The organism is Aeromonas sp. QDB63, from assembly GCF_027707425.1.
Classification (GTDB): Bacteria; Pseudomonadota; Gammaproteobacteria; order Enterobacterales; family Aeromonadaceae; genus Aeromonas; species Aeromonas caviae.
In genome coordinates, this window is the sequence record NZ_JAPCIS010000025.1 from 1 (window position 1) to 55,416 (window position 55,416).

Sequence of the window (55,416 nt, forward strand, 5' to 3'; positions counted from 1 at the left end):
GGGACACGGAATGGATCTTAAGCTGTTGAGAAGATGTGAGATTATATCTTCATCACTTTAAGAACACAGCCTAGGGCTCACAAAACCGCTCGCCAGCAGGAACAACTGGCCAGGCTGTGGCACAATATGAGGCATTGTTAGCAATGGAGGCTGCCTCAGCCATGTCGATGGATCGCCTGTTTGGCAAGATCAAGCAACTGCCCACAATTCCGAAACTGCTGCACGAGCTGATGCAGAGTTTCAACGACGAGAATGCCCGCATCGACGAGATCGCGGCCAAGATCGCCATGGACCAGGTGATCAGCGTCAAGGTACTGCGGATGGCCAACTCCGCCGCCCTGCGCCGTGGCAATGAAATCACCTCCATCGAACAGGCGGTGATCCGCCTCGGTTTCAACCGCCTGCGCTCCGTGGTGGTCGCCTCCGGCATCATCAGCAGCTTCAAGGCCCCTCCCGGCTTTGACAAGCTCCACTTCTGGACCCAGACCTTCCAGGTCGCCACCATTGCCCGCACCCTGGCACAGCAGACCACCTCGGTGGATCCCGAGACCGCCTTCACCTGCGCCCTCATTCACAACATCGGCGAGCTGCTGATCCAGAGCACCCTGCCGGAAGAGGCGGGGCTCATCAATCTGGCCATCGAGAAAGGCAGCAGCCGGGTCGATGCCCAGCGGGAGATGCTGGGTTACGACTATGCCCAGCTCGGCGCAGAGCTGGCGCGGCGCTGGAACCTGTCGCCCGCCTTCGTGGATGCCATCGCCCAGCAGCTCGACCCCCTCTCCCACGATCCGGTCAGCAAGGAGGCCGTGCTCATCCGGCTCGCCGTCTTCGTCTCCTTCGCCTGGCAGGCCGGCGTACCGGCACAGGCCATCATCGCCCGTTTCCCCAGAACCCTGGCTGACCAGCTGGGGCTGGATCCCGCCAGCCTGGCGGATCAGCTGGAGCAGCTCCACGAGCAGGGCAACGCCCTGGCCGATTTGCTGACCCAGTAGATGTACGACGGCCGATCAGCAGGAGCCGGATCCCCGTCTCATTCTGGCGGATCAGCTCGAACAGCTGCACGAACAGGGCAACGCCCTTGCCGATTTGCTGACCCAATAGCGTCACGGCAGACCGCCCAGCCAAGCCGGAAGCACCGTCTCATTCTGGCCGGTCGTCACATACACACGCCCATGGACGGGATAAGATGGCCTGCGCCCATCCCCCACTCCTGAGCCTCTCTGACACAGTAGATACCATGACCCATCCCTTCCTGTTTCACCCCCAGGCGGCACCCTGGTTCAAAGAGAGTGCCGACACCCTGCAGCTCACCCTGTTCAGCGAGCTGGACGCCCCCATCCGCGAGGTGTGGCTGCGCCACGAGCCGGACAACGAGGAGTATCTGGTCGCCATGACGCCGGTCACCACCCGGGACAGGCTTCAGATCTGGCAGGTCGAACTGCCGCTGGCCAGAGGGCAGGAGATCCACCTCTACTGCTTCAAGTGCCTCACCGACGAGGAGCAGTGGTGGCTGCACGGGGCAGGCGTCAGCGCCGCCATGCCGCCGCGGGAGCAGCATTTCCGCTTCAACAGCCATCACCAGCCCCCGGCCTGGGTGCAGGATCAGGTGTTCTACCAGATCTTCCCCGACCGCTTCTGCAACGGCGACCCGTCGCTGAGCGTCAAGCATCACGAGTACGAGTACAGGGGCAAGGCGGTCATCAGCAAGGCCTGGGGCGAGCCGGTCAGCCGCCACGAAGAGGGGCACGGCGCCTGTGAATTCTACGGCGGGGATCTGGCGGGCATCGACGCCAAGCTGCACTACCTGCAATCCCTGGGGGTGACGGCGCTCTACCTCAACCCCATCTTCGATTCGCCGAGCAACCACAAGTACGACACCCAGGACTACTTCAAGGTGGATGCGCACCTCGGTACCAATGCCCAGTTTGCCGAGCTGACCCGCAACCTGCACCAGCGCGGCATGAGGATCATCCTGGATGCGGTGGTCAACCACACCTCCACCGAGCACCCCTGGTTCTGCCCGCCGCTGGGCGCCCAGAGCAACCCGAACTCCCCCTGGCGCAGCTTCTACACCTTCGATCAGGAAGGGGATTATGTTAGCTGGAAAGGGATCCGCAGCCTTCCCAAGCTGGATTTCTCAAGTGAACAGGTGCAGGACGCCGTTTATCGGGCAGACAACGCCATTCTGCGCTACTGGATGCGCGCCCCCTACCAGATCGATGGCTGGCGCTTTGACGTCATCCACATGCTGGGGGAGCGGGGCACTGCCGAGGGCAATCGCGGCCATGTGCGCGCCATTCGCGGTGCGGTGAAGCAGGAGAATCCGGACGCCTACGTGCTGGGCGAGCACTTCTTCGAAGCGAGCCAGTGGCTGCAGGGGGATCAGGAGGACGGCGCCATGAACTACTACGGCTTCGCCCACCCCATCCGCGCCTTCCTGGCGGGGCAGGACATCGCCTATCATCCCATCAAGATCAGCGCCACCGAGCTGGATCACTGGCTCAAGCTGGCGCGGGCCCATATTCCGTTCAAGAACCAGCTGGCCCAGTTCAACCTGCTGGACAGCCACGACACCGCCCGCTTCCTGCATCTGCTGGGGGAAGACAAGCAGCGGATGCGACTCGCCGCCACCCTGCTCATCACCTACATCGGCGTGCCCTCCGTCTACTACGGCGACGAGGTGGGGCTCTCCGGCGGCAACGACCCGGACTGCCGCCGCTGCTTCCCCTGGGATACCACCGACTGGGATCACGTGCTGCACGACCACTATCGCCGCCTGATCCAGCTGCGCCGCCAGCGCCCGGCCCTGCGTCGGGGAGACATCCAGACCCTCTACGCCGGCCCTCACAGCTATGTGTTCGCCCGTACCCTGCAAAGCGATCAGGTGGTGGTCGCCTGCAACCGCCACCCCACGGAGCCGCGCACCATCAGCCTGCCCCTGTGGCAGACCGCCAGTCCCGCCAGCCGCTTCACCGACGCCTTCAACGGCGACAAGTTCGAGGTGGTGCAGGGGGAGGTGCAGCTCACCATCCCGGCCAACTCCGCCAGGGTACTGCTGTCGAGCTAGGGATAGCGGCAATAGAAAACCGGCGCTCGGGGCGCCGGTTTTTTTATGCCTGCATCCCCCGAAGTGACGGATGCTGCCTCATCGCTGTTTTTCGATCCGATAGCCCTACGCCGCCATGTGTGATGCGACGAATGCATCAAACATCATCTCTTCATCAGTAGTTGATGCTGACATAGGGGACTTCGGTCACATCCCACGCCTGCTTGAGGTAGACGGTGAGCACGAAGAAGAAGTTGGCCAGCAGATTGGCGAAGCGATAGAGGATGGGATCGAAGCGCACGCCGCTCTCTTCCAGGCGCACCAGCAGGCGCACCACCTTCTTGCTGCCACAGCGGCACAGGTGCAGGGTGGGAATGGGCTGGGGCCCCTGGGGCAGCACGAAGCCGGTCACCCGGCCGCGACTCGCCTCGTTGTAGTGATCGTACCGCCCCTTCAGCCAGTCCAGATCCTCCTCGAAGATGCCGAGCCGTCCCCGCACCGAGCCGTTGAGGTTGTAGATGAGCCGCTGCAGGATCGCCAGATCCGCCATCACGGGCTGGGTATCCTCATCCGGTATCAGATGAGAGAGCACGGCCCCCACCTGGCAGCAGAGCTCGTCGGTGGCGATCTCGTAGTCGCACTGGAACTGGGTTTCGAAGATGAAGGGGTAGCAGAGCTCGCGCTTGTCTCTTGGCTTCTTGGGGTTCATGGCATCGCCGGGCTGGGGAAAAGGGCAGTGTGCCAGCCCGGGGACGGGCTGGCAAACACCCCGCCCCCGCCAGCATCACGGGGGCGTCGCCAGACTAGCCGGTCGCCATCTGCTGGCCAAGCAGTCGCATGGCTTCCAGCATCCGCTGGTTGAAGCCCATGAAGCCTGCCCCCTGGGTCGCCCCGTCCTGACCCCGCGCCGCCAGCACGGTGGGTGTCAGCGCCTCCTGCTGGGAAGGGGGCAGCAGGGCGTCGGCCTGCTGCTGCAACCGGCTGAGCCTCGGCAGGTAGTCCGCCAGGGGCTTGAGGCTCTCCTGCAGGGAACTGGCCCCCTGGTAGGTCTGACTCAACTTGGCCGATTGCTTGAGCTTGAGGGAGTAGGAGACCAGCTGGCTGTCATCCAGTTGCAGCCCGTTCAGCCCGTCCGCCAGGGTCTTGCCGTCGCCCCCCTTGAAGAACTGCCCGGCCAGCTCGTCCAGCCCCTTGACCAGGGTGCCGATGGCATCCATCTCGGCACTGTCGAGATCCCCCTCCAGGGAGAAGTCGAAGCTCTGGCTCGACTTGAGGCTGAACTGGCTGCCACCCCCATCGCTCTGGGACTTGAACTGCCAGCTGTCGCTGAAGCGCAGCATCACCTTGTCCCCGTCCCGGGTCTCGATCTCGAGGAGGGCCTGCTGGCGGCTGGCCATCCTGGCATCCCCCAGATCCGTGGTCGACACCTTGCCGAAGAACTCCTTCTCGAACTCATCGAGCCCCTTCTGGATCAGCTTGTAGCTCTGATCCATGCCGGTCTTGATGTCCTCGTTGTCCGCCCAGTCACCGAGCTGCTTCCTGGCGTCACCGAAGCCCTTGTCCACCCCCTTGCGGGCCTGCTCCATCATCTTGGTCAGGTCGTCGTCGGACTTGCCGTCGGCACGGGCCGCGCCTATCCGCCCGGTGACGAACTGCAACACGTTGTCCGCCACCGACTGGAAATCGAACAGGGTCTCCGGAGTAACCTCCTGGGGCTCCTGCACCTTGGGTGCCTTGTAGCCCTGGCCGTTGATCTCCAGCGCAAATTGCAGCGCCTGCTGGATCAGCACCTGGGCCCATTTCGGGGGCTTGTTCAGGGAGACCTCATCCCCCTTGTCCGCCGTCTTCGACTCCGTCTGTTGAGGCGATTTGGGAGCAATGCCCACTCCCTTGGGTTGGGCTGCGCCCATGCCATCAATTTGCATCATTACTCTCCCGCCTATAGTGGTGGATCGGTTATCGGCCCGACTGGCCACTTCTTGACCACAAAAAACTTGGACAATCCGCAACGGCCTTTTAAAATCCCCACCCTTTGGTTGGCTGCGGCCTTCCCCCGGTCTTTCCCCGGCTCAGCCCGGTGCATGCGAGGTATCCATGACTCAATCCCAGCCCTCTTCCGCCGACGCCCAGGGCAGACGGACTCCTGCCGACTACCAGGCCCAGCTCGACGAGAAGCGCGATCGCCTCACCCAGCTGTTCGCCCCCTTCAATCCGCCCGCGCTGGAGTTGCACGCCTCCCCCGCCGAGCACTACCGGATGCGCGCCGAGTTCCGCATCTGGCACGAGGGGGATGACCTCTTCCACTGCATGTATGCACCGGCCACCAAGGAGATCATCCGGGTCGACAGCTTCCCCACCGCCAGCCTGCTCATCAACCGGCTGATGCCGGTGCTGCTGGCCGGGCTTCGCCCGCACCCCGTGCTGCGCAAGAAGCTGTTCCAGATCGACTACCTCTCCACCCAGTCCGGCCAGATCTGCGTCAGCCTGCTCTACCACCGCAAGCTGGAAGCCGAGTGGCAGCAGGCCGCCGAGGCGCTGCAGGCCGACCTGCGTGCCAAGGGGTTCGAGCTGCAACTGATTGGCCGCGCCCACAAGCAGAAGATCTGCCTCGGGGATGACTTCGTCATCGAACGCCTGACCGTGCAGGGGCGCGAGCTGGTCTACAAACAGGTGGAAAACAGCTTCACCCAGCCCAACGCCGCCATCAACGAGCAGATGCTGGGCTGGGCCCTGGACGTGACCAAAGAGAGCGAGGGGGACCTGCTGGAGCTCTACTGCGGCAACGGCAACTTCTCCATCGCTCTGGCGCAGAACTTTCGCAAGGTGCTGGCCACCGAGATCGCCAAGCCGAGCGTGGACTCCGCCCAGTTCAACATCGCCGCCAACGGTGTCGACAACCTGATCATCCTGCGCATGTCGGCGGAGGAGTTCACCATGGCGATGCGCGGTGAGCGGGAGTTCAACCGCCTCAAGGGGGTCGATCTCGGCGCCTACCAGTGCAACACCATCTTCGTCGACCCGCCCCGGGCCGGTCTCGACGACGCCACCGTCAAGCTGGTGCAGGATTACGACAACATCCTCTACATCTCCTGCAACCCCGAGACCCTGCAGGCCAACATGGCCGTGCTCGGTGAAACCCACGAGATCGCCCGCTTCGCCCTGTTCGACCAGTTCCCCTGGACCCACCACATGGAAGCCGGGGTGTACCTGAAGCGCAAGGGCGGCTGATCCGGGCGGTTCCCCGGCTGCTCCATGGCAGCCGGGGCCGCTATGGCCACTGAAGGGCACGGATCCTGCCTCATCGCGCCGCCCCGACCCGCCACGGGACAAGTGGGGGCGGCCCGATACCAACCGATTCATCCTGTCCCCCCTTCTCCCCCGGGAGAAGGGGCAAAAACCCCCGCATTGATTAGTTATCCCGGTGCAGAGCGCGGACGCAGCCGTTATGCTGGCGACACGCCCACTCACGCCATGACCGGGGAATCACGCCACCATGCCACGCGTTCTGTTTGTTGAAGACGATCCCGAGATAGGCCAGCTCATTAGCAGCTGGCTCGGTCGCCACGACATCGAGGTGCTGCTGGAGACCCGGGGTGACCGGGCACTCGACAGGGCCCTGGCCGAGCAGCCGGATCTGGTGCTGCTCGACATCATGCTGCCGGGGCAGGATGGCCTCTCCCTGTGCCGGGATCTGCGCCCGCGCTTTGCCGGCCCCATCGTCATGCTCACTTCGCTCGACAGCGACATGAACCAGATCCTGAGCCTGGAGCTGGGGGCCAACGACTACATCCTCAAGACCACGCCCCCCCCGGTGCTGCTGGCCCGGCTGCGAGTCCAGTTTCGCCAGCAGGGGCAGAGCCAGCAGGCCGTGGTCCCCGCCGCCCCGCCCCAGCGCCTGCAGTTCGGCCGCCTCCAGATAGACGGCCCGGGTCGGGACGTGCGCCTCGATGGGGAGAGCATTCCCCTCTCCACCGCCGATTTCGACCTCCTGTGGGAGCTGGCCTGCCACGCCGGCCAGATCCTGGGGCGGGAGGCGCTGTTTCGCAGCCTGCGGGGGCGCGACTACGATGGCCAGGATCGCAGCATGGACGTGGCCATCTCCCGTCTGCGCCGCCGGCTCGGGGATGACAGCAACAACCCGACCCGCATCAAGACGGTGCGCCAGAAGGGTTATCTACTCGTACCCCAGGCTTGGGAATGAGCTGGTGTCTCACACGCCTGCACACCAGAAGCCTGGGAATGACAGCAACAACTCGATCTGGATCAAGACGGTGCGCCAGGAAGGTTACCTGCTGGTGCCCCAGGCCTGGGAATAAGCCCCGCCGAATGACCTTGATGCTCTCAGCGCCCTTCTCCCCTTGCGGGAGAAGGGTTGGGGATGAGGGGCAACAAGGCAATGCCCAGACGCAATCCAGGCAAGAGGAGAGCCCCGATGCGACGCCTGTTTATCCAGTTCTATCTGCTGCTGATAGGCTGCTTCACTCTCGCCATTCTGCTCATCGGGCTGGTCTATCAGGTCAGTGCAGAGCGGGCGGGGGACCGTTATCTGGAGCGGATGATGCAAGGCTCCCTCGGCCTGCTCACTGGCGAGCTGGCCCGGCTGCCGCCGGAACACTGGGCTACCCGCACCGGCGAGCAGAGCCGCCAGCTCAATCTGCCGCTGCAGATCGGCGTCCTCGCCAACCAGCCCCTGGCCAGCGAGGATCAGGCCTTCCTCGAGGCGGGCAACATCGTCATCGTCGAGGAGGATGACACCTTCCTGCAGCGCATCCCGAACACCGACAAGGTGCTGATCGTCGGCCCCGTCCCCTACCTCTCCTACCTGCACGAGCTGCACTGGGTGGACGTGGGGCTGCTGCTGCTCATCGGCCTTTCCCTCGGCCTGCCCATCCTGCTCTGGCTGCGCCCCCACTGGCGCGGCCTGCAACAGCTCGAACAGACCGCCCGCCGGGTCGGCGACGGGGATCTCTCCTGTCGCACCGGTTTGCCGCCCGGCAGCAGCCTGGGCCGGGTCGGCCGCACCTTCGACCAGATGGCGGAGCAGTTGCAGGCCATGCTGGCCAGTCGCAAGCAGTTGACCGACGCCATCGCCCACGAGCTGCGCTCCCCCCTGGTGCGGCTGCGCTATCGCCTCGCCATGCTGGCCGAGCCTCCCTCACCCGAGGAGCAGCAGGGACTGGAGCGGGACCTCGGCGCCCTCGATGCCCTCATCGAGGAGATGCTGACCTATGCCAGGCTCGATCGCCCCGAACTGCCGCTGCAATGCAGCGATCTGGAGCTCGGCAGTTGGGCCGGCAGCCGCCTGGCCGACTGGCAGGCCCTGCGACCGGACAAGCGGCTCGACTTCGTGCGCCCGGCCATGGCTCTGCCCTGGCGCGGCGACACCCGATTGCTGGACCGGGCGCTGGAAAACCTCATCGGCAACGCCCTGCGCCATGCCACCAGCCAGGCAAGCCTCTGCATAGCGCGACAGGGGGACGACTATCTGCTGGAGGTCGCCGACGATGGCCCCGGCATCGATCCCGCGCTGGCCCCGCAAATCTTCGAGCCCTTCGTGCGCCTGGATCAGAGCCGGGACAGACGCACCGGCGGCGCCGGGCTGGGGCTGGCCATCGTGCGCAGCATCGCCCACCACCACGGCGGCGAGGTGCAACTGCTGCCAAGCAGCAGCGGTGCCCGTTTCTGCCTGACCCTGCCCGTACATTTGGATACAAACCGTCACCAGTCGCTCACTGAACCGCAGGTCGAACAGCCCTAGGATGAAGTCATGGAGAAACGCTCCATGTCATCAAACCGAACGAGGAACTGGAATATGAACAAGCTGATCCCCCTGACTCTGGCCGCTGTCTTCGCCCTGACCTCCGGCTTCACCATGGCCGCCACCCCGACCAAGGCCGCCGCTCCCCACGCCACCCAGACCAAGGTCGTGAAAAAGCATCACAAGGCTGCCCACGCCAAGGCGCCGGCCGTCAAGGTTGCCCCCAAGACCAAGTAAGCCGCCCGCTTCCGCCATGAAAAAGGGGCCCCCGACAGGGGGCCCCTTCTGTTTTTTACGCGCTTGCCGTGACTCAACCCAGCATGTAATCCCCTGGCAGTTCGATGCGGGCCACCCCGGAGGCAACCGCCGCCAGTGCCACGGCACGGGCAACCCGCGGCAGCAGGCGGGCGTCCATGGGCTTGGGAATGACGTAATCCTTGCCGAAGGCGAGTTCACTCACGCCAGCGGCGGTCAGCACCTCGGCGGGCACCGGCTCCTTGGCCAGAGCACGGATCGCCTCCACTGCCGCGATCTTCATGGCATCGTTGATGCGGCTGGCACGGGCGTCGAGGGCGCCGCGGAAGATGAAGGGGAAGCAGAGCACGTTGTTGATCTGGTTCGGGTAGTCCGAGCGGCCGGTACCCATGATGAGATCCCCGCGCACTCCGTGAGCCAGGGCAGGCTTGATCTCGGGGTCCGGGTTGGAGCAGGCGAAGATCACCGGGTTGGGGGCCATCAGGGCCACCGCCTCGGCGGGCAGTACGTCCGGGCCGGAGACGCCGACGAAGACGTCAGCCCCGTCGATGACATCCATCAGGGTACGCAGGGGGGTGTCGTTGGCGAAACGCTGCTTGTACTGGTTGAGATCGGTGCGGCCACTGTGGATCACACCCTGGCGGTCCAGCATGAAGATGTTGTGCGGCGCAGCCCCGCACTTGATCAGCAGATCCATGCAGGCGGTGGCGGCGGCACCGGCGCCCATGCAGACGATGCGGCTGGTGCCAATCTCCTTGCCCTGCACTTCCAGCGCGTTGAGCAGCCCGGCGGCGGTGACGATGGCGGTACCGTGCTGGTCATCGTGGAACACCGGGATGTCGCAGCGGGCGATCAGCGCCTCTTCAATCTCGAAGCACTCGGGGGCCTTGATGTCTTCCAGGTTGATGCCGCCGAAGGTGTCGGCGATGGCGGCCACCGTATCGATGAACTGGGCGCGGGTCTCGTGCTTCACCTCGATGTCGATGGCGTCGATGCCGGCAAAGCGCTTGAACAGCAGGGCCTTGCCCTCCATCACCGGCTTGGAGGCCAGCGGGCCCAGATTGCCCAGCCCCAGAATGGCGGTGCCGTTGGAGATGACGGCCACCAGGTTGCCCTTGCCGGTGTAGCGGTAGGCATCGGCCGGATTGGCGGCGATCTCGCGTACCGGTTCGGCAACGCCCGGGCTGTAGGCTAGCGCCAGATCGCGAGCGGTCTCGGCGGGCTTGGTGAGGGCGATGGCGATTTTGCCCGGAACGGGTTGGGCGTGGTAGTCGAGTGCCTGTTGGCGGAGATCGTGCTGCTGATCGGACATGGGGGACCCCGATACGGAAATGAATGAGTGATGCGTTGGCTCGCCAGCGGGCGAGGGCTGAGGATCATAAAGAAATCCCCCGCCCTTTCACAGCATAAAATATCGCTGGATAGCAATGACACGCTAGTCAGTAGCATGTCATGCCACCCATAATTACCCAATTAGTTATAGATTCGATTTCAATCCATGACTGGAATGCCGGCTTTTGCCTCTGCCTGCCGGGCGATGGCCTCCGTCATCCCCTGGAAGATGAAGAGGTGGAACGGCAGCATGGCGAGCCAGTAGGCCAGCCCCCAGGCCCCCTGCGGATGCCAGTGGGCCGTCACCCGCAGCCGGGTCAGGCCGGACTCCAGGGGCTGAATGTTGAACTCCAGCCGACCGACGCCGGGGGCCTTCATGTTGAACAGCAGATCCAGCCTGCGTCCTTCATCCACCCCGAGGATCTGCCAGGAGTCCAGCATGTCCCCCTTCACGAAGCGATCCGGGTTGGTGCGCCCCCGGGTCCGGGCCGGGCCGCCGATCAGGTGATCCATCCATTCGCGCACCACCCACAGCTCGTTCATGTAGAAGTAGCGCTGCTCACCCCCCAGCTGCTGCAACACCTGCCACACCACCTCGGGGGCGGCGAGGCAATCCGCCTCCCCGCTGGCGGTGCGGTCGTAGAAGCCATATTCGGGATGGCGCCAGCGCAGACCAAGGGGCGTCTCCTCCCCGTGCTGCTCGGCACCGAGCCTCTGCTCCAGCGCCAGGCTCTCCGCCAGCGCCTCGTCGAAGCTGAGCAGATGCTGGGGCAACAGGGCGCGCAAGGGGCCATCATCCGCCGGGATGTCGTGCTTGAGCCCCCCCACCAGCGCCTTGGCGATGGGCTGGGGAACCGAGGTGGCGAACTGCAGCCACCAGGCGGAGAGCCGGGGGCTCAAAAAGGGGATCGGAATGATGGGGCAGCGTTTGCCGATGTGGGCGGCGAACTTCTGGAGCTGCTGCTGGTAGCTGAGCAGCTCGGGGCCGGCCGCATTGAAGATCTGGCCATCCACCCCGTCGGCTTCCACCAGCCCGCCCAGATAGTGCAAGAGGTTGGAGAGGGCGATGGGGGGCGTGCGGGAACGCACCCACTTGGGCGTCACCATCATGGGCAGGTTGTACACCAGATCCCGCATCACCTCGAACGCCGCCGAGCCGGGGCCTATGATGATGCCGGCACGCAGCTCTACCGTGGGCACCCCTGCGCTGCGAAACAGCTCCCCACAGTAGCGCCGGGAGTTGAGGTGGCGACTGTTGCAGGGCTCGGGCTGGATGGCCCCGAGATAGACGATGCGGCGCACCCCGGCGGCACGGGCGGCGGCGGCGAAGTTCTTCACTCCCTGCTGCTCCAGCCGGTGAAAACCGGCCCCCGCCCCCATGGCGTGTACCAGATAGAAGACGGTGTCGACCCCCGCCAGCGCAGGGGGCAGGGTGGCAGGCTTGAGGCTGTCGGCGAGGCGAAACGCCACCCCCTCCGGCAGACGGCAGGGACGACGGGCCCCGGCGATGACCCTGTACCCCAGACCCTGCAGATGAGGCACCAGGTAGGATCCTATGTACCCGGCAGCTCCCATCACCAGACATGTGCGCATCGGCTCTTCTCCCTTGGTTGAGCCAACACCATAGGGCAAAGCGGTGAATTACAGAATGGCGGCCAATAAAAAAGGCACCCGATGGGCGCCTTTTTCAGAATTCTTCAGAAGCAAGATTACTTCTTGGAGGTCAAGCCACCGAAACGCTTGTTGAACTTGTCTACGCGGCCGCCGCTAGAAACTTCTTTCTGCTTGCCGGTGTAGAACGGGTGGCACTCGGAGCACACGTCCAGGTTCAGATCTTTACCGATGGTAGAGAAGGTGTTGATGACGTTACCGCAAGAGCACTTGGCGGTGATGGCTACGTAGTCAGGATGGATACCAGCTTTCATGGACAACCTCAATTATCAGGCCGTGTCGCCATCCGATCTCTTGTCGGACACCACACGATTGTTGAACACAGTTTCAAAGGCTGCGAATAATATAGGAAACGCCTGAGATCAGGCAAGTGGCTTCGCAGAAAAAATAGGCAACCCCTGGTGAATTCTTCCCAAACGCTGGATCTGGTTCGTGTGGCTGTGCCGGTGCCGTTACGCCGTCATTTCGACTATCTCTCTCCCCTGCCCTTGCCTGCCCCCGGTTGCCGGGTCGAGATCCCGTTCGGCCCGCAGACCCTGGTTGGTCTGGTGGTGGATCACCCGACCGAGAGCCAGGTCCCCCGCAACAAATTAAAACCCTTGAAGAGGGTGCTCGACAGCGCCCCCGTGCTGGGGCCCGACATTCTGGCGCTGATGGCCTGGAGCGCCGGTTACTACCAGCACCCGCTGGGGGAGGTACTGCCCCACGCCCTGCCTGTGCTGGTGCGCAAGGGGGAGCCCGCCGCCTATCGGGAGCTGGAGTTCTGGTTTGCTACCGATGCGGGCATGGCCATCGACCTCAACGAGCTCAAGCGGGCGGCCAAGCAGCAGCAGGCCCTCGCCTTGCTGCGCAAGGGGCCGCAGACCCCCTCCGCCCTCAAACAGGAGGAGATCCAGAGCGCGGCCCTCACCGCGCTGGAGAAGAAGGGACTGCTGGAGAAGCGCTCGCTGGAGCCGAGCCATGATGGCGACTGGGCCACCCGCTTCGAGCCGGGTGAGGGGCTGCGCCTCAACGGCGAGCAGGCGCTGGCGGTGGCCGCCGTCACCAGCCAGAGCAACAAGTTCGGTGCCTTCCTGCTGGACGGCATCACGGGCTCCGGCAAGACCGAGGTTTACCTCAGCATCCTCGAGCCCCTGCTCAAGGCGGGCAAGCAGGCGCTGGTGATGGTGCCGGAAATCGGCCTCACCCCCCAGACCATCAACCGCTTTCGCCGCCGCTTCAACGTGCCCGTGGTGGCGATGAACTCCGCCATGAACGACCGGGAGCGGCTCGATGCCTGGCTCGCCTGCCGCGACGGTGGTGCCGCCATTCTGATCGGCACCCGATCCGCGGTGTTCACGCCGTTCAAGAACCTCGGCATCATCATCATCGACGAGGAGCACGACGGCTCCTTCAAGCAACAGGACGGCTTTCGCTACCACGCGCGGGATCTGGCGGTGATGCGGGCCCATCGCGCCGGCATTCCCATCCTGCTTGGATCTGCCACCCCGTCGCTGGAGACATTGCACAACGCCCGCAGCGGCAAGTATCACCACCTCACTCTCACTCGCCGCGCCGGCAACGCCCAGACCGCTCGCCAGGTGATCCTGGACATCAAGAACGTGCGGCTGCAGGCCGGGCTATCCCCCCAGCTGGAGCAGCTGATGGCCGAGCACCTGGCTGCAGGCAACCAGGTAATGCTGTTTCTCAACCGCCGTGGCTATGCCCCGGCTCTGATTTGCCACCAGTGCGGCTGGAGTGCCGCCTGCGAGCGCTGTGACGCCTGGTATACCTGGCATCAGGCCGGGCGACGGCTGCACTGCCACCACTGCGACAGCGTGCGCCCGTTGCCCCATCACTGCCCCGAGTGTGGCAGCAACGAGCTCATCGGCTCCGGGGTCGGCACCGAACAGCTGGAGCAGCTGCTCGGCACCGTGTTCCCCCAATATCCGGTGGTGCGCATCGACCGGGACAACACCCGGCGCAAAGGGGAGCTCGAAACCCACCTCGGCGACATCAAAGCGGGCAAGTACAAGATCCTGATCGGCACCCAGATGCTGGCCAAGGGCCACCACTTCCCGGATGTGACTCTGGTAGGGCTGCTGGATGTGGATGGTGCGCTATTCAGTGCCGATTTTCGGGCTGCCGAGAAGCTGGCCCAGCTCTACACCCAGGTGGCGGGCCGGGCTGGTCGCGCCAGCAAACCGGGGCTGGTGGTGCTGCAGAGCCACCATCCCGAACACGCCCTGCTGCAGGATCTGACCCAGAACGGCTATGGCCACTTCGCCGACACGGCGCTGAAAGAGCGCCGCCTGCTGGGGCTGCCACCGTTCAGCCATCAGGGACTGTTCCGGGCCGAGGCCAACGGCCGCGACGAGGTACAGCTGTTCCTCAGTCGCCTCGCCGATACCCTGCGCAGCGCCCGCTATCCCCAGGTGCAGGTGCTGGGGCCCATCAGCGGCTTCATGGAGCGCAAGGCGGGCAAGTTTCGCATGCAGCTACTGGTGCAGGGGCCCAGCCGGGCACCGCTGGCCCAGTTGCTCGACTGGGCAGTGAAGGAGCTGGAGGGGTGGCCCGAGACCAAGCGGGTGCGCTGGAGTCTGGATATCGACCCCACGGAACTGAACTAGCGCGGCTCTGCCAGCACGGCCTCCGCCAACACCCTGGCCTGTTCCAAAGCCAGGGGCTGCTGATAGCTGTGGGCCATCACCACGGCCCCTTCCAGCAGCAGGCATAATCCGGTGGCCTGCACCTCGGTGCATTCGAGGGCCTCCCTGACCCAGTTCAGCAACGCCCGCTTGTGGGCCACCACCAGCTTGCGCACCGGATGGCGAGGATCGGAGAACTCGGCGCTCGCGTTGATGAAGTTGCAGCCGTAGAAGTCACTGCGACCAAACCAGTCCGCAAAGCCATCGAGCAGCGCCAGCAACCTGGCCTCCCGCCCCGACACCCCATCCATCCTGGCATCGAGCAGGGCAAAGAACTCCGCATCCCGCGCCATGAGCACGGCTTCGATCAAGGCATCCTTGGTGGGGAAGTGGCGATAGAGGGTACGTTTGGTACTGCCCGCCTCGGCCCAGATGCGATCGATGCCTGTGGCGTGAAAGCCGTGACGATTGAACAGCCGATAGGCTGTCGTCATCAGCTGTTGCCGTTTGTCGCTCATGGTGACTTTCCTCTTGAAGTACACCGATCTGTCTACCTAATGTCGCAGGCTGGATCAAGTGATCCGGCACAGACAAGGAGACAGGAGATGGAAACAAGACGATGGCGAAGTGCCTGGCTGGCAGGGCTCGGTGCCTGCCTGGCCATAATGTTGCTCGGCTGGCTGGACATGAGCTGGCAGTCGACCCTGTTGATGGCACCGTTCGGGGCAAGCTGTGTGCTGCTCTTCTCCCTGCCGGACAGTCCGCTGGCCCGTCCGCAGAACGTGCTGGGAGGCCACCTGTTATCGGCCACCGTGGGGTTGGTGGTGCAATTGCTACCGCTACCGATGGAACTCAAGCTGGCGCTGGGTGTGGGCCTGTCCATTGCACTCATGCAGGGACTGGGGCTGATCCACCCCCCTGCCGGAGCCAATCCACTGTTGATCCTGCTCACCACCCAGTCCTGGCCTTTCCTCTGGCAAACAGTGCTACCCGGCGCCTTGCTGCTGATCATGGTGAGTCATTGCGCCAGGCGGCTGCAAACGTCACGGCTCACACCCACATAAACAACGAGGGGGCCTTGGCCCCCTCGTTGTTTAATAGCAAGGCAAAGATGGCTTATTCGGCGACCTGGGAGACCCCGGTCAGGCGCACCTCGACCCGGCGATCCGGGGCCAGGCAGGCGATCATCTGCGCCTTGGCGCCATCCGGGCAGCTGCCCCCGGTCACGGGCGAAGACTCTCCCCGCCCTTCGGCACGCACCTTGTCGGCAAACAATCCCTTGGCGATGAGATAATCCGCCACCGTGCGGGCACGCTGTTCGGAGAGGGACTGGTTGTAGGCCTCCGAGCCGATGCGGTCGGTATGACCGATCACCGTCGCCACCCCGTCTTTCGGATTGGCCGCCAGGATCTGGGCAAACAGGTTGTCGAGGGCCTGGCTGGCGGCTGGCTTCAGGGTCGCCTTGTTGAACTCGAACAGCACATCGGAATCCAGGCTGAACTGTTTCTCCACCAGCACGGGGGCCGGGGCGGGCGCAGGTTCGGGCGCAGGCGTTGGTGCCACCGGCTCGTCGCCGATCTGGCCGAAGCGATAGAGCATGCCGACCGACAGCAGGCCGTTGTCCATCTCGATGCCTGACTCGTCGAGGGAAGTCTTGCCCAGGGGCGTGGTGTACTGGTATTCGAGGCGGGCGGCCCAATCCTTGTCGATGGCGTATTCGACCCCCAGCGCCCCGACAAAGGCGGCACCATGATATTTGTTGCCCTCATGGGATTCGGAGAGGCTGCTGGTGCCATCGCTGGCCCTGACGTTGAGTGAGCTCTCGGTCCAGGCATAGGCCCCCCCGAGACGACCGTAGATATCCAGTGCCGAGGTTGCAGGCAGGATGATCTTCATGGTGGCCTGCACCATCTGGGCCTTGGCCTCGCCATCGAGTGCGAAATCAACCCCGTTGCCCGAGTAGTGCTTGTCCACCTGATACTTGCCGAGCCAGTCATAGCCGAGCTCAATCGCCACGTTTCTGTTTACCTGATAACCGGCAAACAGCCCCAGACCGAGATCATCGCTGTTCTCGTTCACCTTGGTCGCATCGAACAGCTCTTCGACCTGAGCGTTGTAATCCACCCCGTAATAATTTGACCAGCCGGCCTTGCCGCCGACATACCAGGTGTTGTCCTGGGCGGCAGCCTGCACCGTCCCTGTTGCCATCAAAGCGCCGATCAGGACGGCGAGCATAGATCTGTTCATGGATGAGCCCCTGCAATGAATTGTTATGACGCGGCTGCGTCTCTCTTCCCTGACGGGGCCCTGAACCCAAGCCCCGCATTCAGATTATCCCATCTGCAACCAGCCTCAAACGACCAGGGACTCAGGAGTGTGATATTGGCGACATTATCGGCCACCGTGCCCCCAATCATGGGGGCCGGCGCGTTGCCCATAAAAAAACGAAGAGCCGGGCTCTTCGTTTTTCATCTGGCAAAGGGATGGCTCCCCGCTCACTGACTGCCCTGGCTCGCCAAGAAGAGGCGGTAGGCGGGATCCTCGCTCACCTCTTTCCAGCCGTAGCCAATCTCGTGCAGGTAGTCGTGGAAAGCGGCCACGTCCTCGTCCGGCAGCTCGAAGGCACAGAGCACCCGTCCATAGTCGGCGCCGTGGTTGCGGTAGTGGAACAGGCTGATGTTCCAGCGACAGCCCAGGGTCTCCAGGAAGCGCATCAGGGCCCCCGGCTGCTCCGGAAACTTGAAGCTGTAGAGGCGTTCACCGAGGGGCCGGGCCGGGCGGCCGCCAATCATGTAGCGCACGTGGTTCTTGGCCAGCTCGCTCTCGGTCATGTTGACCACCGGATAACCGTTGCCGCCGAGTTGATCGATGATCTGGCCCAGCTCCTCGTCACCGCCGGTGAGGCGCACCGAGACGAACAGCGACGCCTGCTCCGCGTCCGCATAGCGGTAGTTGAACTCGGTCACCATGCGGGGCCCCAGCTGACGGCAGAAGTCGAGGAAGGCCCCCTTGCGCTCGGGGATGGTCACCGCCAGCATGCCCTCGCGCTTCTCGCCGATCTCGCAGCGCTCCGACACGTAACGCAGGCTGTGGAAGTTGACGTTGGCGCCGGACAGAATGGCCGCCATCCGCCCCCCTTTCACCTGCTCCCGCTCGCTGTAGGCCTTGAGGCCCGCCAGCGACAAGGCCCCCGATGGCTCGGCGATGGCGCGGCAGTCATCGAAGATGTCTTTCAGTGCGGCGCAGATCTGGTCGTTGGAGACGGTCACCACCTCGTCCAGATACTGGTTGCACAGGCGGAAGGTCTCCTCACCGATGCGCTTGACCGCCACCCCGTCCGCAAACAGGGAGACCCGGTCCAGATTGACCGGCTCGCCAGCCGCCAGCGCCGCCTTGAGGCAGGCGGAGCCCTCCGCCTCCACCCCGATCACCTTCACATCCGGCAGCAGCTGCTTGATGTAGACCGCCACCCCGGCGGCCAGGCCGCCGCCGCCCACCGGCACGAAGACGTGGGTGAGGTGGGTATCCTGCTCCAGCAGCTCCTTGCCGATGGTGCCCTGCCCGGCGATCACCTCGACGTCGTCAAACGGCGGGATCAGGGTGTAGCCCTCCAACTCGGCGAGGCGGCGGCTCTCGCCGTAGGCCTCATCGAAGCTGTTGCCAAACAGCATGACGTTGCCGCCCTGACGGCGCACCGCGTCGATCTTGATGTCCGGCGTGGTCTTGGGCATCACGATGATCGCCTTGATGCCGAGCTTGGCGGCCGACAGGGCGACCCCCTGGGCGTGGTTGCCGGCAGAGGCGGCGATGACGCCGCGTTCTTTCTGCTCCTGGGTCAGGGTGGCGATCTTGTGGTAGGCGCCGCGCAGCTTGAAGGAGTGAACCGGTTGCAGATCCTCCCGCTTCAGGCTGACGTGATTGCCGAGCCGCTCGGAGAGTTTCTTCAGGGTTTGCAAGGGGGTGACCCGCGCCGCCTCGTAGACGGGGGAGAGCAGCACCTTGCGTAGATAATCCGCCGCAGAGACCATGGTTTATACCCCCGTCTCGTGGCGAAGGGCGCGCAATGCGCCCATATCATGACAGTTCATTCTCTCACTCCCCCAGCAGGGTGCGATCGCGCACCGCGCCCTTGTCGGCGCTGGTGGCGAACATGGCGTAGGCGCGCAGGGCAAAGGAGACCTCGCGCTGACGATCGACCGGCTTCCAGCCACGGGCAGAGACGGCGGCGCGACGGGTGGCCAGCACGCTGTCGGCCACCTCCAGCACCATGCTGCGGGCCGGGATGTCGATGTTGATGATGTCGCCATCCTCTACCAGACCGATAGTGCCGCCAGAGGCCGCCTCCGGGGAGACATGACCGATGGAGAGACCCGAGGTACCGCCGGAGAAGCGACCGTCGGTGATGAGGGCACACGCCTTGCCCAATCCCATGGATTTCAGATAGGTGGTGGGATAGAGCATCTCCTGCATGCCGGGGCCCCCTTTCGGGCCCTCGTAGCGGATCACCACCACTTCACCGGCTTTCACCGTGCCGTCCAGAATGCCGCTCACCGCGCTCTCCTGGCTCTCGAATACCCGGGCCGGGCCGCGGAAGGTGAGGTTCTCCTCGTCCACCCCGGCGGTCTTGACGATGGCCCCGTTGAGGGCGAGGTTGCCAGCGAGGACCGCCAGGCCACCTTCCTGGCTGTAGGCGTGCTCGAAGGAGCGGATGCACCCCTCGGCGCGGTCCAGATCCAGCTCGGGCCAGCGGCAATCCTGACTGAACGCCTTGGTGGTACGGATGCCGGCAGGACCTGCACGGTAGAAGTCGTGAACCCCCTTGTCATTGCTGCGGCTGACGTCATATTCGGCCAGCAGCTCCACCAGGGAAGTGCCCAGCACGTTGCGGGTATCCCCGTGCACCAGGCCCGCTTTTTCCAGCTGACCCAGGATGGCAACCACGCCGCCGGCGCGGTGCACGTCTTCCATGTGGTACTTCTGGGTGGAAGGCGCCACCTTGCACAGCTGGGGCACCTTGCGGGACATGCGGTCGATGTCGGCCATGGTGAAGTCGACGCCCGCCTCCTGGGCTGCCGCCAGCAGGTGCAGCACGGTATTGGTGGAGCCGCCCATGGCGATGTCGAGCGCCATGGCGTTCTCGAACGCCGCCTTGGTGGCGATGTTGCGCGGCAGTGCCGAGGCATCGTCCTGCTCATACCAGCGCTTGGCCAGAGTGACGATGCGCTGGCCCGCCAGCTTGAACAGTTGCTCACGATCGGCGTGGGTCGCCAGCAGGGAGCCGTTGCCCGGCTGGGAGAGACCCAGTGCCTCGGTCAGGCAGTTCATGGAGTTGGCGGTGAACATGCCGGAGCAGGAGCCGCAGGTGGGGCAGGCGCTGCGCTCGATCTGATCGCTCTGTGCATCGGAGACCTTGGGGTCGGCGCCCTGGATCATGGCGTCCACCAGATCCAGCTTGATGATCTGGTCGGAGAGCTTGGTCTTGCCCGCTTCCATGGGGCCGCCGGAGACGAAGATCACCGGGATGTTGATGCGCAGGGCAGCCATCAGCATCCCCGGGGTGATCTTGTCGCAGTTGGAGATGCAGACCATGGCGTCGGCGCAGTGGGCGTTGACCATGTACTCCACCGAGTCGGCGATGAGCTCCCGGGACGGCAGGGAATAGAGCATGCCACCGTGGCCCATGGCGATGCCGTCATCCACGGCGATGGTGTTGAACTCCTTCGCGACCCCGCCAGCCGCCTCGATTTCGCGGGCGACCAGTTGGCCCAGATCCTTGAGGTGGACGTGGCCCGGCACGAACTGGGTGAAAGAGTTGACCACGGCGATGATGGGCTTGCCGAAATCCTGATCGGTCATGCCGGTGGCACGCCAGAGGGCGCGGGCCCCGGCCATGTTACGTCCGTGGGTGGTGGTGGCGGATCTCAACTTCGGCATTGTCTCTACTCCCTGAATGCCCCTGGGGCGCATTGTCTTTCAACATGAATGTGTGATTCGCGGATCGGGAATCGATCCTGGTGAAGGCACCTCGGGGAGCCTTCACCGGAAGCGACTCGGGGAGGCGTGACGCCTCCCCGCTCTCATCAGTCGTTGACCGGCGTCAGCCAGCCCCACTTGTCTTCGGTCTTGCCGTTGAACAGGCCGAAGAAGGCGTTCTGCAACTGCTCGGTCACCGGGCCACGGCAACCGGCGCCCACCTTCATCCGATCCACCGAGCGCACCGGGGTCACCTCGGCGGCGGTGCCGGTCATGAAGATTTCGTCTGCGACGTACAGCGCCTCACGGGGCAGCGCCTGCTCGCGTACCTCGTAACCCAAGTCGCGCGCCAGCGTCATGATGGTGTCGCGGGTGATGCCGGGCAGGATGGCGGCGGTGGCGGGCGGGGTGAACAGCACGCCGTTCTTCACCAGAAACAGGTTCTCCCCCGCCCCTTCGCTCAGATAGCCGTTCACATCCAGCGCCAGCCCCTCGGCGAAGCCGTTGCGCTTGGCCTCGCGGCTGATGAGCTGGGAAGAGAGATAGTTGCCCCCCGCCTTGGCACCGGTCGGGATGGTGTTGGGAGCGAGTCGGTTCCAGGAGGTGACGCACACATCCACTCCATTTTTCAACCCCTCTTCACCGAGGTAGGCGCCCCAGGGCAGGGCCGCGACCATGAGGTCGGCCTTAGCATCCAGCGGCGGATGCAGCCCCAGCCCCACGTTGCCGACAAAGGCCAGCGGGCGCAGGTAGCCGCTCTTCAGGCCGTTCTCGCGCACCACGGTGCGGCAGGCTTCATTCACCTCAGACTCGCTGTAGGGGACGTCCATCCAGTAGATCTTGGCGGAGTCGAACAGGCGGCGGGTGTGCTCCTGCAGGCGGAAGATGCAGGTCCCCTTGGGAGTGTCATAGGCCCGCACCCCCTCGAACACCGAGGATCCGTAGTGCAGGGCATGGCTCATGACATGCACCTGGGCATCCTGCCAGGGGACCAGCTTGCCGTTGAACCAGATGTATTGGGGGTGGGCGGCGGATTGGGAAGGCTGTGACATTGGCTTGGCTCCTTAAGCTCTGATCCGGGGTTGCTGTTCCAGTGCATCGACCCGGGAGACATCCACCAGCTTCACCAGCTGGCTCCACAACTGCTGGATGGGACGTACCGATTCGACAGTAACCGTGATCCGCAGCTGTTGGCAATCCTGCTCCATGTTGAGGGCGCAGAGATTGAAACCGCGGTGACGGACCACCCGCAGCACCCGTTCCATCACTTCGGGTCTGGGTTGGGCATGGATTTCCAGGGTGCTGGTATTGAGCTGGTTCATGGGCGTTGCTCCATCATCTTGTGGTTGGCGACTCCTGGCGGAACCAGGGGCCAGACATTTTCTTCCTCTGAAATAGCCACATGCAGCAGATAGGCACTCTCGCTCGCCAGCAGGCGATCCAGTGCCGGACCTATCTCTTCCTTGCATGTGATGGTCTCGCCTGGGATGCCGAAGGCGGCGGCCAGAGCGACGAAATCGGGGTTGTCGGACAGATTGGTCTCGCTGTAGCGACCGTCGAAGAACAGCTCCTGCCATTGGCGCACCATGCCGAGGCGCTGGTTGTCCAGCAGCACCATCTTCACCTTGAGCCGGGCACGGCGGATGGTGCCGAGCTCCTGCACGTTCATCATGAAGGAGCCGTCACCGCTCACCAGCACCACCTCGTCATCGGGGCGCGACATCTTGGCGCCGATGGCGGCGGGCAGGCCGAAGCCCATGGTGCCTAGGCCGGCACTGGAGAGGTGGTTGCGCGGGCTGGTGAAACGCATGTGCTGGGCCACCCACATCTGGTGCTGACCCACGTCGCAGGCCACCACGCTGGTGTCAGGCAGCTGGCTTGAAAGCTCTTTGAGCAGGGCCGGGGCGTAGATGGCCTGACCCGGATGGTCGTAGCGGAAGGCGTATTCCCGAGCCATGGTGGCACAGTGCTCGCGCCAGGGGTCGAGGGTCAGCGTCATCGCCAGGGCGGGCAGCACACGCTTGAGATCCGTGGTGATGCCCACATCGGCGGCGCGACGCTTGCCGAACTCCGCGGCGTCCACATCCAGGTGGATCACCTTCGCCTCGGGGGCAAACTCTTCCAGCTTGCCGGTCACCCGATCATCGAAACGGGCGCCTACCACCACCAGCAGATCGCACTGCTGTACCGCCAGGTTGGCGGCCTTGGTACCGTGCATGCCGAGCATGCCCAGATAGACGGGGCTGTCGGGGTCGAGGGCACCAATCCCCTTGAGGGTGGTGACCGCCGGCATCCCCGTGGTGGCGGCAAAGTCGCGCAGCTGCTGCTCGGCATTGGCCATGCCCACCCCACCGCCGACGTAGAGTACCGGACGCTCAGCACCGGCCAGCAGGGTACGGGCGACCGTCAGTTCGGCCGGATTCAGGGGGTCGGGTTCCTCCACGGCAAACAGCGGGCTTTGAGAGGGAACGGCGGCCAGTTGCACATCCTTGGGCAGGTCGATGAGCACGGGACCCGGACGCCCTTCGGTGGCGATGGCGAAAGCTTCGGCAATGACCCGTCCCAGATCCGCCGGGTCAGTCACCATGAAGGAGTGCTTGGTGCAGGAGAGGGACATGCCGAGCACGTCCACTTCCTGAAAGGCATCGGTACCGACGGCGGCGCAGGGCACCTGGCCGCTGATGGCCACCAGCGGTACCGAATCGAGCAGTGCCTCCGCGAGGCCGGTGACCAGGTTGGTGGCGCCGGGGCCAGAGGTGGCGATGCAGACCCCCACCTGACCGGAAGCGCGGGCATAACCCACCGCAGCCATGGCGGCACCCTGCTCGTGGCGGCAGAGCTGATGGGCCAGGCCACCGTCATACAGGGCGTCATAGACCGGCATGATGGCCCCGCCCGGGTAACCAAACACCTGGGTCACACCCTGTTTCTTGAGAGCCTGTACCAAAAACTGCGCGCCGTTCATGTGGAAAATCCTGTCCTTTGGTCGAAAAAAAACCCCCGGGCCGTGAGGCTCGGGGGTCGCTTGTTTCGTTCTGTCCGGTGGTGGGTCTATCCCTTGTTCCGTGCAGCCAAACGAGCCCCGAGCGGTGAGATAATAATCACCACTAGGACCACAATAATGCTGACGAAACGGGAGGCCATGTTCATAGTTACAACCGGAAATCCTGTGAAATGGGAGCGGAGCTTGCCGCGAATGGCTATTAGAACTAGCACGGTGATTTTTATTGGGCAAGCACTTTTTACCTGACAAGACTCTGATTTTGACTGCTCTGAAACCTGACAACTGGAACAAAAAACTAATAAAAAACGGTTAACCAGCATATACATCAAACCAAGGACGGTATTTATGTCATTAGCTGTTGTTTATAGCCGTGCCAGCCTGGGGATAGCGGCGCCGCAAGTCACGGTGGAAGTGCACCTCTCCAACGGCCTGCCCGCCTTCAACATGGTGGGGTTGCCGGAAACCTCGGTGAAAGAGTCGCGGGATCGGGTGCGCAGCGCCCTGCTCAACGGCAATTTCGAATTTCCGGCCAAGCACATCACGGTCAACCTGGCCCCTGCGGATCTGCCCAAAGAGGGGGGCCGCTTCGACCTGGCCATCGCCATCGGCATTCTCGCCGCATCCAAGCAGATACCCGCAAAATACCTGCTCGATCACGAATTTTTAGGGGAATTGGCCCTGACGGGCGAGATCCGCCCCGTGCTTGGGGTGCTCCCCTCGGTGCTCGCCTGCCGCGACGCGGGGCGCACCCTGCTGGTCCCACGGGAGAACGGTCCGGAGGCTTCCCTCATACAGGATGCCGAGGTGCGCACCGCCCACCAGCTGCTGGCGGTCACCGCCTGGCTGGCGGGCCAGTACGAACTGCCGCTGCCGGAACCCCAGAGCGCGGAGACCCTGCCCGACGTGCCGGATCTGCAGGACGTGATCGGTCAGTCCCAGGCGAAGCGGGCGCTGGAGATCGCCGCAGCCGGCAGCCACAACCTGCTGTTCATCGGCCCCCCCGGCACCGGCAAGAGCATGCTGGCCAGCCGTCTGCCCGGCATTCTGCCACCGCTGAGCGAACAGGAGGCGCAGCAGACCGCCGCCATCCACTCCATCGGCGGCCTCACCCCCCGCGCCGGCCACTGGCACCACAGGCCGTATCGCACGCCCCATCACAGCGCCTCGGCAGTGGCGCTGGTGGGCGGGGGTACCCATCCCAGGCCTGGCGAAATTTCCCTCGCCCACAACGGGGTCCTGTTTCTGGATGAACTGCCGGAGTTCGAGCGCAAGGTGCTCGACTCCCTTCGCGAGCCGCTGGAAACCGGGCACATTACCATCAGTCGTGCCGCCCGCCAGGTGGATTTTCCCGCCCGCTTCCAGCTGGTGGGTGCCATGAATCCCAGCCCCTGCGGCCATTATGGCGACGGCCAGACCCGCTCCAACCCGGATCAGATCCTGCGCTATCTGGGCAAGCTCTCCGGCCCCTTTCTCGATCGGTTCGATCTGACGGTAGAGGTCCCGCTCTTGCCCAGGGGGAGCCTGACCGGCAAGGCGGAGCGGGGGGAATCGAGCCAGCAGATACGCGAACGGGTGCTGGGGGCGCGAGAGCGCATGCTGAGTCGCAGCGGAAAACTCAACAACCTGCTGGATAGTCGTGAAATCGAAGATGTTTGCAGATTATCGCCACAGGATGCCGAGTTTCTGGAAGGTGCCATCCAGAAGCTGGGGCTCAGCATCCGGGCCTGGCACCGCATCCTGCGGGTATCGCGCACCATCGCCGATCTGGCGGGACACGTCACCATCGAGAGAGCGCATCTGATCGAAGCCCTGGGCTATCGTGCCATGGACAGGCTGTTGTCACGGCTGCGCGGGGGCCCGTGAGCGGGGGAACGGCAGCAACCACCACCCGACCCGGAAAGGGCGCCACCATGGTCTAGTCGTGGGCCGGCTGATATTATGGCAACAGATCTGACCACTTGGTTGCCATCCACCGATACGAAGACGGATTCCACCATGCCCAACAAGCTGATAGAGCGACTGCGCGGCAGCCTCTCGACCCTGCTCTATTTCATCAACACCCTGTTCTGGTTTGTCCCCGTCCTGCTGCTTGGCCTCATCAAGCTGCTGCTGCCCTTCAAGGGGGGGCGACGTCTCTGCAACACCCTCCTGGACGGCTGTGCCACCCACTGGATAGGTTTCAACAATCTGATCCAGAAAACCATCATCAATACCCCTTTCGATGTGGTCGGAGTGGACAAAGGGCGCCGGAATGAGTGGTATATGGTGATTGCCAACCACCAATCCTGGGTCGACATACTGGTATTGCAGCGGATTTTTAATCAAAAAATCCCCTTCCTGAAGTTTTTCCTCAAGAAAGAACTGATTTGGGTACCTTTTCTCGGTCTGGCCTGGTGGGCGCTGGATTTCCCATTCATGCGGCGTTATTCCCGAAAATTTCTGGAAAAGCACCCGCATCTGAGGGGAAAAGACATAGAAACCACGCGCAAGGCGTGTGCCCGTTTCCGCCATATGCCGGTGAGTGTGATGAACTTCGTGGAAGGGACCCGCTTCACCGTCGGCAAGCACGACAGGCAAGGGGCACCCTATCGTCATCTGCTGCACCCGAGAGCAGGGGGCATCGCCTTCACCCTGGCGGCCATGGGGGATCAACTGCACAAGCTGGTGGATGTGACCATCGCCTATCCCGGCGGCGTCCCCAGCTACTGGGACTTCATGTGCGGTCGGGTCAAGGAGATCAAGGTTCGGGTCCGCTTTCTGCCGATCGAACGCAATCTGGTGGGGGATTACTTCAATGACCCCGAGTTCCAACAAGAGTTTCAACAGTGGTTGAACGGGATCTGGCACGAGAAGGACCAGACCCTGGATAAGCTGCTGGCGGACAAGACGCAGTAAGACACTCATGCCAAACCTGCTCCCGGGCCCCCTGGTGCTGTTCATCAGCGCCGGCCTGACCATACTGTTTACCGCCCTGTGTGCCAGCCTGATCCTGCTGGTTTCTCTGGCCAAACTGCTGCTGCCCGTACCGGCCTTTGGTCGCGCCTGCAGCCGGCTCAACAATCGCTTCATGGGCCTGTGGCTCGGTTGCAACGCCCTGGTGATCCGCCTCACTACCCGCATAGACTGGCAGATTGAGGACAATACCCGGCTGCGCAAGGATGGCTGGTATCTCATCATCAGCAACCACATGAGCTGGACCGATATCGTGGTGCTCGGCCACCTGTTCCGCAATCGGCTGCCGGTGCCCAAGTTCTTCATGAAGCACGAGCTCATTTACATCCCGCTGCTGGGGCTCGCCTGCTGGGGGCTGGACATGCCCTTTATGCGCCGCTATTCGAGAGAGTTTCTGTTAAGAAATCCGCATCTGCGGGGCAAGGATATCGAGACCACCCGCAACGCCTGCGAGAAGTTTCGCCACATTCCCACCACTGTCATCAACTTCGTGGAGGGGACCCGCTTCACCGATCAGAAGCGCGAGGCCGCCCGCTCCCGCTATCGCCATCTCATGCCCCCCAAGGCGGCAGGACTCGCCTTCACCCTGGCAGCCATGGGCGATCAGTTCGACAGCCTGATCAACGTCACCATCAGCTACCCGGACAACCCCGACACCCCCTTCAAGGATTTCCTGATGGGGAAGATGAAGCGCATCCGGGTGCGGATCGAGGAGCTGCCGGTGGACGAGCAACTGGTGGGGGATTACTTCAACGACAAGCAGTTCAAACGCGGTTTCCAGGAGTGGCTGAATGCACGCTGGAAGGAAAAAGACGAGGTGCTGGCGCAGTGGCAGGCGGCCGATGCGGCGGCTCAGACCGATCCGCAGGCAGCCAAGGCGAGCGCCGAGGCCAGCTCGGGCAGCTGATCCTCGCTGAACACCCCGATGCCGTGGCGGCGCAGCAAAGCCGTGGTCTTGCCCTCTCCCGCCAGTGAAACCCCTTCGAAGCGGCCATTGTAGATGCGACCGCTGCCGCAGGAGGGGCTCCCCTCCTTCAGAAGGGCGAAGCGAATGTCCTGCTGCTGACAGAGGGCCAGCGCAAGGGCGGCGCCCCGATCGAACTCGGCCGTCACATCCAGCCCGCTTTCGGTGACCACCCGCTCCCCCTGGCGCTCGGCAGGGGGGCGTGGCGTCGGCAGGCCACCCGCCACCTCGGGGCAGAAGGCCAGCGCCCGCCCCTCGGCTCCCAGCGCCTGCAGCCAGTCGCTGACAATCCCCTTGCTCTGGCCGTCGTAACGCACTGGCTGCCCCAGCAGACAGGCGCTCACCAGCACCTTGTGCATTCCCGTCTCTCCCATGCTGTCACTTCCTGTGTGAGGTGCCAGTGCACCAGACCCGCTATGGGGCGACAATCCGGCTTTCGCAGACATCGGCTTATGCTTCCGCACCGTGCATCACCTGATCGAACATGACGCAACAGGGGGTCTCTAGCCGATAGAGGATGGCGGGACGTTGCTTGCCGGTGCGCTTGCGCCCTGTATCCACTAGGATGTCGGCACGGTGGAGCCGCTTGCGAAATGCGGCCGTGTTCATGGGGGTCTGCAGGACGATCTCGAACGCCCGTTGAACCTCGGAGAGGGTGAATTCTGCCCCCAGCAGATGCAGCGGCAGGGTGCTGTAACGGCTCTTGATGCGCAGCCGCTCCAGCCCCATGGCGACCAGCTTGCCGTGATCGAAGGCGAGTTGCAGGCCGGGCAGATCGTCCAGAGGATGCCAGCGACCGCGCACCGCCCCCCCATCGGGATCCGCCAGACAGAGATAGACGAGGGTGGTGGACCAGCCGCGGGGATCCCGCTCCAGGTTGCCGAGGGTACAGACCTGCTCGCTGTAGCAGTGCTCCAGCCCCCACTCTGCCAGCAGGCGATGGCGAGCCGCGTCCAGATCCCGATCCCGGGTCTCGTCGATGCGCAGGGCCGGCAACTGCCAGCAGTGGGCAAAGGGGGGGCGATCCCGGGTCTCGAGAAGCAGCTCGATCCGCTCCTCGCGCAACCGCAGCACCACCATATCCAGACTCATTCTCGGCATCCTGGTCGACCTGCTCGCCTTCTAATAATGTTTGGTAGATAATATCACAAGAATATTATGTGAAGGAGCCATCCATGGGAATCATCGCCAGCCTGGATATTGATGCGCAGAAGGGATTCACCCCCCTCTGCCCGAACGAGCTGCCCGTCGCTGGCGGGGATACCATAGTGGCGGCGCTCAATGCCCAGGCTGCCCTCGCCACCCTGCGAGTCGGCAGCAAGGATGCCCACCCTGCGAACGCCCCCTGGGTGGTGACCGAACCCGGCGCCATGTTGCAGCCCCTTGCACTGGCGAATGCCGATCTCACCTGGCCGGCCCACTGCGTGCCCGGCACACCTGGGTTCGAGCTGCTCGACGGCCTGCCCGCCCCCATCGACTACGATTTCTTCGTCTGGAAGGGGGTCGAGCCGGACCTGCATCCCTATGGCGCCTGCTATCACGACCTGGCGGAGCGGCGCAGCACCGGGCTTATCGAGTTTCTGCAAGCCCGCGGCGTCACTACCGTGCTGGTCGGCGGCCTCGCCACCGACTATTGCGTCAAGACCAGCGTGCTGCAACTGCGTCGCGCCGGTTTCCGGGTCATCGTCCACCTCGACGCCTGCCGCGGCATCGCCCCCGAGACAATCGACCAGGCCCGCACCCGGATGATCGAGGCCGGCGCCGAGCTGGCCCAGACCCTGGCCGACATTCAACGCCTGCTGGATGCCTGACATGCCTTCCATTTTCCACTGCCCACCCGACACCGGCGCCCACCCATCACAGATGCAGCCAGAGTGCGTTGCCCGCGCAGCACTCATCACAGGAGCCTGATATGCCTCCCATCCTCCACAGCCTGCTCGACACCGATGCCTACAAGCTGCACATGCAGCAGGCGGTGTTCCATCGCTATCCGGATGCCGACGTCGTCGCCGAGTTCCACAGCCGCAACGAAGAAGACCTGCTGCCCATGATGGGCCAGATCGAGGAACAACTGCGCCTCGCCGGCTCCCTGCGCCTGACCCGGTCCGAACTCGACTTCCTGGCCGAACGCCCCTTCTTCACGCCCGACTACCTGGACCACCTGCGCCGCAAGCCGCTGGACGCCTCCCTGCTCAAGGTGTTCGAGCAGGATGGCCGCATCAATGTGCGGGTCGAAGGCCCTTGGCAGGACGTGATCCTGTGGGAGATCCCGGTACTCGCCATCATCAGCGAGATGCGTAACCGCTTCCGCTACCCCCAGTTCGGCGTCAGCCAGGCACTGGAGCGGCTCGATCAGAAGATCGACAAGCTGGAGCGGGAGCTGAGCCGGGAGGAGATGAGCGAGTTCAACCTCATCGACTTCGGCACCCGTCGCCGCTTCTCCCTCGCGGTACAAGACGCCGTGGTGGGTCGCCTCAAGGAGCGGCTGCCGGCGTTTCGCGGCACCAGCAACTACCTGCTGGCCCAGAAGTACCGGTTGCCCGCGGTGGGCACCCAGGCCCACGAGTGGTTCCAGGCCCACCAGCAGCTCGGCTTCCCGCTGGAGCTCAGCCAGCGCGCAGCCCTCACCAGCTGGCTGGACGAATTCACCAACCACCTCGGTATCGCGCTCACCGACTGCATCACCATGGATGCTTTCCTGCGTGACTTCGACTTCGAGCTGGCGAGCCGCTACCAGGGGCTGCGCCACGACTCCGGCGATCCCGTGGTATGGGGCGAGAAGGCCATCAGCCACTATCAGCGGCTCGGCATCGACCCTGCCGAGAAGACGTTGGTCTTCTCCGACGGGCTCAACCTCGACAAGGCCGTCGAGCTGCTGCGCCACTTCCGCGGCCGCATCAACACCAGCTTCGGCATCGGCACCAAGCTCACCTGCGATCTGCCCGGCGTCAGCCCGATGAACATCGTGTTCAAGCTGATGGAGTGCAACGGCGGCCCGGTCGCCAAGATATCCGACAGCCCGGGCAAGACCCTCTGCCGGGATGCGGACTTCATTCGCAACCTCAAGCAGGCCTTCCACGTCGGGGTCTGAGTCAGGCCCGCGAGACGCCAAACAAAAAGCCCGCCGGTTTGCACCGGCGGGCTTTTGTATCGACTCAGGAATGATCAGTCCTTCTTGGCCAGCAGGAATTTCACCAGCTGGTTGAACTGCTCCTGGGAAGTGATGGATTCAATCTTCACCATGTACTTGCCGTTGACCAGGAAGGCCGGCACACCGCGCACATTGTAGCTCTCGGTGTTGCGATCGAACTGGGAGACCATGCCGGAGACGGCGAAGCTGTCGACGGCACCGTCGAACTCCTCGGCCGGCACGCCATTGTCCACGAAGACCTGCTTCACGTCGGCGCGGCTCTGGGGGATCTGGCGCTGGGTGTGGATCTTGTCGAAGATGGCCGGGGTCAGCTTGCCTTCCACGTTCAGCAGATTGGCGACGGCGTAGGCACGCTGCATCTCGGGACCCATTTCACGGCCCAGGAAGGCCACCGGGTTCTTCTTCATCGGCACGCCTTCCGGCAGGCTCTTCTTCAGATCCTCGGCAATCGGCTCGAACTTGGCGCAGTGCGGGCAGAAATAGGAGAAGAACTCCATCACTTCCGGCTGGGCGCTGCCGGTCTGGCTGACCACGTCATAGTTGACACCTTCCTTGAATTGCGGGGCGGCGTGAACCATGGGGATCATCAGCATGGCAGCGAGGAAAAATAGTACTTTTTTCATGACGTTTCCTGTTAAGGGATCACTGTGAGGCACGCCCGGCGAACCGAAGCAGTCCAAGCCTATTGCCTCACCCTCGTGCCGTCAATGGCAAAGGCAGACAGGCGGGACCGCCATCCCGCCTCCCACGGGCACCTTGCCGCTGTGGCAATGGTGCGGGCGACACCACCAGCGGACGCCCCGTGGCGTGGCGATCTGCCGGGTTCACGCCCCTACCACTGCGGCATCAGGCTGAGCGGCGGGGCCTTCAATGCCTCGAGCTGATCATGCAGGGTCGCAATCTGCTGGCGCCAGTAGTGTTCGGTGTTGAACCAGGAGAAGTGGCGGGGGAAGGCGGGATCTTCCCAGCGTCTTGCCAGCCAGGCCATGTAGTGGACGATGCGCATGGCACGCAGCGGCTCGATGAGCGCCAGCTCCCGCGGGTCGAACTCCATGAACTCCTCATACCCCGCCAGCAGGGTATCGAGCTGGATCTGCTGCTCATGACGCTCCCCGTTCAGCATCATCCAGAGATCCTGGATGGCAGGGCCGGTGCGGCAATCGTCGAGATCGACAAATAGGGGGCCGTCACGCCACAGGATGTTGCCCGGGTGGCAGTCCCCATGCAGGGAGATGCGCGCCACATCCAGGGTCATGGCGTCGCATACGTGCCGGATCAGCTCGTCCAGCACCCCGAAGAAGGACTTGGCCAGCCCGCTCGGCAACCACTCGCCTGCCGCCAGCAACTGACGCGGCTCGTGCAGCATGCTCTCCACATCCAGCGGAACCCGGTGATGAAAGGCATGGCTGGCACCGACGCTGTGGATGCGACCGAGGTAACGCCCCACCCACTCCAGCTGGTCCAGGTTGTCCACCTCGAACTGACGCCCCCCGACGCTCTGCCAGATGGCAAACGGGTAGCCCTGATGCTCCAGCAGGGTTTCGCCGGCAAAGGCAATGGGAGCGGCGACCGGGATCTCAGCTTCACAGAGGCGAGCGGCAAACGCGTGCTCTTCCAGGATCTGGGCCCGGCTCCAGCGACCGGGGCGGTAGAACTTCACCACGTAGCGACGGCGATCCTCATCCTGGAACTGATAGACGCGGTTCTCGTAACTGTTGAGCTCGATAAGGCCGGAGTCGATGCGCAAGCCGCTGAGATCGATGGCATCCATGATGAGATCGGGATTGAGGTCGGAATAGTTGAAACGCATGTCATCCACCATAGAAAAGGGGCGCTGTTGCGCCCCATTCTATCACCACTGTCTGCCGTTGCCGTGCATGGCGGTGCGCCTTGCCGTCACAACCTGCTGATAAACTTGCTCGGTTGGCGCAAGGTCCCCTTGCTGTCGTCCGGCGCCGCGCCTTCCCGCTTGAGCACGAACTGGACGTCCAGAGTGGGGCGCTTCAGGTTGAAGGGATCCACCGCCAGACTCACCGGCAGGGTATAGATCTCGCCCGCCTTCAGTGTCACCTCGCGGGGTCCGAACCACTGGTACTCCGGCAGCCCTTCCACGTCCAGCCGGTAGGTCTGGGAGTTCAGGGTCTTGTTGAGGATCTTCAGGGTATAGGTGTTCTCGATGAGCCCCTCGCTGTTTTCCCGGAACAGCTGGTTGCGATCCCGCAGGATGTCGAGCCCCATGGGCATGATGGACATGGCGTTATAGACGAAGACCCCCAGCATGACGACCATCACTAGGCCATAGCCAATCAGCTTGGGCCGCGCCACCTGGGTTTCACTGTGGGCCAGCTTGTGCTCGGTGGTGTAACTGATGAGCCCCTTCGGATACCCCATCCGCTCCATGGTCTGATCGCAGGCGTCGACACAGGCGCCGCAGTTGATGCACTCGTACTGCAGACCGTCACGGATGTCGATACCGGTCGGGCAGACCTGCACGCAGAGGTCGCAGTCGATGCAGTCCCCCAGCCCCAGGGCCTTGGGATCGGCCTTGCGACCACGGGCGCCGCGGGTCTCGCCACGCTGGCTGTCATAGCCGACGATGTAGGTGTCCTTGTCGAACATGGCGGACTGGAAGCGGGCATAGGGGCACATGTGGATACACATGATGGCGCGCATCCAGCCGGCGTTGCCATAGGTGCAGGCGGCGAAGAACAGCACCCAGAAGATGACCCAGCCTCCCGCCTGCAGGGTGAAGAAATCGGGCACCAGGTGGAAGACATCCTGGAAGTAGGCGACGAAGGTCAGCCCCGTGCCCAGCGACAGCAGGATCCAGGCCAGGTGCTTGGCGCCCTTCCGGGCCAGCTTCTCGCCGCTCCAGGGCGCCGCATCCAGCTTGCGACGCTTGTTGGCGGCCCCTTCCAGCTTCTCCTCGAACCAGATGAACAGGAAGGTCCACACCGTCTGGGGACAGAGGTAGCCGCACCAGACCCGGCCCAGGAAGGTAGTCACGAAGAAGAGGGCGAAGGCCGCGATCATGAAGACCCAGGCCAGCAGGGTGAGATCCTGCGGCCAGATGGTGGCACCGAAGATATGGAACTGCTGGTGCTCCAGATCGAACAGCACCGCCTGACGGCCGTCATAACGCAGCCAGGGCAGGAGAACAAAGAGCGCGACGAAGAACCAGCCCATGGCCTTGCGCACCCGCTGCCAGTAACCGGTCTGGGAGCGGACATAGATGCGGTTGCCGGGGTTGAACCTGTCATCTCCCGCCTTGAAGGTGTTGGGATTGAAGGTCCCGGTGACGTCACCGGTCACATCCTTGATGTCGATCTTGTCCTTGTCGGCCATTGCAACACATCGCTCCACTCATATTGTTATGAAAGCGATTATATCTTAAACAACCTGCTAATTGTGTGGGTTAAATGTATCTATAGTTCGAGTCCCGTCGCAATTTCAGGCAACAAAAAAGGCCCATAGCCAGTTGACTATGCGCCTTTTCACAGACTCTATTGAAACCTTTCTCTGATGGCGATGTGACGGCCGGATTACTTGATGCCGCGGGCCTTGAGCAGGGCCTCCTTGAAGTCGGGCACGTGATCCTTGGCCAGCCCCGGGATCATCGCCTGCTTGTCGGATTCCCGCATCTTGAGGTGGTAGATCAGCATGTCGTCGGTCAGTGCGGACAGGGGACCGTCAAATCCCGCCTCCTCGGCCAGTTTGGCAACAAACTGCACCAGGCTGAGATCCTGCTCCTTGATCCAGGCAGGCTGCAGCAGTTCCAGCAGCTCTTCGATACGATGACATTGCATAGACGACCTCTTTAATCTGTCTTGTGAAACTCAGGCAACCTTACCCATCAAGGCTACTTCGATACGATCCCGGCCATTATGCTTGGCCTGATAGAGCGCCGCATCCGCTTTCTGGATAAGCTCGGCAATGGAGTGATGCTGATCCGGCACCAGGGTCGCCACCCCGAAGCTGCAACTGACCCGCCCCGAGACCCGGGATTTGTGGTGGGGAATGCCGAGGGCTCGCAACGAGGTACGCACCTGCTCGGCGATCTGCATGGCCCCCTGCAAGGTGGTGCAGGGCAGCAGCAGGGCGAACTCCTCTCCGCCGTAACGGGCAGCGAGATCGTCTTCCCGCCGCAGCACTTCGGCCAGCAGGCTCGCCACCTGCTGCAGGCACTGGTCCCCCACCTGATGACCATAGTGATCATTGAACTGCTTGAAGTAGTCCACATCCACCAGCACCAGAGAGAGAGGCGCCCTGGCACGGTGGCAGCGACGCCAGGCGCGCGCCAGGGAGTCGTCGAGATGGGCCCGGTTTGCGATGCCGGTCAGACCGTCGAGGCGGGACGTGAGCTTGAGGTGCTCGGAGACCGCCTTCAGCTCGGCCACCAGATCCGCATTGGAAAAACTGTGGTAGAGAGAGGCCACCTGATCCCGCCGCAGGCGCCGCAGCAGGGTCGGCAGAAAGACGAACAGATACCCCGCCAGCATGCAGGAGACGATACGCTCCTGGGTGTTGCCGCCACTGAGCTCGAACAACATGGCAAACCCGAGGGGCAGCACGGCCCCATAGAGGGTACGACGGCTGCCGAACAGCATGATGGCGCTGCCGGTCAGGATCAGGCTGGAGAGCATCATCATGGCGGCACGATAGGTGTCGGGCAGCTTGTCCATGTAGAGCAGCACGCCCAGTGCCCAGACAATGGAGGTGATGGTCACCCCGACAAAGAGCTCGCGCTCGAGCACCGGCAGCGGAAGCTCCGCCAGCCTGGGCTGGCGCCAGCGCAGATGCCACCAGCGCCCCAGCAACAGCAACAGGACCAGACCGAGCCAGCCCAGCGACTCGCTGGCCGGCAGGTAATCGTGGAACAGCAGGCTCCAGCTGATCGCCAGCAGCCCCAGGCAAGGCAGGCTGAAGGAGGCATGGGTATAGAGCTGGACCATGATGGCCCGCCGCACCTGATATTTCACACTCTGTGTCAACTGGGTACTCCCTGTACAAGAGCCGCACAGTTTAACACTCCCCTTTCCTGCTCAACAATCAATCGACCGCTATTAAGCTGCCACTCAGCGCGTCCTCTCCCGTACAGGCCCCGACAGACCCTTTTCTGCAGGGTCGAATGGCGCAGCCCTCCCTCACCCTTTCTCCAGCTCGTCGAGGATGGGACACTGGGGATTCGCATCTCCGTGACAGCAGCTCACCACCTCCTCGAGGGCGCTGAGCATGGCTTGCAAACCGGCAATGCGAGCACGCAGATCGACGATTTTCTCCTGGGCCAGCTTTTTCACCTGGGCACTGGTTCTGTGCTCGTCCCGATAGAGCGCCAGCAGCTCCTGACACTCTTCCAGATTGAAGCCGGTCTCCCGCGCACGCTTGACGAAGCGCAGCTCCCGCAGGGAGGCATCCGTATAACTGCGATACCCGTTGTCGCTGCGCACTGGCGACGAGATGAGGCCGATGCTCTCGTAGTAGCGGATGGTCTTGGCGGTCAGGCCGGTGGCCTTGGCGACCTTGCTGATGTTCATGAATGACTCCTTTGGGATTCAGATGCACGCAGGCTGCCCGCCCGGGGCTGCCAGCGCTTCAATAACAGGGAATTGCTCAAGACGGTGATGCTGCTCAGGGCCATGGCCGCCCCCGCCAGTTCCGGGCTGAGGTAACCCAGCGCCGACAGCGGAATGCCGATGATGTTGAACACGAAGGCCCAGAACAGGTTCTGCTGGATGGTGCGCCAGGTGGCCGCCGAGATGTCGATGGCATCGGCCACCAGCCGCGGATCAGACCGCATGAGGGTGATGGAGGCGGTCTCCATCGCCACGTCGGAGCCGGAGCCCATGGCGATACCCACATCCGCCGCCGCCAGCGCCGGGGCGTCGTTCACCCCGTCCCCCACCATGGCGACCAGCCCGCTGGTTTGCGCCCGCAGCGCCTCCACTTTCTCCACCTTGCCGGCTGGCAGCACGGAGTCAAAGGCCCCGTCCAGTCCCAGCTTGGCGGCGATATGGGCCACCGGCGCCGGCGCATCACCGCTCACCAGCCAGCTGGCGATGCCGCGCTGACGCAGGGTGGCGATGGCATCCGGACTCTCGGGGCGCAGGGTATCGGCCAGCGCCGCAATGCCAGCCACCACGCCGTCGATGGCCACCCAGACCCGGGTCGCGCCGTCGGCAGGCTGCTTATCCTGCGCGGGCACCTCAATGCCGAGCTGGGCCAGCAAAGAGCCATTGCCGATGGCGACCGTATGACCGGCGACCTGACCGACAATACCGGCACCGACCCGCACCTCCACCGCCTCCGGCTGGGGCAGCGTAGTCTCCTTGCCGACCGCCTCGCGCATGGCCAGCGCCAGCGGGTGTTCACTCGCCTGCTGCAGGGCGGCGGCCAGACGCAGCTGCTCGGCTGTGCCGCTCCAGCTCGCCAGCACGGGCCTGCCCTGAGTGAGCGTACCTGTCTTGTCGAAGATGAGCGCCTTGATGGCGTGGGCCTTCTGCAGGGTATCGACATCTTTGATCAGAATGCCGTGGCGCGCCGCCACCCCGGTACCGGTGACGATGGCCGCCGGCGTCGCCAGCCCCAGCGCACAGGGACAGGCGATCACCAGCACGGCTACCGCCGCCAGCAGCGCCTGACCGAAGTCGTTGCTGATGGCGTACCACACCAGCAGAGTGAACAGGGCGATGGCCATCACCACCGGCACGAACACGGCGGAAACCTTGTCCACCAGCTGTTGCAGCGGGGCCTTGCCCATCTGGGCGCTCTCCACCAATGCGATGATCTTGCTGAGGCTGGAGTCCTCCCCCACCGTAGTGGCTTCAATTTCCAGCACGCCGGAGCGGTTGATGGCACCGCCCAGCACCTTGTCGCCCGCACTGCGCAGCACCGGCAGGCTCTCGCCGGTGAGGATCGACTCGTCCAGCTCACTCTCACCGCTCACGATTCTGCCATCCACCGGTACCCGTTCCCCCACCAGCACCTGCAGCCTGTCGCCGCGCAGCACCTCGTCGATGGCGACGCTCTGCCAGCGCTCGCCGCGCCAGACGGTGGCGGTTTCCGGCCGCAGCGCCATCAACTCGCGAATGGCGGACTGGGTACTGCGTCTGGCTCGCGCTTCCAGCAGTTTTCCGAGGGAAATCAGGGTAATGATGATGGCACTCGCCTCGAAATAGAGCTGGCCGCTGGCAGCCATCCCCAGCGTCAACAACAGATAGAGACTGTAGAAGTAGGCCGCACTGGTACCGGTCGCCACCAGCACATCCATGTTGGCGGAGCGGTTCTTGATGGCGAGCCAGGCACCGCGATAGAAGCGGGCCCCGATACAGAACTGCACCGGGGTTGCAAGCACCAGCTCCAGCCAGGCGGGCAGATGCCAGGGCAGCAGACCGGCCATGGCCAGCATCCCCACCAGCAGCGGCAGGGTCAGCAGCGCCGAGACGATGACCCGGGTTTGCGCCTGACGGGCAGTGGCGGCCTCCTGCGCTTCCCGCTCCAGCAACTGCTGGCGGCGGCCGCTGGCCGAGCCTTGTGCCAGCTGGGCGCCGAAGCCGAGGGCCTCGATCTGCTCGCGCAGGCCAGCGGACGTCTGCATCCCGGGAACCAGCACGATACGAGCCTGCTCGATGGAGAAGTTGACGTCGGCGGAGATGACGCCGGGCAGCGCCGCCAGCATCTTGTTCAGGCGGGCCGAGCAACCGGCACAGGTCATACCGGTGATTTGAAACAGGATGGTCTCGCTGCCGTAGTCATAACCCTGCGCCTGGATGCTCTCCAGTACCGCCGGCAGACGGTCGGGGCTGGTCAGCTCGATGGCCGCCTGCTCCAGCGCGAAGTTGACGGTGGCCGATACCCCGTCGAGCTTGTTGAGGGCGGTCGTGATGCGGCCGGCGCAGTTGGCGCAGCTCATGCCACTGAGCGGCAACTGCAGATGAATGGGTGATTGAAGATGAGTGGTCATGTTGTTCCTCCCCGGAACCCGTCGGCCGAAACCCGCGCCGATGACCAAACCTTAACCTTTACTGTAAGGGCAAGCTCAAGTGAGCACACCGACTTTTTGTGAAAATAAAAAACGGCGCCGTTGGGCGCCGTTGACGGGATCGGCTGCATGCCGATCTGTTCCCTTCTCCCCTCGCGGGAGAAGGGCCGGGGATGAGGGGGAAACCGGGTCGTCAAATACCGTACTGGGCGCGGTAAGCCTTCATGGCGGCCAGTTGCGCCGCCAGCTCCGGCTGTTCGGCCTGCTTCTCTTCCAGATACTGGATCAAGTCGCTCATCTGGATGATGGCGATGATGTGAGCGCCGTAGTCACGCTCCACTTCCTGAATGGCGGAGAGCTCGCCCTTACCCTTCTCCTGACGGTCCAGCGCGATCAGCACGCCAGCCAGGGAGGCGCCGTTGGCCTGGATCAGATCCATGGATTCGCGGATGGCGGTGCCGGCAGTGATAACATCGTCCACCAGCATGATGCGCCCCTTGAGCGGGCTGCCCACCAGATTGCCACCCTCGCCGTGATCCTTGGCCTCCTTGCGGTTGAAGCACCAGGGCACGTCCACGTCGTGCTGCTCCACCAGCTGCACCGCGGTGGCGGAGGCGATGGGGATCCCCTTGTAGGCCGGGCCAAACAGCACATCGAACTCGATACCGGCATCCATCAGGGCGGCGGCATAGAAGCGGCCGAGACGGGCCAGATCGCGGCCGCTGTTGAACAGGCCGGCGTTGAAGAAGTAGGGGCTTTTACGACCGGATTTCAGGGTAAATTCACCGAATTTGAGGACCTGCTTCTCCAGGGCAAACTCGATAAATTGACGCTGGTAGGCTTTCATTCTGGCTCCTTGCTTGGCTTGTCGTTGTCTTGTGTGGGGGTATAAAAAAACGCGGACAGTGCCGCGTTTTTAAAATCATGCAAGCGACTGCTTCTGCAGCGCAATGATATCGGCGATGCCGCCCTTGGCGAGGGCCAGCATGGCCAGCAGCTCCTCGTGGGTGAAGGGTTCGGCCTCCGCGGTGCCCTGCACCTCGATGATGCGACCATCTTCGGTCATCACCACGTTCATGTCGGTCTCGGCGGCGGAGTCTTCGATGTACTCCAGATCGCAGATTGCCTCCCCTTCGAACATGCCGACGGAGACGGCCGCGATCATCTGCTTGAGCGGGCTCTGTTTGATCAGCCCCTTCTCCACCATCCAGTTCAGCGCATCCACCAGCGCCACGCAGGCACCGGTGATGGCGGCGGTACGGGTACCGCCGTCGGCTTGCAACACGTCGCAGTCAACGGTAATGGTGTGCTCGCCCAGGGCACTCAAGTCTACCGCCGCGCGCAGGGAGCGGGCGATCAGACGGGAGATCTCCAGGGTGCGGCCGCTCTGCTTGCCGGAGGCCGCTTCGCGGTTCATCCGGGAGTGGGTGGAGCGCGGCAGCATGCCGTACTCGGCAGTGACCCACCCCTGCCCCTTGCCTTTGAGGAAGCGCGGCACGCTGGTGTCGACGCTGGCGGTGCAGAGCACGCGGGTGTGGCCGAATTCCACCAGCACGGACCCTTCAGCATGCTTGGTGAAGTGGCGGGTGATGGTTACCGGACGCACCTGGGCGGCGCTGCGATCGCTGGGACGGGACATGGGACTGACCTCTGGGCTGGCTGAATTGGCGCAGGAGTATAAGCGATCGCTACTCAAATATCAGCCGCTAAAACCACCTCGTCGGCTGACGGAGCTGGCCTGGCTGAGTATACTGGCCGCACACTTCATCAAGCCCGGAACAAGCAATGATTCACAGCATGACCGCCTACGCCCGCAAGGAACTCAAGGGCGACTGGGGCACAGCCGTTTGGGAAATTCGTTCGGTCAACCAGCGCTATCTGGAGACCTACATTCGCCTGCCGGAACAACTGCGCAGCCTGGAGCCGGTTCTGCGTGAGCGCTTCCGCGCCAAGCTGCAGCGCGGCAAGGTGGAGTGCAACCTGCGCTTCGAGGCCGCCCAGGCCGCCGCCAGCCAGCTGCACATCAATGAAGAGCTGGCCAAACTCATCATCGAGAGCGCCAACTGGGTGATGAAAGAGGCGGGCCAGGGTCAGCTCAATCCGGTGGACGTGCTGCGCTGGCCGGGGGTCATGGCTGCCGCCGAGCAGGACATGGACGTGGTCGCCACCGAGCTGCTCGGCGGTTTCGATCTGACCATGGAAGATTTCCTCGCCTCCCGCGCCAGCGAAGGGGCCAACCTCAAGGCCCTGATCGAGCAGCGTCTGGCCGGCATTCAGGTAGAAGTGAAGAAGGTGCGCGAGCACCTGCCGCAGATCATCGAGTGGCAGCGCCAGAAACTCACCGACCGGCTGGCCGAAGCCAAGGTGGAGCTGGATCCGGCCCGCATCGAGCAGGAGATCGTGCTGCTGGCCCAGAAGATCGACGTGGCCGAAGAGCTGGATCGCCTGGAGATGCACATCAGCGAAACCAACAAGATCATGAAGAAGGGTGGCGCCTGCGGCCGTCGCCTCGACTTCATGATGCAGGAGTTCAACCGCGAGTCGAACACGCTTGGCTCCAAGTCGATCAACGCCGAGGTGACCCAGTCCGCCGTCGAGCTGAAGGTCCTCATCGAGCAGATGCGCGAGCAGATCCAGAACATCGAGTGATCTCCCTCATCGATGCACCAGCCCCCGCCACCCGGGGGCTTTTTTTATGCTCGTTTCCCGCAGCGCTCAGCCGCCTGACTGATGGCAGCCCCAAGCAAAGGGAGCCCGACATGTACCATCACGCAAAGAGGGTCTGCCATGCAGACCCTCTTCTTCTTTTCTATGCATCCCCCACCCGCGCAGGCTAGACCGGTGACTTCAGCCTTCGGCTGCGCAGCAGCAGGGGAAGCTGGTAGAGCACCAGGGCGCCCAGCACCAGGCCGGCGCCGGCCAGCTTGGCGGGGCCCAGGGGTTCGTCATAGAAGAGGGTGCTCAGGATAAGAGTCCAGACCGGTTCCAGCAGCATCAGCAGGGCGGCGTGGGCCGTGGTCATCCGGCTCAGGGCGTGGGTGAGCAGCCAGTAGCGCAATGTGGTGGCGATCAGGACGCTGGCCGCAAACCAGCCCCAGATACCAGTGCCGATGCTGGCGGGCCACTGCTCGGTCAGCAGGGAGAGCAGGGTGCCGAGCAGTCCGGTCACCGCCAGCTGGATGCAGGTGAGCCAGGTAGGGGGAATGGACTGGGCGAAGTGGCGGTGCACCGCGAGCTGAACCCCCAGGGTGGCGGCCGCCGCCAGAAACCAGAACAGGGAGAGCGACACGCCCCAGTGGGTGCTGCTGGAGAGCAGCAGCAGGCCAGCCACGGCGACGGGCAGGGTGAGCCAGTAGTGGCGGCCGGGTCTGGCCTTGAAGGCGGCCCAGGCGGCGAGCGGCGCCATCAGGGTGGCCACGCTCATGATGAAGGCGCCACTGCCGAGCGCATCGCTCTGGCTGATGGCGGTAACCCAGAACAGCAGGCTGGCCCCGAGCAAGGTGCCGCACCCGGCGGCACGCAGCAGTTGTGAGCCATTGGGGGGCGGCTCGCGCAACCAGGCGAGCGGCAACAGCAGCAGGGCGGCCAACAGGAAGCGGCTGCCGATAAAGGCGGCGGTGGGCAGTTCGCGAATCGCCTCTTTCGAGAAGAGCCAGCCAGCGGCGGCCAGCAGGGTGACCAGTATCATCAACAGCAGGGGAGCGCGGTTCATCGGAGCATCACAGGGTCAGGGGCAAAGGGCAGAGCATAAAGGAAAGAGGCGCGGATTGTCTCCCGGGGTTTGGCAGACATGCTGGCGGGGCGGCCACCACGCCGCCCCGCCTCAGTCGTCACTTTCCAGGCTGGCGAGGCAATGGGAGAGGGTGCGCGCCAGCGCCCCCTGATTGCGCAGCACCACGGCGCGGGCCTGCTCCCCCATCTCGCGGCGAGCAGGGGCATCGCCGAGCAGGGTGCTCACCCGGTGGCCGAGCGCCTCGGCGTCCGCCACCACGGCCGCGCCCCCCTGGGCCACCAGCTGGCGGGTGATGTCGCTGAAGTTGAAATAGACGGGGCCGGTCAAGCAGGGTTTGCCCAGCGCCGCCGGTTCCAGCAGGTTGTGACCGCCCACGGGCACCAGGCTGCCACCGACAAAGGCGAGATCCGCCGCCGCCAGCATCAGCGGCAACTCGCCCATGGTGTCACCCAGGTAGATCTTGTCGCTCTCGCCGACCGCACTGCCCGCCGTACGCCGCACGCAACCGTAGGGGGCGCACAGCTCGGCCACCCGTTCGAAACGCTCGGGATGGCGCGGCACCAGGATCAGCAGGGCGGAGGGGTGGGCCTTGAGCACCCGATCGAAGGCGGCCAGCACCTGCTCGTCTTCCCCTTGGTGGGTACTGGCGGCGATCCAGACAGGTCGTGCCTCCCCCAGTTGCTGGCGCAGGGCACGGCCCCTGGCCTGCACCTCGTCGCCAAACTGGATGTCGAACTTGATGGATCCGGTCACCGCCAGCCGGTTGCGCGCTATGCCCAGCCGATGGAAGCGATCCGCATCGTCCTGATGCTGGCACAGCAGGTGGGTCAATGGGCGGCTCAAGGCATCGAATGCGCCCTGGAAGCGACCATAGCGCTGACAGGATCGCTCCGAGAGGCGGGCATTGAGGATGGTCACCGGCAGGTGCCGTGCCTCGCAGGCCGCCAGCCAGTTCGGCCACAGCTCGGTCTCCATCACCCAGAGGGCGCGGGGCTTGACGGTGCTCAGAAACGCCGAGACGGCCCAGGGATAGTCGAGAGGCGCATAGCGGTGCACCACCAGATCCCCGAGCTTGGCAGCCTGTTCGGCGCCGGTGCGGGTGGTGGTGGTGAGCAGGATGGGCAGCTCGGGGCGCTCGGCCTTGAGGGCGCGGATGAAGGGGGTGATGGCCAGGGTCTCCCCCACGCTCACCGCATGGATCCAGAGGGGAGCCTCCTGTCCGGTCGGCGGCAATCGCCCCAGATGCTCGGCCCAGCGCGCCCCGAAGCCGGGCTTGCCTTTTTTGGGCCTGTAGAGCGCCAGCAGTGCCAGGGGCAACCCCAGGTGGATCAGCAGGTTGTAGAGCAACCGGTAGATCATGCTAGCTATTACCGGGTTTAGCAGCGGAGGATTCCACCGGCTGCCGCACTATGGTCAGATCTGCCGTTTCCCCACGCTCCAGCCGATTTCCCGCCTCGATGACCCGTTCCGGCATCAGCTCGATCAGGCACTTGAGGTGGCCGAACTTGCAGGTGCGCTTGAAGCAGGGGCGGCATTCGATGTCGGTGTGGACGATCTCGACCCTGTCCGCCAGCGGTGGGGTATAGAGGGGCGAGGTGGAGCCGTAGACGCCGATCAGCGGCCGGTTGAGGGCGGCCGCCACGTGCATCAGGCCCGAGTCGTTGGCGATGACCCGACCGGCCAGCGCCATCAGGTCGATCGCCTCGTGCAGGCTGGTCTTGCCCGCCAGCACGTGGCAGTTGGGGCGTGACAGGGGGTTGATCCGATCGCGGATGGTGTTGGCCACGTCCACGTCCTTGCCCGAGCCGAAGATCCATACCTGCCATCCCTCGTCGAGGTGCTTTTGCGCCACCACGGCGTAGTGCCCCTCCGGCCAACGTTTGGCCGGGCCGAACTCGGCCCCAGGACAGAGCACCAGCACGGGGCGGGCACGATTCAGGCCGAGCCGCTCCAGCGCCTTGCCCTGGTTGATGAGATCCACGTGCAGGGAGGGATGGGGAATAGCGGGAATGTCGTCCCGACTCTTCATCTGCCCCTTGGGGTAGGCCAGAGCCACATAGCCTTCCACCATCAGCGGGAAGGCCTGCTTGTTGCTGCGCATGTCGTTGAGCAGACCGAAGCGGTGCTCCCCCTTCCAGCCGGTGCGCACCGGGATCCTGGCAAACCAGGGGATGAGGGCCGACTTCATGGAGTTGGGCTGGATGATGGCCTGATCGTACTGCTCGGCGGCCAACTGCTTGCCAAGGCGGCGGCGTGCCCCCAGCTTGAAGTCACCGTGGCCAAGCGGCATGGGGATGGCCTTGTCCACCTCGGGCATGCGCTCCAGCAGCGCCACGCACCAGGCCGGCGCCATCACATGGAGCTCGCTGCCCGGGTGGTTGCTCTTGAGCGCCTTGTAGAGGCTCTGGGACATCACCATGTCGCCGACCCAGGAGGGGCCGATCACCAATATCTTCATCGCGCGTCTTCTCTCGGGACTGGCCCGGCTGTTGATCGTTACTGGGCGAGATTATGCCCCAAGAAAGGCCGAAGAAATAACAGAAGATACCCGTCTGCTCCCGCAAAACGCCTACCTGGCAGGGTCTGCTCCCCCGCGCATCCCTCCTGAGGCCCTCTTCGACCCGGACACGGCGTGCCCTGGGCCACCGACTGCCGGGTAGCAGAGATCTCCCTTCCCCCGCATTCAAAAGCGGGCCCACCAGGCCCTCGGGTCATGCCCCGCGCGGGGTTTTAGGCTAGAATGGGCGCCAATCCGAGCATGACCCGCCCGCCGGGCACCAACAAGAGTCCCTTGCCTGTGAAAAAACCGACCCTGGCGGCCGTCCTGATCGTCAAGAACGAAGCCGACAACCTCCGTGCCTGCCTCGCCTCCCTCGAAGGCCTGGCGGATGAAATCGTCATTCTCGACTCCGGCAGTCAGGATGACACTCCGGCCATCGCCGCCGAATTTGGCGCCCGCTTCTTCGTCAACACCACCTGGCCCGGTTTCGGCCGTCAGCGCCGCCTCGCCCAGTCCCATGTCCAGTCGGAGTGGGTGCTGTGGCTGGACGCGGACGAGCGGCTCACCCCCGAACTCAGGGAAGCCATCCAGGGGGTCATGGCCAACCCGGCCAGCGACACCATCTACTCCATCCCGCGCCTCTCCTGGGTGTTCGGCCGCTTCATCCGCCACAGCGGCTGGTACCCGGATCGGGTGCTGCGCCTCTACCCCAAGGCGCTGACCGGCTACAACGAGGCGCTGGTACACGAGAAGGTGGAGGTGCGCGCCAACATGAAGATCGTCAACCTGCAGGGCGACCTCCTCCACTACACCTACCGGGATCTGGAACACTACCTGGTCAAATCCGCCGGCTATGCCCGCGCATGGGCCGATCAGCGCACCGCCCGCGGCAAGAAGGGATCCCTCGGCCAGGGGCTGGTCCACGCCGTCGGCTGCTTCCTCAAGATGTACCTGCTCAAGGCCGGTTTCCTCGACGGCAAGCAGGGCCTGCTGCTGGCCATCCTCTCCGCCCACTCCACCTTCGTCAAATACGCCGATCTCTGGGTTCGCCAGCAGCCCCAGCAGCCGAAATAGGGCATCGCCCCACAGATCTCATTCATGACTCACCCCTTGTTCCAGCGGGACAAGGGGTGAACCCCATTGCCATGGAGCGGGCGCAGCCCTCGCGGGGCCGCTCACGGCGCAAACCCGGGCGCCACGGACGAAAACTGGCCGCTATAAGCCGAATGCATGGATATTGGCAACATGACCCGACTCCGGCTTATACCGACAGGTTTCCCCTGCCCGGGGCCCGGGCAGGCCCGTCAAGGGGGCTGTCGGGAGCCACGCCCGGTAGGCCGGTCTGCCAGCAGGGCGCATCCCCATACAAGACAGGGCCCCGTGGGGCCCTGTCTGTATGTTCTGTGTGCGCTCTCAGCGCTCGGCGCGCCAGAAGGGCGGCGCCCAGCGGGCGATCTCTGCCGCCATGGCCTTGGGATCGAGCTGGCTCATGTCCTCCGGGTGGTCGCTGTCTTCCGGCGGGCTGAAGGGCAGATGGCGCCCCTCGCCGTTGAGCGGCCGCCAGCGCAGCGGCGTCGCCGAACGGTGTGCCGGGAAGAAACCGACGGTCGGCACGTCCATGGCCGCGGCGATGTGCAGGGGCCCCGTGCTGCCCGCCACGAACAGGGCGGCGTTGGCCATCACCTGGCAGAACTTCGGCAACCCCTCGTCGGAACGATAGATCCAGCCGTTGCCCCCATGGGCCAGCAATTCGGCCGCCAACTGCTCCGCCTTCCCCTCCTCCCCCGGGCCTGCCGTCAGCACGCACTGCAACTCGGGACAGGCCTGGTTGAGCTTGATGATGAGGCGCGAGTACTGCTCGATGGAGAGGTTGTTGGCCGAGCCGCCGCTGCCCGCATGCACCATCAGCCAGGGGCGGCTGGCGTCGAGCCTGAGACGGGCGGCAACCTGCTCGCGCACCTGCAGCAGGCTCTCGGGGTCGAAGTCGAGGTAGGGGCCCTGTGGCTCTACCACGGTCTGATGCTGATCGGCGAGGAAGCGGCGCACCAGATCCAGGTTGTATTCGTACTCCGGCTTCTGGGAGCGGGAGCGGCGCTGCACCAGGCGCTGGTTGTAGAGCACCTGGGCCAGCTTGGTGGCCGGGGCCAGCCGGTAGGGAATGTGCGCCTTCCACACCAGCTTGGCATTGCGGGTGTTGGAGAAGAGGCAGATGGAAGCATCGAAGGCGGCCGCCTTGATGCGCGCCAGCAGGGCGCGTTGCTGCTCCTTGTCGGCCCGGGCACCCGGATCCAGGATGATCTCGTCGATCCAGGGGCAGAGGCGGGCCAAGGGCGCCGTGTAGGCGGGAACCAGGGCAGTCACATGACACTCCATGGAGCGCTTGAGCATGGCAAAGCTCGGCCACGCCAGCATGAAGTCACCAATCTTGTCATTGCGGACTACCAGAATACGTTTCATAAAAAATCCCTATGCTCCCTGTCACCAGCGAAGGAGGCTTGATGCGCGATGCGGGTATTCTTGCCTGATGCAGGGCGATTCTCAAGCGAAGACGCCACGGGGCTCCGATTTGTGCGACCCCGGCCGCCGATCAACGCCAGAAATCCGCGCCATCCCGGTCGCGACAAACCGGCAACAACCCCTATAATGCGACCAGTTTTCCGGTTTCAGGAATCAGCAGCATGACCAACAAGGTAATCTATCCCGGCACCTTCGACCCCATCACCAACGGCCATACCGATCTCATTGGCCGCGCCGCCAGACTGTTCGACGAGGTGGTGGTCGGGGTGGCCAACAGCCCGAGCAAACGGCCGCTGTTCGATCTCGAGGAGCGCGTTCAGCTGGCCCGGCAGGTGACGGCTCACCTGCCCAACGTCAAGGTGGTGGGCTTCTCCGGCCTGCTGGTGGATTTTGCCAGGGAGCAGCAGGCCAACGTGCTGATCCGCGGCCTGCGCGCCGTCTCCGATTTCGAATACGAGTTCCAGCTCGCCAACATGAACCGTCGCCTGATGCCCACCCTGGAGAGCGTCTTCCTTACCCCGGCGGAGGAGAACTCCTTCATCTCCTCCACCCTGGTGAAGGAGGTGGCGCTGCACGGAGGTGACATCCACCAGTTCGTCGACCCCCTGGTGGCTCAGGCCATTGCCGCCAGACAGCAGCGCTAATCCCCTCCCCTGATGGGCAGAAACGAACAAGGGCTACCCGCGGGTAGCCCTTGTTGCATCAACGCACTGCACGCCTAGCTGCGGGCAAACTGCTGGCGGATCGCCAGCTCCAGCTGATCGAGCCACTCGTAACGGCGCCGGTACATGGCCCGCTTCTTGGCGGCCACCTCCTCCAGCGGCTTGCGCACCACGGGTTGCAGCCGCACGAAGTTGGCGTCCTGATCGAGGGCGCCAAACTCCTGCCACAGCTCGTCGTAGTCCGCCTGCAGGCAGGCTTTCTTCTTCTTGCTGTACCGTCTTGCCTGGAAGATGTGGGCCTTCATGCGCACCGCACAGACCCGGTGGGCCCCCATGGCCCCGGCCAGCGCCATCACCAGCATCACCACCAGCAACTTGGGTCTCAGACCCTGACCCGCCCGGGTCAATGCCCGCACCTGCTCCTGGGGCTGCTCGACACAGGGCTCTGGCCCCTGCACCGACCCGATCACCAGGGCCAGCTCCTGTTCGCTGCCCGCCAGGGAGAAGGCACAGCTGTAGAGTCGCTCCCCCCGCGCGTTGACGATGGAGAGCGCCAGCTCCGCCTCCCTGCGGAAGGTGCCGTCGTGACGCAGCACGATGCGCCAGCCGCCATCGGGATAATGGCCCAGCACTATCCCCTCCCCCAGATAGAGCGGGTCGATGAGCTCGGGGTACAGGCCCAGCAGCAGGCGGTAGTGATCCTCCACCATCTTGACCCGCTGGTTCACCGTCGAGCAGGCGAAGCGATAGGGGCGCATCGGCTTGTCGAGCAGCTCGGGGTGGCGGGCGGGAAGCGCCCGCAGGGGGGCGCTCTGGAACAGCTCGAACACCCGGTTCAACTGCGCACGGTAGAGCAGACTGCGCAGCAAAAACTTGCCGCGATTGAAGGTCTTGCGGGCGCTGTCTTCGGGATAGAGGAAGCGGGCCATATCGTGGGCACAATAGTGCCCCTGCCGGGATAAATGTTCCCAGTCTATTGATTTAGCTGTCATTTTATTACCTCGCAGCCTGAACTGGCGAGATAGTAGTCATGGGCTGACGCCGCTTCAACAGACCGGAAATACTCTCTTACAACTTGGCCGGTTCCGGCTCAAAAATCCCGCTTTCAGCGTTGGCAGTGGGAGCAGAACACCGTGGTTCGCTGGCCCATCTTCACCTCGGTGAGCAGGGTGTGGCAGTGGAAACAGGGCTGGCCGCCACGGCCGTAAACCTGCAGCTGCTGGACGAAATAGCCCGGCTTGCCGTCGGCGCTGGTGAAATCCTTGAGGGTGGTGCCCCCCTGGCGAATGGCCTCGGCCAACACCCGCTTGATCTCGCTCACCAGGGTGCCCAGCCGCTCGGCGCTGATGTTGCCTGCCGCCCGCCTGGGATGAATGCCGGCGGCATAGAGCGCCTCGTTGGCGTAGATGTTGCCCACCCCGACCACCACGTGGTTGTCCATCAGGAACTGCTTGATGGCGGTGCTGCGCCCCTTCGCCCGCTCCCGCAGGTAATCGGCATGGAAGGCGTCGGTGAGGGGTTCCGGCCCCAGCTTGGCGAGCAGGGCATGGGCCTCGGCCGGTTCGCGGGTCCACAGCAGGGCGCCAAAACGGCGCGGATCGTTGAGCCGCAGCAGCTTGCCGTTGGCCAGCTCGATATCCACGTGATCGTGCTTCTCGGCCGGGGTGCCGATGTCCAGCACCCGCAGGCTGCCGGACATCCCGAGATGCAGGATGGCAGTGCCGAAGTCGGTCTCCAGCAACAGGTATTTGGCGCGGCGGCTGACGCGGTGGATGACGAGATCCACCAGCTCCTGGATCTCGCCGGGCACGGGCCAGCGCAGGCGGCCGTCCCGCACCACCACGCGGGTCACCTTGATGCCGGTAAGCCAGGGGGAGATGCCCTGGCGGCTGACTTCGACTTCCGGTAATTCAGGCATGGGCGATCTCTCGTTCAGGGAATGGGACGCATCAGGTCACGGTATTGCGCCTGACTCAGGCTGAGCCAGGTCGAGGAGGGCAGCAGGGCGGCAAACTTGCCGTCGTCCTGATAGAGCCCGACTTCCACCGGATCGCTCTGTCCGGCGATCCAGATCTTGAGGGTCACCGGGGTGCCGCGCACGGGCTCGCCGGGGGGCAGCAGCCAGCCTTGCCACATCTCGATGCGGGCCGCCAGCTGGGCGCTGCCGAGCCCCAGATCCGGCACGCTGCGCCAGCCCTGGCCGATACGCTCTATCTGCCAGCTCGGCCCCTGCCAGGTCAACACCACGGCGCTCTCCGGCAACAGCGGACGCGCGCGTTTGGCACTGTTCTCCTGCTGGGCCTGCTCCAGCCGGTGCAACAGGGTAATGACGATCAACACGACCACGATGATCACGTTGTTCCAGCCTTTGCGGCTCAGTTTGAACATGGCTAGCCTCCCTTCGAATCGGCAGTGTACTGAATTCCAGCCATAAAAAAACCCGGCACGAGGCCGGGTTTTTGCAGCGAAACCAAGTAATTACTTGATTTTGCCTTCTTTGTAGATCACATGCTGACGAATCACGGGATCAAATTTCTTGATCTCCATTTTTTCGGGCATGGTGCGCTTGTTCTTGGTAGTGGTATAGAAGTGACCAGTACCGGCGCTGGAGTTCAGGCGAATCTTATCGCGAATACCTTTAGCCATGATCTAATTCCTTATACCTTAACGCCGCTGGCACGCAGTTCAGCCAGAACCACTTCAACGCCGCGCTTGTCGATGATACGCATGCCTTTTGCGGATACGCGCAGGCTCACGAAGCGTTTTTCACTCTCAACCCAGAAACGGTGAGTGTGCAGGTTCGGCAGGAAACGACGCTTGGTAGCGTTGTTAGCGTGCGAACGGTTGTTACCAACTGCCGGGCGCTTGCCGGTTACTTGGCATACTCTAGACATGTCAGTCTCTCCAAATCTTACTTCATTGCTCGAGCAAATATCTGCCCCGCTGGCCTTCGATTGCGGGGCAAACAGAAGGCGGCATTTTATACAGCATCCGTGATCAAAGATCAACTAATACAGTGCCAGAGCCCAGTCACAACCAACCACGCTCTGCGAAAGAAACCGTGATGCCATCACCGATCACCAGGTGATCAAGCACTCTGATATCGACCAGGGCCAGGGCGGCCAGGATCCGATCCGTGATCTGGCGGTCCGCCCGACTGGGCTCGGCCACGCCGGACGGGTGATTATGCGCCAGAATCACGGCGGCTGCATTATGTTTGAGCGCGATCTGCACGATTTCTCTGGGCCAGACGCTCGCCGAGTCGAGGGTGCCGTAAAAAAGTTCGACAAACCGGATGACCCTGTGCTGGTTGTCGAGCAGCAGCAGGGCGAACACCTCCCGCCCCCGATCCCGCAACTGGGCTTGCAGAAAGTCCCGGGTTAGCCCGGGCGAGGTGAGCGCCTCTCCCCGTTGCAACTGTTCGGCCAGATGGCGCCGCCCCATCTCCAGCACCGCCTGCAACTGGGCATACTTGGCAGGTCCCAGCCCGTGAGCGCCACAAAAATCCTGCTGCTCGGCTCCCAGCAGTGCCCGCAGGGAACCAAACTGCTGCAACAACTGGCGAGAGAGATCCACCGCACTCAACCCGCTGACCCCGGTGCGCAGGAAGATGGCCAGCAGTTCGGCATCGGAGAGCGTCGCCGCCCCTCGGCGCAGCAGCTTTTCCCTCGGGCGCTCCTCTTCCGGCCACTCCTTGATGCTCATTTGTCTCTCCCTGATGGCTATTGAGAGAAAACATAGCAAAGAATCCCGCGAGCCCGACCACAACTCCCCCATGTCAGCCTCTGTCGCCACCCATTGCCTGTGCTATCTTAGCCGACCAGTCAGAGTGAGCCGGAAGAGAAGCAGCAGATGAGATTGGCCGATAAGCGCATCCTGTTGGGTGTCAGTGGCGGGATCGCCGCCTACAAGAGTGCCGAACTGGTACGTCGCCTGAAAGATCAGGGGGCCGAGGTGCGAGTGGTGATGACCCGCTCCGCCAAGGAGTTCATCACCCCGCTGACCCTGCAAGCCGTCTCAGGCCACCCGGTGGCCGACAGTCTGCTGGACCCGGCTGCCGAGGCGGGCATGGGCCACATCGAACTGGCCAAGTGGGCCGATCTGGTGCTGATCGCCCCCGCCAGCGCCAACCTGATGGCCCGCATGGCCGCCGGCATGGCGGACGAGCTGCTCACCACCCTCTGCCTGGCCACCCCAGCGACTGTCGCCCTGGCGCCAGCCATGAACCAGCAGATGTATCGCAACGCCGCTACCCAGGCCAACCTTCAGACCCTAGCCGAGCGCGGCATTCAGCTGTGGGGGCCAGACTCCGGCAGCCAGGCCTGCGGCGACGTGGGCCCGGGCCGGATGCTGGATCCCCTGGAACTGGTGGAACGCTGCTGCCAGCAGCTCGCCGCCGAACCGCTCCTGGCAGGCGTCAGGCTGCTGCTCACCGCCGGGCCGACCCGCGAGGCGCTCGATCCGGTGCGCTATATCAGCAACCACAGCTCCGGCAAGATGGGCTACGCCATCGCCCGCGCCGCGCGCGAAGCGGGCGCGGAGGTGACCCTGGTGAGCGGCCCGGTGGCACTGGCCACCCCGGCCGGCGTTACCCACATCGATGTGGAGAGTGCCCTGCAGATGCACGAAGCAGTGATGAGCCGGGTCGGTGAGTGCGACCTCTTTATCGGCTGCGCTGCCGTCGCCGACTACCGTCCCGCCCAGGTGGCCGAGCAAAAGATCAAGAAGACCGGCGACAACGACCAGATGCAGCTGACCCTGGTCAAAAACCCCGACATCATCGCCGATGTGGGGGCGTTGTCAGACAAACCCTTCACCGTCGGATTTGCCGCCGAAACCGTGGATGTGGAACAATACGCCCTCGACAAACTTCGACGTAAGCGGCTGGACATGATCGCAGCCAACGATGTGTCCCGTGCAGGCCAGGGCTTCAATGCCGATGACAACGCCCTGACCGTCTTCTGGCAAGGGGGTCAAGCCGCCCTGCCCCTGGCCGATAAGCTGACGCTCGCCCGTCATCTTGTCGCCCTGATTGCACGCCATTATCGACCCTGAGCCCATTGAACATGCCGGGAGCCCCAGGCTCCTGCAGTACCACCCGATCGCCAGGCGATCCAATTGAAAAAGATTCATGACGACACAAATTGAACTGAAAATCCTGGATGCCCGCATCGGCACCGACTTCCCGCTGCCCGCCTACGCCACACCGGGCTCCGCTGGCATGGACTTGCGCGCCCTGCTGGATGCCCCGCTGACCCTGGCCCCGGGCGACACCACGCTGGTGCCGACCGGGCTGGCCATTCACATCCAGGATCCGGGTCTGTGCGCCACCATCCTGCCCCGCTCCGGCCTCGGCCATAAGCACGGCATCGTGCTGGGCAACCTGGTCGGCCTCATCGACTCCGACTACCAGGGTCAGTTGATGGTCTCGGTCTGGAACCGTGGCAACGACAGCTTCACCATGCAGCCTGGCGAGCGCATCGCCCAGCTGGTGATCCTGCCAGTGGTACAGGCCAGCTTCCAGTTGGTCGACGAATTCAATCAGAGTGAACGGGGTGAAGGCGGGTTTGGTTCTTCTGGTCGCCAATAACAAGACCACACGGCCCCCTGGGGCACGTGCCAAATAATAGAATCAAGCCATTGTTTTTTTAGGGGAATCCATGGCAAGCAGTAACCAGAAACAGAGTCGGCGCGATCAGATCCTGCAGGCACTCGCCCACATGCTGGAAACCAGCCCGGGCCAGCGCATCACCACGGCACGCCTCGCGGCCGAGGTGGGCGTGTCCGAGGCGGCCCTCTACCGGCATTTTCCCAGCAAGGCGAGGATGTTCGAGGGGCTGATCGACTTTATCGAGGATTCCCTGCTGTCACGGGTCAACCTGATCATGGCCGAAGAGAAGGACACCATGGCCCGCTGCCATCACATACTGCAGCTGCTGCTGGTGTTCGCCGAGCGCAACCCCGGCATCACCCGCATTCTCAATGGCGATGCCCTGCTGGGCGAACACGATCGGCTGCGGGATCGCATCAGCATTCTGTTCGACAAGCTGGAGACCCAGATAAAGCAGGTACTGCGCGAGAAACGGCTGCGGGAAGGCCAGGGCTTCCAGCTCGACGAGACCATGCTGGCCAACCTGCTGCTGGCCTATACCGAGGGCCGCATCAGCCAGTTCGTCCGCTCGGAGTTCAAAATCAAGCCCACCGCCGGGTTTGAAGATCAGTGGCAGTTTATCCGCAGCCAGCTGCTGCAAAGCTGAGCCAGCAGACCGCATCAACCAATGCACGTCTGCTCCGAGCTCATAATCAAACCCACCGCCGGGTTTGAAGATCAGTGGCAGTTCATCCGCAGCCAGCTGCTGCAAAGCTGAGCCAGCAGACCGCATCAACCAATGCACGTCCGCTCCGAGCTCACAATCAAACCCACTGCCGGGTTTGAAGATCAGTGGCAGTTCATCCGCAGCCAGTTGCTGCAAAGCTGAGCCAGCAGACCGCATCAACCAATGCACGTCCCGCTCCGAGTTCACAATCAAGCCCACTGCCGGGTTTGAAGATCAGTGGCAGTTTATCCGCAGCCAGCTGCTGCAAAGCTGAGCCAGCAGACCGCATCAGTCAATGCACGTCCGCTCCGAGCTCACAATCAAACCCACCGCAGGGTTTGAAGATCAGTGGCAGTTTATCCGCTGCCAGCTGCTGCAAAGCTGAGTGCGTACATGCCCAGCGTCCCTGCGCCAGCAGGGTTGTGACAAAACGGGAGGCCTTGGCCTCCCTTGCTTTTTGTGGCACAAAAGAAGAGACAAGCACCAGATGCGACCCAGCTTGTCGCGCTCAAATGTTAGATTCATCTGCCATAAATCTTCACACCAACAGGACATCCTATGGAACCCGAGATCATTACCGAAGCACAGACCTGGCTGACCAACAACCAGGGGCTGATCATCGAGTATGCGGTCAACATCGCCGCCGCCCTGATCACCCTGCTGGTCGGTTACATTGCAGCCAACCTTCTCAGCGGTGGCGTGGTCAAGGTGATGCAGACCCGCAAGCTGGACACCACCGTCACCCACTTCGTCGGCAGCATCCTCAAATACACCATCCTGGTGTTCGTGGTGATCGCCGCCCTGGGCCGGGTCGGGGTGCAGACCGCCTCCTTCGTCGCCATTATCGGTGCCGCCGGTCTGGCCATCGGTCTGGCGCTGCAGGGCTCTCTCTCCAACTTTGCCGCCGGTTTCCTGCTCATCATCTTCCGCCCCATCAAGGCAGGGGAATTTATCGAGGTGGCAGGCACCAATGGCG

Annotated in this window: 53 protein-coding genes and 2 pseudogenes (1 of these 55 only partly in view); 22 read left to right on the forward strand and 33 right to left on the reverse strand. The window is 63.7% G+C overall.

The genetic code is table 11. The features are described from left to right. The first annotated feature begins 143 nt into the window (after positions 1-143). Together PG879_RS14745 and malZ are read left to right on the forward strand one after the other, a co-directional pair. Entirely contained in the window at positions 144-992 is an 849-nt protein-coding gene (locus PG879_RS14745; protein ID WP_039039670.1) for an HDOD domain-containing protein, read from the forward strand. 245 nt (positions 993-1,237) lie between these two features. Next, positions 1,238-3,067 carry a maltodextrin glucosidase gene (gene malZ / locus PG879_RS14750; protein ID WP_270830358.1) on the forward strand — a complete coding sequence of 610 codons (1,830 nt, stop codon included), beginning with the start codon at positions 1,238-1,240 and terminating at the stop codon, positions 3,065-3,067. Positions 3,068-3,221: 154 nt separating this feature from the next. Here the strand turns inward: malZ and PG879_RS14755 are convergent, their stop codons facing one another. Continuing rightward, positions 3,222-3,755, reverse strand: a complete 534-nt coding sequence (locus PG879_RS14755; protein ID WP_257706877.1) for an ATP--cob(I)alamin adenosyltransferase — start codon at positions 3,753-3,755, stop codon at positions 3,222-3,224. Positions 3,756-3,849: 94 nt separating this feature from the next. Beyond that, positions 3,850-4,971, reverse strand: a complete 1,122-nt coding sequence (locus PG879_RS14760) for a DUF5610 domain-containing protein (RefSeq protein ID WP_042016467.1) — start codon at positions 4,969-4,971, stop codon at positions 3,850-3,852. Positions 4,972-5,140: 169 nt separating this feature from the next. Here PG879_RS14760 and trmA point away from each other — a divergent pair, with 169 nt between their 5' ends. The 4 genes from trmA (at position 5,141) to PG879_RS14780 (ending at position 9,041) form a co-directional block, all read left to right on the forward strand. Then, positions 5,141-6,274, forward strand: coding sequence for a tRNA (uridine(54)-C5)-methyltransferase TrmA (trmA, locus tag PG879_RS14765; RefSeq protein WP_161469572.1), 1,134 nt, complete (start codon positions 5,141-5,143; stop codon positions 6,272-6,274). A gap of 265 nt (positions 6,275-6,539) precedes the next feature. Beyond that, positions 6,540-7,247 (forward strand): two-component system response regulator RstA, encoded by a 708-nt coding sequence (gene rstA, locus PG879_RS14770; RefSeq protein WP_010676073.1) that lies wholly within the window; start codon positions 6,540-6,542, stop codon positions 7,245-7,247. Positions 7,248-7,478: 231 nt separating this feature from the next. Next, positions 7,479-8,804 (forward strand): two-component system sensor histidine kinase RstB, encoded by a 1,326-nt coding sequence (rstB, locus tag PG879_RS14775; RefSeq protein ID WP_048209594.1) that lies wholly within the window; start codon positions 7,479-7,481, stop codon positions 8,802-8,804. Positions 8,805-8,858: 54 nt separating this feature from the next. Next, entirely contained in the window at positions 8,859-9,041 is a 183-nt protein-coding gene (locus tag PG879_RS14780; protein WP_010676075.1) for a hypothetical protein, read from the forward strand. A 73-nt stretch (positions 9,042-9,114) separates the two neighbouring features. On the opposite strand, the gene PG879_RS14785 is transcribed toward PG879_RS14780, so the two are convergent. From PG879_RS14785 to rpmE, 3 genes are all read right to left on the reverse strand, one after another. Continuing rightward, positions 9,115-10,371: a malic enzyme-like NAD(P)-binding protein gene (locus PG879_RS14785; RefSeq protein ID WP_270830359.1), complete on the reverse strand. Its 1,257-nt coding sequence runs from the start codon at positions 10,369-10,371 to the stop codon at positions 9,115-9,117. Positions 10,372-10,550: 179 nt separating this feature from the next. After that, positions 10,551-11,984, reverse strand: coding sequence for a DUF2867 domain-containing protein (locus PG879_RS14790; RefSeq protein WP_010676077.1), 1,434 nt, complete (start codon positions 11,982-11,984; stop codon positions 10,551-10,553). A gap of 116 nt (positions 11,985-12,100) precedes the next feature. Continuing rightward, the gene (gene rpmE, locus PG879_RS14795; RefSeq protein WP_010676078.1) at positions 12,101-12,316 is read right to left on the reverse strand and encodes a 50S ribosomal protein L31; all 216 of its coding nucleotides are present in this window, start codon (positions 12,314-12,316) and stop codon (positions 12,101-12,103) included. Positions 12,317-12,463: 147 nt separating this feature from the next. On the opposite strand from rpmE, the gene priA reads away from it, so the two are divergent. Beyond that, positions 12,464-14,671 (forward strand): primosomal protein N', encoded by a 2,208-nt coding sequence (priA, locus tag PG879_RS14800; RefSeq protein ID WP_270830360.1) that lies wholly within the window; start codon positions 12,464-12,466, stop codon positions 14,669-14,671. Here priA and PG879_RS14805 read toward each other — a convergent pair. Then, on the reverse strand, positions 14,668-15,207 hold the full coding sequence (locus PG879_RS14805) for a TetR/AcrR family transcriptional regulator (RefSeq protein ID WP_039039676.1): 540 nt from the start codon (positions 15,205-15,207) through the stop codon (positions 14,668-14,670). The two genes, priA and PG879_RS14805, sit on opposite strands and share 4 nt — an antisense overlap. An 87-nt stretch (positions 15,208-15,294) precedes the next feature. Here PG879_RS14805 and PG879_RS14810 point away from each other — a divergent pair, with 87 nt between their 5' ends. Beyond that, positions 15,295-15,753, forward strand: a complete 459-nt coding sequence (locus tag PG879_RS14810; protein ID WP_010676081.1) for an HPP family protein — start codon at positions 15,295-15,297, stop codon at positions 15,751-15,753. A 52-nt stretch (positions 15,754-15,805) separates the two neighbouring features. Here the strand turns inward: PG879_RS14810 and ompA are convergent, their stop codons facing one another. From ompA to ilvG, 6 genes are all read right to left on the reverse strand, one after another. Continuing rightward, the gene (gene ompA / locus PG879_RS14815) at positions 15,806-16,936 is read right to left on the reverse strand and encodes a porin OmpA (RefSeq protein WP_041211986.1); all 1,131 of its coding nucleotides are present in this window, start codon (positions 16,934-16,936) and stop codon (positions 15,806-15,808) included. 248 nt (positions 16,937-17,184) lie between these two features. Beyond that, the gene (gene ilvA, locus PG879_RS14820; protein ID WP_010676083.1) at positions 17,185-18,717 is read right to left on the reverse strand and encodes a threonine ammonia-lyase, biosynthetic; all 1,533 of its coding nucleotides are present in this window, start codon (positions 18,715-18,717) and stop codon (positions 17,185-17,187) included. 64 nt (positions 18,718-18,781) lie between these two features. Further along, entirely contained in the window at positions 18,782-20,623 is a 1,842-nt protein-coding gene (gene ilvD / locus PG879_RS14825) for a dihydroxy-acid dehydratase (protein WP_219596378.1), read from the reverse strand. 146 nt (positions 20,624-20,769) lie between these two features. Then, entirely contained in the window at positions 20,770-21,714 is a 945-nt protein-coding gene (locus PG879_RS14830) for a branched-chain amino acid transaminase (protein ID WP_039039680.1), read from the reverse strand. Between the two features lie 12 nt (positions 21,715-21,726). Beyond that, positions 21,727-21,984: an acetolactate synthase 2 small subunit gene (ilvM, locus tag PG879_RS14835; RefSeq protein WP_010676086.1), complete on the reverse strand. Its 258-nt coding sequence runs from the start codon at positions 21,982-21,984 to the stop codon at positions 21,727-21,729. Then, positions 21,981-23,627, reverse strand: coding sequence for an acetolactate synthase 2 catalytic subunit (ilvG, locus tag PG879_RS14840; RefSeq protein WP_041211990.1), 1,647 nt, complete (start codon positions 23,625-23,627; stop codon positions 21,981-21,983). Before ilvG ends, ilvM begins: the two co-directional genes overlap by 4 nt. A 384-nt stretch (positions 23,628-24,011) precedes the next feature. Here ilvG and PG879_RS14845 point away from each other — a divergent pair, with 384 nt between their 5' ends. From PG879_RS14845 to PG879_RS14855, 3 genes are all read left to right on the forward strand, one after another. Beyond that, positions 24,012-25,529: a YifB family Mg chelatase-like AAA ATPase gene (locus tag PG879_RS14845; protein WP_270830363.1), complete on the forward strand. Its 1,518-nt coding sequence runs from the start codon at positions 24,012-24,014 to the stop codon at positions 25,527-25,529. A gap of 132 nt (positions 25,530-25,661) precedes the next feature. Then, on the forward strand, positions 25,662-26,561 hold the full coding sequence (locus PG879_RS14850) for an acyltransferase (protein ID WP_270830364.1): 900 nt from the start codon (positions 25,662-25,664) through the stop codon (positions 26,559-26,561). Positions 26,562-26,568: 7 nt separating this feature from the next. After that, the gene (locus PG879_RS14855; RefSeq protein WP_039039684.1) at positions 26,569-27,525 is read left to right on the forward strand and encodes an acyltransferase; all 957 of its coding nucleotides are present in this window, start codon (positions 26,569-26,571) and stop codon (positions 27,523-27,525) included. Here the strand turns inward: PG879_RS14855 and PG879_RS14860 are convergent. Together PG879_RS14860 and PG879_RS14865 are read right to left on the reverse strand one after the other, a co-directional pair. Continuing rightward, a complete protein-coding gene (locus PG879_RS14860) occupies positions 27,471-27,956 on the reverse strand; it encodes a DUF523 domain-containing protein (RefSeq protein WP_270830365.1) in 486 nt (161 codons plus the stop codon). The genes PG879_RS14855 and PG879_RS14860 overlap by 55 nt on opposite strands. 76 nt (positions 27,957-28,032) lie before the next feature. Next, on the reverse strand, positions 28,033-28,683 hold the full coding sequence (locus PG879_RS14865) for an NUDIX hydrolase (protein ID WP_270830366.1): 651 nt from the start codon (positions 28,681-28,683) through the stop codon (positions 28,033-28,035). Positions 28,684-28,757: 74 nt separating this feature from the next. On the opposite strand from PG879_RS14865, the gene PG879_RS14870 reads away from it, so the two are divergent. Then, entirely contained in the window at positions 28,758-29,393 is a 636-nt protein-coding gene (locus tag PG879_RS14870; protein ID WP_045522729.1) for a nicotinamidase, read from the forward strand. A gap of 101 nt (positions 29,394-29,494) precedes the next feature. Then, the gene (gene pncB, locus PG879_RS14875; RefSeq protein ID WP_010676094.1) at positions 29,495-30,673 is read left to right on the forward strand and encodes a nicotinate phosphoribosyltransferase; all 1,179 of its coding nucleotides are present in this window, start codon (positions 29,495-29,497) and stop codon (positions 30,671-30,673) included. Between the two features lie 74 nt (positions 30,674-30,747). On the opposite strand, the gene PG879_RS14880 is transcribed toward pncB, so the two are convergent. From PG879_RS14880 to rph, 9 genes are all read right to left on the reverse strand, one after another. Further along, positions 30,748-31,356 (reverse strand): thiol:disulfide interchange protein DsbA/DsbL, encoded by a 609-nt coding sequence (locus tag PG879_RS14880; protein WP_010676095.1) that lies wholly within the window; start codon positions 31,354-31,356, stop codon positions 30,748-30,750. Between the two features lie 209 nt (positions 31,357-31,565). Further along, the gene (locus tag PG879_RS14885; protein WP_039039688.1) at positions 31,566-32,555 is read right to left on the reverse strand and encodes a serine/threonine protein kinase; all 990 of its coding nucleotides are present in this window, start codon (positions 32,553-32,555) and stop codon (positions 31,566-31,568) included. A gap of 74 nt (positions 32,556-32,629) precedes the next feature. Continuing rightward, positions 32,630-34,078: a cytochrome c oxidase accessory protein CcoG gene (gene ccoG / locus PG879_RS14890; RefSeq protein ID WP_010676097.1), complete on the reverse strand. Its 1,449-nt coding sequence runs from the start codon at positions 34,076-34,078 to the stop codon at positions 32,630-32,632. Positions 34,079-34,275: 197 nt separating this feature from the next. Next, complete coding sequence (locus tag PG879_RS14895; protein ID WP_010676098.1) at positions 34,276-34,539, reverse strand: YihD family protein; 264 nt, start codon at positions 34,537-34,539, stop codon at positions 34,276-34,278. A 30-nt stretch (positions 34,540-34,569) separates the two neighbouring features. Next, positions 34,570-35,724, reverse strand: a complete 1,155-nt coding sequence (locus PG879_RS14900) for a GGDEF domain-containing protein (RefSeq protein ID WP_039039690.1) — start codon at positions 35,722-35,724, stop codon at positions 34,570-34,572. A 153-nt stretch (positions 35,725-35,877) separates the two neighbouring features. Further along, a complete protein-coding gene (gene cueR / locus PG879_RS14905) occupies positions 35,878-36,267 on the reverse strand; it encodes a Cu(I)-responsive transcriptional regulator (protein ID WP_270830367.1) in 390 nt (129 codons plus the stop codon). Beyond that, positions 36,264-38,693, reverse strand: coding sequence for a heavy metal translocating P-type ATPase (locus PG879_RS14910; RefSeq protein ID WP_270830368.1), 2,430 nt, complete (start codon positions 38,691-38,693; stop codon positions 36,264-36,266). Before PG879_RS14910 ends, cueR begins: the two co-directional genes overlap by 4 nt. Positions 38,694-38,904: 211 nt before the next feature. Further along, positions 38,905-39,558, reverse strand: coding sequence for an orotate phosphoribosyltransferase (gene pyrE, locus PG879_RS14915; protein WP_010676102.1), 654 nt, complete (start codon positions 39,556-39,558; stop codon positions 38,905-38,907). A gap of 75 nt (positions 39,559-39,633) precedes the next feature. Beyond that, the gene (gene rph / locus PG879_RS14920) at positions 39,634-40,350 is read right to left on the reverse strand and encodes a ribonuclease PH (RefSeq protein WP_010676103.1); all 717 of its coding nucleotides are present in this window, start codon (positions 40,348-40,350) and stop codon (positions 39,634-39,636) included. A 146-nt stretch (positions 40,351-40,496) separates the two neighbouring features. Here rph and PG879_RS14925 point away from each other — a divergent pair, with 146 nt between their 5' ends. Further along, a complete protein-coding gene (locus PG879_RS14925; protein ID WP_042016423.1) occupies positions 40,497-41,360 on the forward strand; it encodes a YicC/YloC family endoribonuclease in 864 nt (287 codons plus the stop codon). Between the two features lie 184 nt (positions 41,361-41,544). Here PG879_RS14925 and PG879_RS14930 read toward each other — a convergent pair whose 3' ends face one another. The 3 genes from PG879_RS14930 to waaF all read right to left on the reverse strand — a co-directional run bounded on the left by PG879_RS14930 (position 41,545) and on the right by waaF (position 44,902). Next, positions 41,545-42,423, reverse strand: a complete 879-nt coding sequence (locus tag PG879_RS14930; RefSeq protein WP_048209623.1) for a DMT family transporter — start codon at positions 42,421-42,423, stop codon at positions 41,545-41,547. Between the two features lie 111 nt (positions 42,424-42,534). Further along, positions 42,535-43,803 (reverse strand): lipid IV(A) 3-deoxy-D-manno-octulosonic acid transferase, encoded by a 1,269-nt coding sequence (gene waaA, locus PG879_RS14935; RefSeq protein ID WP_270830370.1) that lies wholly within the window; start codon positions 43,801-43,803, stop codon positions 42,535-42,537. 1 nt (position 43,804) lies between these two features. After that, entirely contained in the window at positions 43,805-44,902 is a 1,098-nt protein-coding gene (gene waaF / locus PG879_RS14940) for a lipopolysaccharide heptosyltransferase II (protein WP_223932182.1), read from the reverse strand. Between the two features lie 339 nt (positions 44,903-45,241). Here waaF and PG879_RS14945 point away from each other — a divergent pair, with 339 nt between their 5' ends. Beyond that, positions 45,242-46,018 carry a glycosyltransferase family 2 protein gene (locus PG879_RS14945; RefSeq protein WP_010676108.1) on the forward strand — a complete coding sequence of 259 codons (777 nt, stop codon included), beginning with the start codon at positions 45,242-45,244 and terminating at the stop codon, positions 46,016-46,018. A gap of 339 nt (positions 46,019-46,357) precedes the next feature. Here PG879_RS14945 and PG879_RS14950 read toward each other — a convergent pair whose 3' ends face one another. After that, positions 46,358-47,401, reverse strand: coding sequence for a glycosyltransferase family 9 protein (locus PG879_RS14950; protein ID WP_041214218.1), 1,044 nt, complete (start codon positions 47,399-47,401; stop codon positions 46,358-46,360). A gap of 221 nt (positions 47,402-47,622) precedes the next feature. On the opposite strand from PG879_RS14950, the gene coaD reads away from it, so the two are divergent. Beyond that, positions 47,623-48,105 carry a pantetheine-phosphate adenylyltransferase gene (gene coaD, locus PG879_RS14955; protein WP_010676110.1) on the forward strand — a complete coding sequence of 161 codons (483 nt, stop codon included), beginning with the start codon at positions 47,623-47,625 and terminating at the stop codon, positions 48,103-48,105. 74 nt (positions 48,106-48,179) lie between these two features. Here the strand turns inward: coaD and PG879_RS14960 are convergent, their stop codons facing one another. From PG879_RS14960 to radC, 6 genes are all read right to left on the reverse strand, one after another. Further along, complete coding sequence (locus PG879_RS14960) at positions 48,180-49,052, reverse strand: VirK/YbjX family protein (protein WP_270830372.1); 873 nt, start codon at positions 49,050-49,052, stop codon at positions 48,180-48,182. A gap of 176 nt (positions 49,053-49,228) precedes the next feature. Next, positions 49,229-50,041 (reverse strand): bifunctional DNA-formamidopyrimidine glycosylase/DNA-(apurinic or apyrimidinic site) lyase, encoded by an 813-nt coding sequence (gene mutM, locus PG879_RS14965; protein WP_010676112.1) that lies wholly within the window; start codon positions 50,039-50,041, stop codon positions 49,229-49,231. Positions 50,042-50,055: 14 nt separating this feature from the next. Then, entirely contained in the window at positions 50,056-50,511 is a 456-nt protein-coding gene (locus PG879_RS14970) for a hypothetical protein (RefSeq protein WP_102983710.1), read from the reverse strand. 90 nt (positions 50,512-50,601) lie between these two features. After that, a complete protein-coding gene (gene rpmG / locus PG879_RS14975) occupies positions 50,602-50,769 on the reverse strand; it encodes a 50S ribosomal protein L33 (RefSeq protein WP_005323752.1) in 168 nt (55 codons plus the stop codon). Positions 50,770-50,780: 11 nt separating this feature from the next. Beyond that, positions 50,781-51,017 (reverse strand): 50S ribosomal protein L28, encoded by a 237-nt coding sequence (gene rpmB, locus PG879_RS14980; RefSeq protein WP_005307492.1) that lies wholly within the window; start codon positions 51,015-51,017, stop codon positions 50,781-50,783. 136 nt (positions 51,018-51,153) lie between these two features. Further along, a complete protein-coding gene (radC, locus tag PG879_RS14985; RefSeq protein WP_039040991.1) occupies positions 51,154-51,828 on the reverse strand; it encodes a RadC family protein in 675 nt (224 codons plus the stop codon). A 147-nt stretch (positions 51,829-51,975) separates the two neighbouring features. Between radC and coaBC the strand changes: the two genes are divergently transcribed. From coaBC to PG879_RS15020, 6 genes and pseudogenes are all read left to right on the forward strand, one after another. Then, positions 51,976-53,178, forward strand: coding sequence for a bifunctional phosphopantothenoylcysteine decarboxylase/phosphopantothenate--cysteine ligase CoaBC (coaBC, locus tag PG879_RS14990; RefSeq protein WP_039040992.1), 1,203 nt, complete (start codon positions 51,976-51,978; stop codon positions 53,176-53,178). A gap of 76 nt (positions 53,179-53,254) precedes the next feature. Then, complete coding sequence (gene dut / locus PG879_RS14995; RefSeq protein ID WP_010676116.1) at positions 53,255-53,713, forward strand: dUTP diphosphatase; 459 nt, start codon at positions 53,255-53,257, stop codon at positions 53,711-53,713. Positions 53,714-53,783: 70 nt separating this feature from the next. Continuing rightward, positions 53,784-54,380, forward strand: a complete 597-nt coding sequence (gene slmA / locus PG879_RS15000; protein ID WP_010676117.1) for a nucleoid occlusion factor SlmA — start codon at positions 53,784-53,786, stop codon at positions 54,378-54,380. Positions 54,381-54,407: 27 nt separating this feature from the next. After that, positions 54,408-54,491, forward strand: a pseudogene (locus tag PG879_RS20600) (nucleoid occlusion factor SlmA); the annotation flags it as partial. Between the two features lie 27 nt (positions 54,492-54,518). After that, a pseudogene (locus PG879_RS15005) lies at positions 54,519-54,602 on the forward strand (nucleoid occlusion factor SlmA); the annotation flags it as partial. Between the two features lie 396 nt (positions 54,603-54,998). Then, positions 54,999-55,416 carry the beginning of a mechanosensitive ion channel domain-containing protein gene (locus PG879_RS15020; RefSeq protein WP_039040993.1) on the forward strand. Its footprint extends 419 nt past the window's final position, so only the first 418 of its 837 coding nucleotides appear in the window; the start codon lies at positions 54,999-55,001; its stop codon lies off the right edge, out of view.

Excerpts from the sequence above, each read along its gene's own strand:
- PG879_RS14925 (WP_042016423.1), top strand. The coding sequence starts at position 40,497 with ATGATTCACAGCATGACCGCCTACGCCCGCAAGGAACTCAAGGGCGAC.
- rph (WP_010676103.1), bottom strand. The coding sequence starts at position 40,350 with ATGTCCCGTCCCAGCGATCGCAGCGCCGCCCAGGTGCGTCCGGTAACC.
- waaA (WP_270830370.1), bottom strand. The coding sequence starts at position 43,803 with ATGATCTACCGGTTGCTCTACAACCTGCTGATCCACCTGGGGTTGCCC.
- PG879_RS14805 (WP_039039676.1), bottom strand. The coding sequence starts at position 15,207 with ATGAGCGACAAACGGCAACAGCTGATGACGACAGCCTATCGGCTGTTC.
- ilvD (WP_219596378.1), bottom strand. The coding sequence starts at position 20,623 with ATGCCGAAGTTGAGATCCGCCACCACCACCCACGGACGTAACATGGCC.
- ilvM (WP_010676086.1), bottom strand. The coding sequence starts at position 21,984 with ATGAACCAGCTCAATACCAGCACCCTGGAAATCCATGCCCAACCCAGA.
- PG879_RS14780 (WP_010676075.1), top strand. The coding sequence starts at position 8,859 with ATGAACAAGCTGATCCCCCTGACTCTGGCCGCTGTCTTCGCCCTGACC.
- ccoG (WP_010676097.1), bottom strand. The coding sequence starts at position 34,078 with ATGGCCGACAAGGACAAGATCGACATCAAGGATGTGACCGGTGACGTC.
- rpmG (WP_005323752.1), bottom strand. The coding sequence starts at position 50,769 with ATGGCTAAAGGTATTCGCGATAAGATTCGCCTGAACTCCAGCGCCGGT.
- malZ (WP_270830358.1), top strand. The coding sequence starts at position 1,238 with ATGACCCATCCCTTCCTGTTTCACCCCCAGGCGGCACCCTGGTTCAAA.
- PG879_RS14870 (WP_045522729.1), top strand. The coding sequence starts at position 28,758 with ATGGGAATCATCGCCAGCCTGGATATTGATGCGCAGAAGGGATTCACC.
- PG879_RS14960 (WP_270830372.1), bottom strand. The coding sequence starts at position 49,052 with ATGGCCCGCTTCCTCTATCCCGAAGACAGCGCCCGCAAGACCTTCAAT.
- PG879_RS14895 (WP_010676098.1), bottom strand. The coding sequence starts at position 34,539 with ATGCAATGTCATCGTATCGAAGAGCTGCTGGAACTGCTGCAGCCTGCC.
- PG879_RS14760 (WP_042016467.1), bottom strand. The coding sequence starts at position 4,971 with ATGCAAATTGATGGCATGGGCGCAGCCCAACCCAAGGGAGTGGGCATT.
- PG879_RS14785 (WP_270830359.1), bottom strand. The coding sequence starts at position 10,371 with ATGTCCGATCAGCAGCACGATCTCCGCCAACAGGCACTCGACTACCAC.
- PG879_RS14865 (WP_270830366.1), bottom strand. The coding sequence starts at position 28,683 with ATGCCGAGAATGAGTCTGGATATGGTGGTGCTGCGGTTGCGCGAGGAG.
- waaF (WP_223932182.1), bottom strand. The coding sequence starts at position 44,902 with ATGAAGATATTGGTGATCGGCCCCTCCTGGGTCGGCGACATGGTGATG.
- PG879_RS14850 (WP_270830364.1), top strand. The coding sequence starts at position 25,662 with ATGCCCAACAAGCTGATAGAGCGACTGCGCGGCAGCCTCTCGACCCTG.
- mutM (WP_010676112.1), bottom strand. The coding sequence starts at position 50,041 with ATGCCTGAATTACCGGAAGTCGAAGTCAGCCGCCAGGGCATCTCCCCC.
- pyrE (WP_010676102.1), bottom strand. The coding sequence starts at position 39,558 with ATGAAAGCCTACCAGCGTCAATTTATCGAGTTTGCCCTGGAGAAGCAG.
- rstA (WP_010676073.1), top strand. The coding sequence starts at position 6,540 with ATGCCACGCGTTCTGTTTGTTGAAGACGATCCCGAGATAGGCCAGCTC.
- PG879_RS14930 (WP_048209623.1), bottom strand. The coding sequence starts at position 42,423 with ATGAACCGCGCTCCCCTGCTGTTGATGATACTGGTCACCCTGCTGGCC.
- coaBC (WP_039040992.1), top strand. The coding sequence starts at position 51,976 with ATGAGATTGGCCGATAAGCGCATCCTGTTGGGTGTCAGTGGCGGGATC.
- PG879_RS14970 (WP_102983710.1), bottom strand. The coding sequence starts at position 50,511 with ATGTTCAAACTGAGCCGCAAAGGCTGGAACAACGTGATCATCGTGGTC.
- coaD (WP_010676110.1), top strand. The coding sequence starts at position 47,623 with ATGACCAACAAGGTAATCTATCCCGGCACCTTCGACCCCATCACCAAC.
- dut (WP_010676116.1), top strand. The coding sequence starts at position 53,255 with ATGACGACACAAATTGAACTGAAAATCCTGGATGCCCGCATCGGCACC.
- ompA (WP_041211986.1), bottom strand. The coding sequence starts at position 16,936 with ATGAACAGATCTATGCTCGCCGTCCTGATCGGCGCTTTGATGGCAACA.
- PG879_RS14860 (WP_270830365.1), bottom strand. The coding sequence starts at position 27,956 with ATGGGAGAGACGGGAATGCACAAGGTGCTGGTGAGCGCCTGTCTGCTG.
- rpmB (WP_005307492.1), bottom strand. The coding sequence starts at position 51,017 with ATGTCTAGAGTATGCCAAGTAACCGGCAAGCGCCCGGCAGTTGGTAAC.
- pncB (WP_010676094.1), top strand. The coding sequence starts at position 29,495 with ATGCCTCCCATCCTCCACAGCCTGCTCGACACCGATGCCTACAAGCTG.
- ilvG (WP_041211990.1), bottom strand. The coding sequence starts at position 23,627 with ATGAACGGCGCGCAGTTTTTGGTACAGGCTCTCAAGAAACAGGGTGTG.
- rstB (WP_048209594.1), top strand. The coding sequence starts at position 7,479 with ATGCGACGCCTGTTTATCCAGTTCTATCTGCTGCTGATAGGCTGCTTC.
- trmA (WP_161469572.1), top strand. The coding sequence starts at position 5,141 with ATGACTCAATCCCAGCCCTCTTCCGCCGACGCCCAGGGCAGACGGACT.
- PG879_RS14885 (WP_039039688.1), bottom strand. The coding sequence starts at position 32,555 with ATGGTGGATGACATGCGTTTCAACTATTCCGACCTCAATCCCGATCTC.
- PG879_RS14755 (WP_257706877.1), bottom strand. The coding sequence starts at position 3,755 with ATGAACCCCAAGAAGCCAAGAGACAAGCGCGAGCTCTGCTACCCCTTC.
- PG879_RS14950 (WP_041214218.1), bottom strand. The coding sequence starts at position 47,401 with ATGAAACGTATTCTGGTAGTCCGCAATGACAAGATTGGTGACTTCATG.
- slmA (WP_010676117.1), top strand. The coding sequence starts at position 53,784 with ATGGCAAGCAGTAACCAGAAACAGAGTCGGCGCGATCAGATCCTGCAG.
- PG879_RS14910 (WP_270830368.1), bottom strand. The coding sequence starts at position 38,693 with ATGACCACTCATCTTCAATCACCCATTCATCTGCAGTTGCCGCTCAGT.
- PG879_RS14855 (WP_039039684.1), top strand. The coding sequence starts at position 26,569 with ATGCCAAACCTGCTCCCGGGCCCCCTGGTGCTGTTCATCAGCGCCGGC.
- PG879_RS14830 (WP_039039680.1), bottom strand. The coding sequence starts at position 21,714 with ATGTCACAGCCTTCCCAATCCGCCGCCCACCCCCAATACATCTGGTTC.
- PG879_RS14845 (WP_270830363.1), top strand. The coding sequence starts at position 24,012 with ATGTCATTAGCTGTTGTTTATAGCCGTGCCAGCCTGGGGATAGCGGCG.
- rpmE (WP_010676078.1), bottom strand. The coding sequence starts at position 12,316 with ATGAAAGCTGGTATCCATCCTGACTACGTAGCCATCACCGCCAAGTGC.
- PG879_RS14790 (WP_010676077.1), bottom strand. The coding sequence starts at position 11,984 with ATGCGCACATGTCTGGTGATGGGAGCTGCCGGGTACATAGGATCCTAC.
- cueR (WP_270830367.1), bottom strand. The coding sequence starts at position 36,267 with ATGAACATCAGCAAGGTCGCCAAGGCCACCGGCCTGACCGCCAAGACC.
- PG879_RS14810 (WP_010676081.1), top strand. The coding sequence starts at position 15,295 with ATGGAAACAAGACGATGGCGAAGTGCCTGGCTGGCAGGGCTCGGTGCC.
- ilvA (WP_010676083.1), bottom strand. The coding sequence starts at position 18,717 with ATGGTCTCTGCGGCGGATTATCTACGCAAGGTGCTGCTCTCCCCCGTC.
- PG879_RS14745 (WP_039039670.1), top strand. The coding sequence starts at position 144 with ATGGAGGCTGCCTCAGCCATGTCGATGGATCGCCTGTTTGGCAAGATC.
- PG879_RS14880 (WP_010676095.1), bottom strand. The coding sequence starts at position 31,356 with ATGAAAAAAGTACTATTTTTCCTCGCTGCCATGCTGATGATCCCCATG.
- radC (WP_039040991.1), bottom strand. The coding sequence starts at position 51,828 with ATGAGCATCAAGGAGTGGCCGGAAGAGGAGCGCCCGAGGGAAAAGCTG.